Here is a 57,671-nt window from a genome sequence, read left to right as displayed (position 1 = left end):
AGCGCCGGTCGAGATGTCCTCGAATGCGACAGTGATATCCGGGGGATCGAGAAGGTAGAAAGGCTCAAGCGTGGCGAGCCTGGGTACGGCCATGTACAGCAACTTGCCCGCGCTGAGAGCGCCTACCCGTACGGGATGCTGCGCCCAGTCCGGGTTGGCCTTGACCACATCTGCGCCCCGCCATTCGTCGAGTTCGAACAGCCGCTGCGCAGCCCGATCCGCTCCGGCGAAGTGGGGGATTCGACCGTGCGCACCTGGCGGCAACGCCACTCCTGCGTTGTCGAGTAGCGTCCATACTCTCTCGCGCACGGCTTGCTTGGCCCGGTCGACCGCAGGTCCGATCACGCTGTTCTCCGTCATCCGTCTGCCGCGACCGGTGGGTCAGATCATGCCGTCGACACCGACACCACCAGCTCCGCCAGTTCCCGTCCAGGAGATCTGAACGGCGGACGGGGTGCTCAGGGCAGGCGGACCGACTGGGCGTGGCGGAACGTGTCGGTGGGATCCCAGCGGGCCTTGACCTGCTGCAACCGTTGGTATCCGGCGCCGAAGTACAGCTCGGTCCACGGCGTGCCCGAGGTGTTCCACTCCGGGTCGGACAGGTCGATGTCAGGGTAGTTCACGTAGCAGCCGTCGAGCTGGTCGCCGGGCACCGGCACGCCGCCCCGGTCGGCGAACACCGACCGGTACGCGCGCCGGATCCAGTCCAGGTGCCGCTCGTCGTCGGCCGGATCAGCCCAGTACACCTGCCACTGCACCTTCAGCACGCTGTCGCGGTGCGGGTACGCCGTGGCGTCGGCGGCCACCGCGTTGATGGCCCCGCCGAACGAGTCGAGCTGCAACTGCGCGTCAGGATGGCCGTACTCCAGCGAAGCCCAGATCGCGTCCCGCTGCGCCGCGGTGAACCCGCGCCGTAGGAACGCCGACTTGTACTTGGCCCGCAGCCCCAGGTCGCTGCCTGCCGCGAGCTGGTTGGCCCAGGCCCACTTCAGCTTGCGCGGCGCGGCCGCCTCGGGCAGCGCGGCGACCTTGCCCGCCTGCTCGGTCATCGGCGCGGCCGGGCCGACCCCGGCGCCGACCTCGGCGACGAACGCCCGCAGCAGCGCCTCGGCCTGCGGGTCCGTGGCGTCCATCGTGGTGCGCAGGCTGATCCCGGCCGCGGCCCTGGTGGGCACGAGCAGGGCAGAAGCCAGTCCGGCGTACGGGTCGGCCGCGTCGGCGTGCCGCTCGTGCCAGCCGCCGAAGTTGGCCAGCAGCCGGTCGAAGCCGTCGCGGTCCAGCGTCTCCCACGGCCAGGTCGCGGCGTGCAGCCACACCTCGGCCGGGGGAGCGGGCAGCGCCCGCGCGGGCTCGGCCGGGGCGTGCGGCGAGCGCAGCCAGAACCGGGTGACCACGCCGAACGTGCCGCCGCCACCGCCGGTGTGGGCCCACCACAGGTCGTGGTGCGGATCGTGCGGGTCCCGGGACGCGACCACCGCGCGTACGCCGCCGTCGGCGTCGACGACCACGACCTCGACGGCTTCGAGGTGGTCGATGGTGAGGCCGTGCCGCCGCGACAGCACGCCGTAGCCGCCGCCGGTGAAGTGGCCGCCCACGCCGACGCTGTGGCAGGAGCCGCCGGGGATGGTGACGCCCCAGTTCTTCAGCAGCGCCTTGTACACCGCACCCAGAGTGGCCCCGGCGCCGATCGCGTACGCGCCGCGCTCGGCGTCCCAGTCGACGCCGTTCAGCCCGGACATGTCGATGAGCAGCGCGATGTCGGGGCCGGCGACGAAGCCCTCGTAGCAGTGGCCGCCACCGCGCACCGCGACGCGACGTCCGGTGTGCACGGCCCGCGTCACGGCGGCCACGACGTCGTCGGTGTGGCGGACCCGATGAACCTCGTCAGGCTTGCCGGTGAAGCGCCGGTTGAGCGCCCGCGCGAGCTCGCCGTATCCGGCATCGGCAGGTCCGAGGATCAGCGCTTCCGACATGCGCGCCACCCTACTAGAAACAAACCTAAAAGTAACCGCCGTCGTGGCGGCAGGCATGATGTGCAGGTGTCGAGCGATGAGACGTACGTGCTGGTCGGCTATGTCGCCGCGTTCCGGTGGAAGCCGCCCGCCGCGGAATGGACGCGGCACCTTCCGGCTGAGGTCGTCAGCGTGAGCGAGTGCCTGACCGATTTCCTGCCGCAGGATCAGGAGCCTTTCTACGCGCCATGGCACCAGACGTGGCAGGAGGCGGCCGAGGCGGCCGGGCAGGCGCTGCCCGAAGCGGGGAAGGCGCATGTTCTGGGGATGAGCGTGCCCGAATCCGGAGCTGCTGAGCTCACGGTGAGGACCGAACGCTGGACCGGCCATCCGATCCAGGTCAATCTGGCGCAGCCGAGCTCGCCTCCGCCCGGCACGGATCACGGGTTCGAGGTCCTCGGGTTCGAACACGGCCGGTTCCACTCCTGGCTCTGCTACAGCCTGCACCATCAGGCCTTCGACAGGTTCGGCATCCGCCCCAACGACCGCGGCCTGCTGGCCACGCTTGCTGAAGCCCGGCAGGTCGCAGAGTTCGCCAACATCAACCGGGATATGCCGGACGGCACGCCTCTGGACGTCCACTGGCTCCCCGCTCTCGTCACCGAACACGATCAACCTCGTCGTGAGTGACGTGCAGTTTCGGGGAAACTGCACGAATCCGCGCCAAGATTCCAGCACTTTCCCCGAAACTGCACGCACGCCCCGGCCGTGATCACCCGCGTACCGCGCGGGTTGTAGGTGGGGGACCGTCCTACCGCGACGGTACGAGGCGCGAGGTCCATCCGTCGGCGGACGACTGAGACCCCGGGCTCGCGGGATGCTCGTGCGGTGACCGGCTCCAGCGAACCGCCTGCCGATCAGCGCGAACCCGCCCCGGTCGGCGCGGTGGCGGGCTACACCGACCTCGTCCGCATCGGCGTCGGCGGCTCCAGCGTCGTCTACCGCGCCCGCCAGGACCTGCTCGCCCGCACCGTCGCGCTCAAGGTCTTCGCCGCGGGCGCCGACGAGCGCGCCTACCAGCGGTTCCAGCGCGAGGCGAAACTGACCGGGCGGCTGAGCGGCCACCCCAACGTGGTGACTGCCCTCGACGTCGGCGTCACCTCGACCGGCCAGCCGTACCTCGCGACCGCGTTCTACGACGGCGGCTCCCTGCACGACCGGGTCGCCGCGAGCGGGCCGCTGCCCGCCGCCGAGGTCGCGGGCATCGGCGCGAAGATCGCCGCCGCGCTGGCCGCCGCGCACGCCGTCGGGCTGCTGCACCGCGACGTCAAACCCGCCAACATCCTCATCTCCCGGTACGGCGAACCGGCGCTCGCCGACTTCGGCACCGCCCACCTGGCCACCGGTCAGGCGTCCGCGACCCGCCTGGACGTGTTCTCCCCGCACCACGTCGCCCCCGAGGTGCTCGGCACCGGCAAGTCCGGCGCGGCCGCCGACGTGTACGCCCTCGGCTCCACGCTCTACCACCTCGCCACCGGCCACCCGCCGCACGCCGCCGACGGCGGCCCCCTGGCCACCGTCCTGTGGCGCATCGTCAACGATCCGGTTCCCCAGCTCGACTGCCCCGACCTGCCCGGACTGGCGCCGGTGCTCGCCCGTGCCATGGCGAAGGCGCCGGACGACCGGTACCGGTCGGCTCAGGACTTCGCCGTCGCGCTGCGCGAGCTCGTGCCCGAGGGCGCGTCGGCGCGGCCGGTGCCGGTCGCGGTCGCCGAACCGGTACGCGACCTGCCCGCGGCCCAGCCGACCGCGCCACTCGCCGCGGTCGCGCCACCGGCCTGGCATCGGCGCCGCCCGGTGCTCGCCGCCGCCGCGGCACTGGTGGTGCTGGCGGTCGGCGTGGCCGTGGTGCTCGCGGGTGCCGGTGACGGGCAGCCGTCGGCGAGCGGGGCGGACCCCTCACCGCAGGTCGTGCCGTCGACGCCGCCGAGTGCGGCCGCGGCGGTGTCGCCGGGTGTCGCCGCGACCGCTGCGGCGGTGTCGCCCGCGACCGGGCCGTCGGCGGGGCCGCAGCCGACGGCCGCGCCGCGCAGGCCGTCGCAGCAGCCGACGGTGGCGCCGCCGTCCAAGCCGGGGCCGCTGCTGAGCAACGGCACGTTCGGCGGTGGGACGTCGCCGTGGTGGGGCAGCGTGCCCGCGGTGAAGGTGTCGGCGGACTCGGGGCGCCTACGGGCCGCGGTGAGCAGCGGTACGCCGAATCCGTGGGACGCGATGGTGGCGCACGACTTCTCGCCGCTGGTCAAGGGCGCCTCGTACACGCTGTCGTTCGACGCGTCGGCCTCGGCGCGCAAGACGTTCCCGATCACGGTGCAGATGGGCGGCAAGCCGTACACGAACGCGATGTGGAAGAGCGCGACGGTCGACACCACGACCAGGCACTTCAGCTTCACGTTCACGCCGGGTTTCGGCACCGACTGGGGGCTGGTGAGCTTTCAGCTCGGGGCCAACGGCGACTTCACGTTCTGGCTGGACAACGTGACGCTGGTCCGCAACTGAGCGAGCCCGGGCCGCCTGTGCGGGCGACCCGGGCTCGGTGGTGGTGCTACGGGCTCAGCGGCCCTGGAGGGACTTCACGTTGTCGCCGAAGGTCCAGCTCTTGCTGCCGTCCCAGTTGATGGACCAGGTCATCAGGCCCTTGAGACCGCCGCTGAAGCTGTTCCACGACTGCGACACCAGGCTCGGCGCCATGTAGCCGCCGCCGGCGCCCGACTGCGCGGGCAGGCCCGGGACCTGCTTGTCGTAGGGCACCCGGATGGTGACGCCACCGATGGTCAGACCGTTGTTGAGGCAGGTGGTCTGGGTGGTGAAGCCCTGCACGGTGCCCGCGGAGTACGAGTCGCCGGAGCAGCCGTACATGCTGCCGTTGTAGTACTGCATGTTCAGCCACCACAGGCGGCCGTTGTCCGCGTACTTCTTGATGATGGGCAGGTAGGAGCCCCAGATCGAGCCGTACGTGACGCTGCCGCCGGTGACGTACGCGGTCTCCGGGGCCATGGTGAGGCCGAAGTTCGACGGCATCTGCGCCAGCACGCCGTCGATGATGCGGATCAGGTTGGCCTGCGAGGTCGACAGGGTGCTGATGCTGCCGCTGCCGGTCAGCCCGGTCTCGATGTCGATGTCGATGCCGTCGAAGTTGTACGTCTTCAGGATCGGCACGATGGTGGCGACGAACCGGTCGGCGACCGTGCTGGAGCTGAGGTCGATGCCGGCGGCGGCGCCGCCGATGGACAGCAGGATGGTCTGCCCGGCGGCCTTGGCCGCGCACATCTCGGCCGGGGTCGCGACCTTCACGCCCGCGTCCATGCCGTTCTCCCACAGCGCGGTGCCGTCGGAGCGGATCACGGGGAACGCGGCGTTGATGACGTTGTAGCCGTGCTGCTGCATGCGCGAATCCGTGATCGGGATCCAGCCCATGCCGGGGTGCACGCCGTTGGACGCGCCGTCCCAGTTCTCCCAGTAGCCGACCAGCACCTTGCCGGCCGGGCGGGACTTGACGGCGCAGGTGGTGCCGCCGGGCGAGGTGGACGGCGACGGGGAGGGCGACGTCGACTTGGACGGCGACGGCGAGGGGGAGGCCGAGCGCGACGGGGACGGCGACGGCGAGGGGCTGGCCGAGCGCGACGGCGAGGCCGACGGCGACGGCGGGGTGGTGCCGTCGCAGGCGCCGAGGTCCTTCCACAGCGACGGGGTCGCGGCGGGGTTCCAGCCGGCGCCGACGTAGGCGGTGTGGGTCACCAGGGCCTGGTACAGGCGGCCGTTGTAGGTGACCTGGGTGCCTGCGGTGTAGGTGTTGCCCTCGGCCCAGGCCGGGGCGCTGCAGGCGACCAGCGCGGTCACGGCGCCGCTGGGCTCCGCGGCCTGCCCGCTGGGCATGGAGACCATGGCCACCGCGAGGGTGACGGCGGCGCTGGCGGCAACCGCGACCGCCCAGCGCGCCGCGCGGCGCGGTGTCCGAAACGAAGTGTTCGACATCCCGCAATTATTAGTAAGGTTTACTGTTAAGTAAATGGGTCCAGGGATGCCAATCTAAAGATCATCTACAGTGGACGCCCAGGTCCGGGAAAACATGAAGGCCCGGCTCGTACGAGCCGGGCCTTCGGCCGGACCTGGGCTGCCCGCATCCCCGCCTGGTGCGGGCAGCCCGTCCGGTGTTCTGGGGGGAACCTCAGTGCATCGCGAACGCGGGCTCGGCCGCGCCCTCGGCCCGGACGACCTTCTTGCGCGGCAGGAAGAGCGCCGGGATGAGGCAGCACACGACGAGGACCGCCGCCACCAGGTACGTGCTGCCGAACGCGCTGGCCAGGCCCTCCTTGCCGGCCGCCAGCACCGGCGCGGGCACCTGGTCGGCCGGGACGAGGCCCTGCGCGACCGCGTAGTACGCCTTGGCGGCCTGGTCGGCGAGCACCTTGTTGGTGAGCACCACGGCCATGACGGCGGTGCCGATCGAACCGGCGGTCTGCTGGACGATGTTCATCATCGTCGAGCCGCGGGCGATCTGGCCGTCGGTGAGGCTGCTCATGGCCGCCGACATGATCGGCATCATGGTCAGGCCCATGCCCATGCCGAGCACGAACAGGGCGCCCAGCAGCACCAGGTATGAGGTGTCGGCGCCGACCTGGGTGTAGACCGCCAGGGCGGCCGTGATCAGGGCGATACCGGTGAGCACCAGCTTGCCGGGGCCCATCTTGTCGGTCAGCCGGCCGCCGATCGGCATCGTCAGCATCGCGCCGAGGCCGTTGGGCGCCAGCAGCAGGCCGGCGTCGAGGGTGCCCTCGCCGCGCACCTGGATGAAGTAGCTCGGCAGCAGCAGCATCGAGCCCATGAACGCCACCGAGAACAGGGTCATCGTGATGACCGAGATGGTGAGGTTGCGGTCCTTGAAGAGGCTGAGGTCGATCAGCGCGTGCCGCTTGCGCAGCGCGTGCAGCACGAACGCGACGACCAGGACCAGGCCGATGATGCCGGGGACCAGCACCTTGGTGGACCCGACCTTGCCCTCACCGGCGATGGAGGAGACGCCGTAGAGGAACGAGGCCAGACCCGGCGACAGCAGCAGCATGCCGAGGAAGTCGAAGGACTCCGACGGCTTCGGCTCGTCCTTGGCCAGCACCCGCCACGCGGCGACCAGCGCGATGATGCCGATCGGCAGGTTGATCAGGAAGACCCACTGCCAGCTGAACGACTCGATCAGCCAGCCGCCCAGGATCGGGCCGCCGATCGGGCCGAGCAGCATCGGCACGCCCAGCACGGCCATGACGCGGCCGATGCGCTCCGGGCCCGCGGCCCGGGTCATGATCGTCATACCGAGCGGCATGAGCATGCCGCCGCCCAGGCCCTGCAGCGCCCGGAAGGCGATCAGCGGGCCGATGTCCCAGGCGAAGCTGCACAGCACCGAACCGGCCACGAACAGCACGATCGAGGTCAGGTAGAGGCGCTTGGTGCCGAACCGGTCGGCGGCCCAGCCGGTGACCGGGATGACCGCGGCCAGGGCCAGGGTGTAGGCGGTCATGGTCCACGCGACCGTGGCCGGGGTCGTGAGGAACTCCCGCCCGAAGGTCGGCAGGGCGACGCTGACCACGGTGATGTCGAGGATCGACATGATGGCGCCCAGCACCACCACGCCCGCGACCTTGAGGACGGCGCTGTCCAGCTTCTCGGTCGCGGCCGGTGGGCCCACGGGTTCAGCCGCGACTGGCGGGCTGCTGGTTGTGGTCATGCGGGGGGACTCCTCATGCTTGTCGATTTTGCAGGCGTTGATCCCGGTATAGGACTGAAAGACATCAACGCTTTGCGTAATCGTCGCAGCTAGGTCGCGTGCGATCGCAGGGGAGTCACCCTTCGGTGGCGTCCGACACTGGCGTTTCCGGCCCGTGGTTCAGCCGTCGGATATGCCGAGGTAGAGGGCAGAAAGCATCGACCGCCGACAAAGCCGACGATCCGTCGGGCCAGGTCCGTTCTGTCAGATTCGCTGGGTGTACGGCGAATTGTCACCTGGGTACGGCGGTGCCGACGGGTCAGGCGGCGACCGCCCCCGAGCAGGGTGGAGTTACCGAACCGTTACCTGTGACCGGCCCCGTCGCGGCTGCCGGGGGGTCAGCCGCGGTCGAGGTCGCGGGCTATCTCTTCGAGGATCTGCTGCGTCTGCGCCGGGGGAGCGGCCTCGATGCACAGCCGCTCCATCACCGTGAGGTACCGCTCGACGTCCTCGCGCTTGTCCAGGTAGAGCGCGCTGGTCAGCTGCTCCATGTATGCCACGTCGGGCAGGTCGTGCTCGGGGAAGCGCAGCAGCGCGAACGAGCCGCTGTGGGCGGCGTGGCCGCCGTGCGCGAACGGCATGATCTGCAACGCCACGTTGGGCAACTGGATGGCCTCGAGCAGCTTGGCGATCTGCGCCCGCATCACCGCCCGGCCGCCGACCGGGCGGCGCAGCGCCCCCTCGTCGACCACGGCCCAGAAGTGCGGCGGGGCCGGCCGGGTGCGGGTGAGGATCTGCTGGCGGGTCATCCGCAGCTGCACGCGCCGGTCGACCTCGGCGGGGGGTTTGCTGCTGTGGCCGAGCATGATCACCGCGCGGGCGTACTCGGGGCACTGGAGCAGGCCCGGGACGAACTGCACCTCGTACATGCGGATGATCTGTGCCGCCGACTCCAGACCCAGGTACGACTGGAACCAGGCCGGGTAGACGTCGCCGTACTGCTGCCACCAGCCGGCCTCGTTGGCCTGGCGGGCCAGCACCATCATCGACTCGCGCTCGGCCAGGTCGGTCACGCCGTAGTAGGTGAGCAGGTCGGCGACGTCGCGCTCCTTGAAGCCGACGCGGCCCAGCTCCATCCGGCTGATCTTCGACTCGGAGGCCCGGATGTGCCAGCCCGCGTCCTCGCGCGTGATCCCCCTGGTCTCGCGGAGACGGCGGAGCTGGGCGCCGAGCAGCATGCGCAGGACGGTGGGTCCGCCGCCTGCCCCGCCTTCCGGGTCTGCCGTCATGCGCCCTCCCACCCGCTGATCTCCGATGCGGAACTACTGTCCCAAAGCGCACGCTCACTGTCGAGAAGTGGCGATCAGGAAAGCAGCTGACGAGAAGTGACGATCACGACAGCAGATCGTCGAACTCTCCGTCGTACACACCGAGCAGGAACGCTGACATCTCGGCGGGAGTGTAGAGCAGGACCGGACCGCCGGGATCGCGGGAGTGCCGGATCGCGTAGCCGTCGCCCCCCGGCAACCGCCCGATCTCGACGCAGTTGCCGTCGGCTCCACTGCGTCTGCTTTTGCGCCAGGTCGCCGCGGCCAGCTCCGGTGCTGCGCCGTGGGTGTGCGTCATTTCCTTGCCCCCTCCAGCCCCCCACGCCGAACGACGCGTGCAGTAGACGCTTGCATCTGCACGTGCATTTGACGCTTGCTTTTGCACAGGATACCCGTGCATCATGGATGCAGCTAAGTCAGATAGTTCGATGGAAGCGTGACCACTACGACTCTGGCACCAGTGCAAACGCGACCTGACAGCTCCGCAGACGGCACGGACCCCTCCCGGAACCGTCTGAGCACCGCGACACACCGTTGTACCGCGTACGGGAGGAATCACGATCCATGCAACGACCGAAGGTGCACCCGGACCGGCGCGAGCTGGCCGAAGTCGAGTCCACGGAGTCTTACGCTCCGCGCGACCGGGTCTGGGTATTCCGCGAGGGCGAGTGGGACCCGGGCATCATCTACGACAGCTCGGGATTCGCCGCCACGGTCATCTGCCGCTCGGCCTCGGCCCGCGGCAATGAGATCGAGATCAGAACGGCACGCTTCCTGGCCAGGCGCGACGCGATCGTTCCGACGATCGACACGCTCACGTACGTGTGAGGTACAGGCCAGGCGGGCCGGGTACGGGCAGCGGTGCGAGCTGTCCGTACCCGGCCCGATTCTGCTGCGCCCAGCACCATGCGGCCGGGCGCAGAGCTCAGGCGCCCAGTTGCGCCGCGGCCAGGCTAGTCCCCTCTATCCGGGCCCGCACCTTGGCGAATGCTGTCTCTCTGGAGGTCGACGTGTCGTCGCCGAACGGCGAGAACCCGCAGTCGTCGGTCGTGCCCAGCCGCTCCGTGCCCAGGTGCTCGGCGGCGTGCAGGACGCGGTCGCGGACCTGCTCCGGGGTCTCCACCGCCGGGTCGATCGGGTCGGTCACGCCGACGAAGACCTGCTGGCCGTCGCGGACATGACCGGCGATGATGCGCAGCACGCGGTCGGGCTCGGCCTCGCTGGCGAGCTGGACGTAGAACGCGCCCGCGTCGAGCTGGAACAGGCGGGGCAGCAGCTCGGCGTAGTCGACGTCGGCGCTGTGGGTGGAGTCCTGGTCGCCGCCGGGGCAGGTGTGCACGCCGATGCGGGCCCGCTCGGCCTGGCTGAACCGGGCCAGCACCTGGTTGTTGAGGTCGATGAACGAGTCGAGCACGCCGCCGGACGGGTCCAGCTTCAGCGCCAGGCGGCCCTCGGTGAAGTCGATCTGCACCCGGTGCGCCCCGGCGTCCAGCGCGCTGCGGATGTCGGCCTCGGCCTCGGCGACCAGGTCGGCGAGGAACTGGTCGCGGTCGTAGCCGGCGATGCCGTCCTGCGGGTAGAGCAGGCTCAGTGCCGAGGCGGCGATGACGGCCTGCTTCACCGGCACGGTGGCGTGGCGCTGCGCGGCGGTCAGGTAGCTGCCCGCGCGCACGCCGTAGCGGAACGGGCCCGCCGTCAGCCGGGGCAGCTGCCGGGTGTGCCCGTCGGCGAACGGGATCACCGCGCCGTCCGGGGCCAGCGAGATCGGACCGGTCAGCGGGTAGGTGGCGAAGCTGGGCTTGCTCTGTTCGCCGTCGGTGACCACGGGAGAGCCGAGCTCCTCGAACCGCTTGATGGTGTCGCGGACGGCGGCTTCATGCAGGGCGTCGAGGTCATCGGCGGAGATCCGGCCCGCCGCGAAGTCGGACATGCCGACCAGCAGCTCGGCGGTTCGGGGGATGCTGCCGATGGGCTCGGTGGGGATATTCATGTGCCTCAGTCTAATGTGGACGGTGTCAACATGCGATGCTTTGCCACGCTTTGAGGTGAATTTTGTGTAACGTCCTGCGGACCGCCGCAGCCGCAGGTTCCAACGAGGCACCGGGCGCGGCGGTTACGTCGGCGGCCGGAAAGCCGAACGGCGCGGCCGAGCGGGCCAGATGCCCTGCTCGACCGCGCCGCGCGCGGGTGAGACTGCCGTGATCGCCGGTCCGGCCGGCGCGGGTGCTAGCGCTTGCGGGCCACGCCCGCCCAGTAGAAGGCGGCGGCCGGGTCCTCGGCCGGCTCGTCGGGGCGCCAGCCCATCACCGGGACCACACCCGGTTCGAGCAGCTCCCAGCCGTCGAAGAACCGCTCCACCTCGGCCTTGGTACGGGGGATGACGGTCATGCCGCCGCGGGCGGCCGACGTCTCGATCAGCTCCATCGCCGCCTCGTCGAAGTCACGCCCGGGGTGGGTGACGACGAGGTAGCTGCCGGAGGGCAGCGCGTCCATGATGGCGCGGGTGCGCGCCCACGGGTCCTCTTCGTTCTTGATCAGCATCAGCACCGCGACCAGCATCAGCGCCACGGGCTGGGTCAGGTCCAGCGTCGCCACCAGCGCCGGATCGTTGAGGATCGACTCGGGGTCGCGCAGGTCGGCGTGGATGTACTCGCTGCGGCCCTCCTCCGAGCTGACCATCAGGGCGCGGGCGTGGACCAGCACGATCGGGTCGTTGTCCACATAGACCACGCGGGTCTCGGGGGCGATCGCCTGCGCGTCCTCGTGCAGGTTCGGCCGGGTCGGGATGCCCGTGCCGATGTCGAGGAACTGTCGGATTCCGGCCTCTGCGACCAGGTGGCGCACGGCCCGGCCCAGGAACAGGCGGTTCTCCTTGGCCATCGTCTTGATGGTGGGGATGGCCTGGATGAAGGCGTCCCCCATGGCCCGGTCGGCGGCGAAGTTGTCCTTCCCGCCGAGCCACCAGTCGTACATGCGCGCCGAATGCGCGACGCTGGTGTCGACGCCGGGCGGCGCGACCTCCTCGCGCACCTTGCTGTCTTGCGACACGAGACGGCTCCCATCGACCCTCATTGGTGAACTCGCAGCAGCATAGACCGAGTACCTGAGGGGGGCCAACCGACCGCCACCGAAGCGTTACTTTGCGATCATGGGGCCGGACCGCACGCCGGCGTGGTGCGTGCGGTCCGGCGGTCCGGATCAGCCGGTCAGGGTCACGGCGCCCAGGGCGCCACGACCTTCCAGCTGGTGTCGGCGTCGTAGTTGGCGGGGTTGTCGGCGGCGTTGGCGCCGCCGGGCGCGGCGATCCAGGCCTCCGAGGCGTAGTGCCGCAGCCGGTAGCCGTTGATGTTGACGGACTCGAAGGTCACGTTGCCGCTGCCGTAGCGGCCCGGCTGGGCGCAGAACGTCGCGTCGGCGTTGAACAGCGTGCTGCCGTCGGACGGGTCCCTGTGGATGCGGAACTGCGAATGGCGCAGGTACTGGCCGGGGAAGTTGCGCGACTCGAACGAGTAGCAGCTCGGGTCGGCCAGGCCGCGGCGTACGTAGAAGGTGGCGTCGGCCTTCAGCGTGGCGCTGCTGGCCGAGTTGACCACCTCGGTGTAGCCGAGGGCGTTGTAGTGGCGCAGGTAGCGGTCGGTGTACCCGGGGGTGACCACCTGGAACGACTGGGCGGCGCCCAGGGTCAGGTCGGCGCCGCTGCGCCACCACGGCGGGATGCCCGCCCAGGTCGCGTCGGCGGCGAAGCTGGTCGGGTTGTCCCAGGCGTTGGCCCCGGAGTTGTTCGAGATGTACACCTCGGACGCGATGTGCCGCAGGTAGCGCCCCGGGAAGTTGTACGACTCGAACGAGCTGCCGCCCCCGGCCAGGCCGGCCCGGATGCAGTACGTCGCGTCGGCCTTGAACCCGGTGCTGTTGTCGTTGGCGTCGCGCCGCAGCCGGTAGCCGGAGTGGCGCAGGAACTGCCCCGGCGCGCCCCGCGACTCGAACGACACGCAGTTGGCGTCGGCCAGGCCGGGCCGTACCCAGAAGGTGGAGTCCTTCTTGAGGGCGTCGGCGGCGGCGGAGTTGACCACCGAGGTGACGCCCAGGTTCGACGCCACACTCAGCGACCGGTCGGTGCAGCAGGAGGTGGTGACCTTCAGCGACACCAGCTGGTTGACCGGCAGGTAGGTGCCCTGCGCGGCCGCCTTCACCGAGTTGTTGACCGCGGCGACCTGCGCGAAGTCCATCTTCTGCACCGCGCGGTCATAGGTGTAGAAGCCGTTGACCTCGTTCTCCACGTCGGTCGGTTCGGTGTAGACCGACGCCGACAGGCCGCGGGTGCTGATCAGGTCGCGCAGCTGGCTCGTGATCGCGACGTACCGCTGGGTCAGCGACGACGAGTCCGGCAGCATCTCGTAGCCGAACCCGTTGCCCGGCGACCACTCGTGGCCGGACACGCGCAGGCCCAGGCCGCCGTACTCGCCGAGGACCGCGATGCGGCTGGCGGTGGGCAGCTGCGGCTGTCCGGGCCCGACGTAGATGTGGTCGTCGATGGTGTCGCCGTTGCCGCCGTCGAAGCCGCAGCAGTTGGAGCCGGAGTTGTTGGTGACCAGGCGGCTGGGGTCCCAGCCCTTGACCAGGTCGGCGATGCGGGCGGGCTCGTACTCGCCCCAGCCCTCGTTGAACGGCACCCACAGCACGATCGACGTGATGCTCTTGAGCTGGTCGATGATGCGGTGCAGCTCGGCCTCGAAGTTGGTCTTGTCCGCCGCCGACGGGGTGAAGCCGGTCTTCATGGCGGGCATGTCCTGCCACACCAGCAGGCCGAGCCTGTCGGCGTGGTAGAACCAGCGGGCCGGTTCGACCTTGATGTGCTTGCGGACCATGTTGAAGCCCAACGCCTTCTGCTGCTCCAGGTCGAAGCGCAGCGCGGCGTCGGTCGGCGCGGTGTAGATGCCGTCGGGCCAGTAGCCCTGGTCCAGGGTGCCCAGCTGGAACACGAACTTGCCGTTGAGCACCGGGCGCAGCACGCCGCCGACCATCGCCTTGCCGATGGAGCGCATGCCGAAGTAGCCGCCGGCCTGGTCGCCGCCGCCGGTGCCGGTCAGCGTGACGCGCAGGTCGTACAGGAACGGGTCGTCCGGGGTCCACAGGTGGGCGTTCGGGACGTTGATCCGCAGGTGGGCGCCGGGTGCGCCGCTGGCGGAACCGACGACCGCGCCGCCGCTGAGCACCTCGGCGGTCACGCCCTGCGCCGAGCCGCTGACCTGGGCGACCAGGTCGAGCTGGCCGGCGGCCAGGTCCGGCGTGGTGTCCAGGCGGGTGACGCGCGCGGCGTTGGTCGGCTCCAGCCAGACCGTCTGCCAGATGCCGCTGGCGGCGGTGTAGAAGATGCCGCCGGGGTTGAGGCGCTGCTTGCCCAGCGGGATGCCGGTCGCGTCGACGGGGGAGTAGACCCCGACGATGATCTCGTTGGTGCCGCCGTTGAGCGCGCCGGTGATGTCGAAGCTGAACGCGTCGTAGCCGCCGCTGTGGCTGCCGATCGACACGCCGTTGACCCACACCGAGGCGCGGTAGGTCACGGCACCGAAGTTGAGCTGCACTCGCCTGCCCGACCAGCCGGATGGGACAGTGAAGGTGCGCCGATACCACATGTTGTTCTCGTGCCGCATGATCCCGGACAGCGCCGACTCGACCGGGTACGGCACCAGCACGGTCTCGGCCAGGTTCTGGCCGGCCGGCGGGGTGTTGAGGTTGGCCGCGCCGGCGAACTGCCACTGGCCGTTGAGACTCTGCCAGTCGGGCCGGGTCAGCTGCGGGCGCGGATATTCGGGCAGCGGGTTGGTCGTCGAGACCTGGCTGGTCCACGGCGTGGCCAGCGGCGGGGTCTTCGGGACGTAGGCAGCCTGCGCCGGTGCCGCGGCGGTGACGAGCACCGTCGCGATCAGACTCAGCGCGGCCAGACCTGCTCTGACTTTCATTACGGGCAACTCCTGGGGACGGTGGGGTTGTCACGTGCCGGACATCTTGCTGACATGGTCAGCGTTCTGTATAACGTTATAGAGCCTAGGCCTGGCGCCCTCCAATCTCCACCATTAAGTGATACGTGTCGAAATATGGCACAAAACTGGTTGACCGTCCATCCAGTACAGGAGATCCCTCAAATGAAGATCAATTCGCGGGCTTCGGCCTCCGCGGCCGTCGTCCTACTGGGCGGTGCGATGCTGCTCTCGGCCTGCACCAAGGCCGAGGACAACGGCACCCCCGGCACGAACGCCAGTGCCGGTGCGCAGGTCGTCGCCTCCACCGGCGCGACCGGCCCCGGCTGCACGCTCCAGTCGTACGGCGGCGAGAAGCTCGACCTCAAGAACGCCATCGTCGGCTTCTCGCAGTCGGAGAAGGAGGCCAACCCGTTCCGGATCGCCGAAACTCAGTCGATCAAGGACGAGGCCGCCAAGATCGGCGTCAAGCAGCTGCTGGTCACCAACGCCCAGTCGCAGCTGTCCAAGCAGATCAGCGACATCCAGGACATGCTCAACCAGGGTGCGCAGTTCCTGATCGTGGCGCCGCTCAACTCCGACGGCCTGGAGCCGGCCCTGGCCGCCGCCGCGGCCAAGAAGGTGCCGGTGCTGACCATCGACCGCAAGGTCAACGCCAGCCCGTGCAAGGACTACCTGGCCTTCCTCGGCTCGAACTTCGTCGAGCAGGGCAAGCGTGCCGCTGACGCGATGGTCAAGGCGACCGGCGGCAAGGGCAAGGTGGCGATCCTGCTCGGCTCCTCGGGCAACAACGTCACCACCGACCGCACCAACGGTTTCGTCGACCAGATCAAGGCCACCGCGCCGGGCATCGAGATCGTCGCCCAGCAGACCGGCGAGTTCTCCCGGGAGAAGGGTCAGTCGGTGATGGAGCAGCTGCTGCTGTCCAAGCCGGAGATCACGGCCGTCTACGCCGAGAACGACGAGATGGCGCTGGGCGCCGTCACCGCGATCAAGGGCCGGGGCAAGAAGCCCGGCACCGACATCAAGATCGTTTCGATCGACGGTACGGCCAACGCCGTGAAGGCGATCGTGGACGGCACCATCAACGCCGTCATCGAGTCCAACCCGCGCTTCGGCCCGCTGGCGTTCGCCACCGCGGCCAAGTTCTACGGCGGCGAGTCGATCCCGGCCAACGTGATCATCTCCGACCGCGAGTACGACCCGGCCAACGCGGCCTCCTCCCTGTCCAGCGCCTACTGACCCACCTGCGGGCGCCCGGGATCATATACGATCCCGGGCGCCCGCCCTCGACAGAAACGGGAGGCAGATCCGCCGATGCTGGACGTACGCGGAGTGTCCAAACGCTTTCCCGGCGTGCTCGCCCTACAGGACGTGTCGCTGACCGTCGCGCCCGGCGAGGTCCACGCCCTCGTCGGCGAGAACGGCGCCGGCAAGTCCACCCTGATCAAAGTGCTCACCGGCGTGTACACCCCCGACGGGGGCGAGGTCCTGCTCGACGGGGCGCCGGTCTCCTTCGGCAGCCCGCGCGAGGCGCAGAACGCCGGCATCTCGACCATCTACCAGGAGGTCAACCTCGTCCCGCTGATGAGCGTCGCCCGCAACCTGTTCCTCGGCCGCGAGCCGATGCTGCCCGGCGGCCTCATCGACTTCACCCGCATGCACCGCGAGGCGGCGCAGACCCTGGCCCGCTTCGGCATCACCGTCGACGTACGCCGCCCACTGCGCTCGCTCGGGCTGGGCGCGCAGCAGATGGTCGCCCTGGCCCGCGCCGTCGCCGTCGACGCGAAGGTGCTCATCATGGACGAGCCCACCTCGTCGCTGGAGCCCCGCGAGGTGCAGACCCTGCAGGCGGTCGTCCGCGACCTGTCGGCGCAGGGCATGGCCATCATCTACGTCAGCCACCGCCTCGACGAGCTCTACCAGCTGTGCGACCGGGTCACCGTGCTGCGCGACGGCAGGCTCGTGCACAGCGGCGAGCTGGCCGTCCTCGACCGGCTGCACCTGGTCTCGCACATGCTCGGCCGCGACCCGGCCACCGTCAGCCGCGAGGGCCTGACCGGCTTCGAAGGCCACCACGACACCGACGCCGAACCGCTGGTCAGCGTACGCGGCCTCACCCGCCGCCACGTCCTGCACGACGTCTCCTTCGACGTGCGCCCCGGCGAGGTCACCGGCCTGGGCGGCCTGCTCGGCTCCGGCCGCTCCGAGACCGCCAAGGCCGTCGTGGGCGCCCTGCCGCTGGACAGCGGCACCGTCACCATCGGCGGCAAGCGGCTGCGCCGGCTCAACCCGGCCGCGGCCATCCGCGCCGGGATGGTGCTGCTGCCCGAGGACCGCAAGGCCGAGGGCATCGTGCCCGAGCTGTCGGTGCGCGAGAACATCGTGCTCGCCGCGCTGCCGCGCATCTCCCGGTTCGGGCTGGTCTCGCGCAAGCGGCAGGACCGGATCGTCGAGACGTTCATGCAGCGGCTGCGCATCAAGGCGGCCAGCCCCGAGCAGCCCGTCGGCGAGCTGTCCGGCGGCAACCAGCAGAAGGTGCTGCTGGCCCGGTGGCTGTGCCTGCACCCCAGGCTGCTGCTGCTGGACGAGCCCACCCGCGGCATCGACGTCGGCGCCAAGGCCGAGGTCCAGGCACTGGTCGACGAGCTGGCCCGCGACGGGCTGGCGGTCGTGCTCATCTCCTCCGACCTGGAGGAACTCGTGGAAGGAGCCGACCGGGTGGTCGTGCTGCGCGCCGGCGCCGTCACCGGTGAACTCACCGGCGACGAGGTCAGCGAGGCCGGGATCATGGCGGCGCTGGCGGGGGAGCGGGCATGACCGACCTCGCCCTGCCCCGCACCGCCCGGCTGTCGGCCGCGCTGCCCCAGTACGGCGTCTACGCCGCGGTGGTGGTGGTGCTCGCGTTCAACGCCGTGTTCACCGACAACTTCCTCACCACGGCCAACCTGCGCACCCAGCTGATCCAGGTCGCACCGGTGCTGATCGTGGCGCTGGGCATGGCCATGGTCATCGGCACCGAGGGCGTCGACCTGTCGGTCGGCTCGGTGATGGCCCTGTCGGCTGCGGCGCTGCCGCTGTACCTCGGCTACGGCATGGGGCCCGCCATCGTGATGGCGCTGCTCACCGGCCTGGTCGTCGGCGCGGTCAACGGCCTGCTGGTCGCCGTCGTCGGCCTCCAGCCGATCGTGGCGACCCTCGCCCTGCTCGTCGGCGGCCGGGGCCTGGCCCTGGTGCTGGCCGGCGGCCGGCTCAAGCAGATCGAGAACACCGACCTGCTCGCACTCGGCTCCGACGACATCCTGGGCATCCCGGTCGTCGTCGTGATCGCCGGAGTGCTGTCGCTGGCCGTGGGCCTGCTCGTGTCGCAGACGACGTACGGCCGCCAGCTGGTGGCCATCGGCGGCAACCGGGCGGCGGCCACCCTGGCCGGGCTCCCGGTGCGCCGCGTGCTGCTGGGCACGTACGTGCTGTGCGCGGTGCTCGCGGCGCTGGCCGGGGTGCTGGCCACGGCCCGCCTCACCGCCAGCGACCCGTCCGCGATCGGCAACCTGATGGAGCTGTCGGCCATCACCGCCGTCGTCGTCGGCGGCACGCCGCTGTCCGGCGGCCGGATCCGGGTGCTCGGCACCGTCGCCGGAGCGCTGCTGATGCAGCTGCTGCGGGCGACCCTGATCAGCCACAACCTGTCCGACTCGACGGCGCAGATGGTGCAGGCAGCCATCATCCTCGGCGCCGTCTACCTGGCCCGGGAGCGACGCCGATGAGCACCTCCACCCTCGCCGCACCGGCGCCGCAGCGCCACGAGGTGCCGGTCGAGCAGCCCACCCGCGGCGAGCGCGTCGCCGGGCTGCTGCAACGTCACGGCGCCCTGGCCGTGCTGGCCGTCGTCGTGGTGGTCGCCTCGGTGCGGTTCCCCTCGTTCGGGACCGTCGGCAACTTCCAGGGCATCGCCATCCAGTCCGCGTTCCTGGCGATCGTGGCCCTGGGCATGGCGTTCGTCATCATCGGCGGCGGCATCGATCTGTCGGTCGGGTCGGTGTTCGCCCTCGGCGGCGTGCTCGCCGCGTACGGCTCCCGCTGGGGGATGCTGCCCGCGCTGCTGCTGCCGCTGGTCGTGTGCGGGGCGATCGGGCTGCTCAACGGCTTCCTGATCGCCAAGGCGCGGCTGGCGCCGTTCATCGTGACGCTGGCCAGCCTCCTCGGCGCGCGCGGGCTGCTGCTCGCGCTGACCGACGAGGGGTCGCAGACGTACCTCATCGAGAAGGGGTCGGCGTTCGCGAAGCTGGGGCAGGGCACCTTCCTCGGGCTCGGCTACCCGGTGTGGCTGGCGCTGCTGGCCTTCGCCGTCGGCGGGCTGCTGCTCCAGCGCACCCGGTACGGGCAGGCGGTGTTCGCCGTCGGCGGCAGCGAGCAGGCGGCCGCGCTGATGGGGCTGCCGGTGGCCCGGATCAAACTGATCACGTACACCGCCAGCGCGCTGCTGGCCGGGTTCGCCGGGGCGCTGAACGCGGCCCGGCTGTCGTCCGGGGTCACCATCCTCGGCGTGGGGATGGAACTCGACGCGATCGCCGCGGTGGTGATCGGCGGGACCCTGCTGGTCGGCGGCGCGGGCAGCGTCAGCGGGACGCTGTGCGGCGTGCTGCTGCTCGGCGTCATCCAGAACGTGATCAACCAGATCGGCACACTCGACTCGTCCTACCAGTCAGTGGTGAGTGGAGCGTTCCTGATCGTGGTGGTGGTCGTCCAGACATATCTGAGCCGGAGTCAGCGTCTGCGTTGACCTTCGGTGACCGGCCATGATGACAATGAGCAATGAGCGGAGGAAGCCCAGCGGTGGGGGTCAGTCTCAAGGCGATCGCCGCGCGAGCCGGTGTGTCGTTGGCGACGGTTTCCAACGTGATCAACGGATACCGGCCGGTCGGCGAGGCCACCCGGGTGCGGGTGCAGCAGGCGATCGACGAGTTGGGGTACACCCCCAACCTGTCCGCCCGGCACCTGCGCCGGGGCCGTACCGGAATCATCGCCCTGGCCATCCCGGAACTGAACAACCCGTACTTCGCCGAGCTGGCCGGGGCGGCGATCCGGGAGGCCGCGCGGCACGGTTACACCCTGCTGCTCGACTACACCGACGGTGACCGCGAGAAGGAACTGCTGGTCAGCGACGGGTTCCGGGAGCAGATCATCGACGGGCTGATCCTCAGCCCGGTGCAGCTGGACCGGGCGGCCGTGCTCGCCCGGACCAGCTCCACCCCGCTGGTGCTGGTCGGCGAGAGCGTGTACGACGTGCCGTACGACCACATCGCCATCGACAACGTGGCGGCGAGCAGCGCGGCCATGCAGCACCTGATCGGGCTGGGGCGGCGGCGGATCGCGTTCGTCGGCGCCCACGCCGACGCCCGCCGCCAGCCCGCCCACCTGCGCCTGCGCGGGTACGAGGACGCGCTGGCCGCGGCCGGGTTGCGGTTCGACGCCGCGCTGGTGGCGACCACGCCCACGTTCGGGCGCGGCGACGGCGCCGCGGCGGTGCACCGGCTGCTGGACAGCGGGCAGGAGCCCGACGCGGTGTTCGCCTACAACGACCTGGTCGCCATCGGTGCGATGCGGGCCCTGCACGAGCGGGGGCTGCGGGTGCCCGAGGACGTCGCGGTGATCGGCTTCGACGACATCGAGGAGGGCCGGTTCAGCAGCCCGACGCTGACCACGATCTCGCCGGACAAGGAGAGCATCGGCAGGCTGGCCGTGGCCGCGCTGGTCGCGCGGGTCGAGCAGCGCGCCGAGGCCGAACCGTGCGAGGTGCAGCCGACCTGGGAGCTGATGCCCCGGGAGAGCACGCTCGGCACGGCAGCGCGTGGCTGACCTCGCGGCGGCGGTCGCGGTCGCGGCCCGGCACGGGGTGCCCGCGGACGCGGTGCGGCCGGTGCCGGGCGGGGTCGCCAACCACGCGTACCTGCTGGGCGAGGATCTGTTCCTGCGGATCGCCCGCGCCGGGTGCGAGGCCGACCTGCGGCGGGAGACCCTGGTCATCGGCCCAGCGCGGGCCGCCGGGGTGCGCACGCCCGCCATCATCGCGTACGACGACAGCCTGACCCTCGTCCCGGCGCCGTACCTGGTGCAGGAGCGGGTCGGCGTCGTCGACCTCGCCGCGGCCGCGACGCCTGCGCGACCGCGCCTGCTGCGCGAACTCGGTCGCGATCTGGCCCGCCTACACTCGCTGGCGCCGGTGCAGGGCCTGGTCGCGGAGGTCGGCGGCGACCCGGCCGACCTTGTCGATGCGATGGCCACCGTCGGTCATCTCGACCTCGACACGGCGCGATGGCTCACGGGGTGGTTCGCCCACCTGGACGAGCTGCGCCCGCCCGAGGGCGTGGCGGTGCTGCACGGTGACGTCGCGCCCCAGAACGTCCTGGCCGCAGCGGACGGCCGCTACGCGGCGGTGGTGGACTGGGGCGACACCCACCTCGGCGATCCGGCGGACGACTTCGCGAAGCTGAACCTGTCCGATGTGGTCGAGGTGCTCGCCGGATACCGTGAGCAGGCACCGGAGACGCCGGTCGGCGAGGCGGCGATCCTGCGGGTGCACCTGCACTGGGCGCTCGCCCGGCTGCGCGACCCGGTGCCGCAAGCGGGGCGGCGCCACTGGACCGCTCCACCGGCCAGCCGCATCCTCAATCTGCTGCGGTTCCTGGCCGATCCGCCTGGCTCCTGGTCGGGGCTCGCGCCCACCCGGCGGCCGTCGGCGTAGCCGGCCGATGCCCTGCGGCCGGGCCGCTATCCCAGGCATTTCATGCCGGAGATGCCTTGCGCGAGCTCGCGGCCGCCTTTGCTCTTGATGGCGATGGAGTTGACATCGCCGGTGTATGCGACCTCCGCGGCCTTCTCGCACAGCTGCCTGGCAGCCTCGACGTCCTCGTCGTCGAGGGTGGTGTCGACCACCAGCGCAGTGCATTGTCCGACGACGACGACCTTCTCTACTTCGGGGGCGTGGAGGTGCTGTTCGACCGTGGCGGCGGCTGGGCCGCAGAGGTCGTGGGCGGGCGATGACGTGGCATTCGGCTGACTGCTGTCGTCCGGGCGGGCGCTTTCGGCGCAACCGGTGAGCAGGCTGGCGAGTGCGATGGACATGACGAGGGTGGCGCATGCTGTGCGGAGCATCCTGATCCTGTTCGCGAGATGAGATCTACAGAGGTGTAGCGGCGCGGATGTGCCACAGCCCGGCCGGCAACCGGTAGCCGGCGCCGCGTTCGTGGTAGCGCCGCAGTAGTCGCACGGCCGCTGCTCGCGCCGCGGTCTGCCGGGCGACGGGGGCTGCCCGGTAGGCGGCTCCAGCCGGCCCGAGATCGATGAGCCACTCAGCGACGGCATCGGGTTCGTCCGGTGCTTCGAGTTCGACGTCGTATGGGTCGATGGCGATGTCCGTGAAGCCCGCCTGGCGCAGCACGTCGCTGATATGGGCGGGATCGGCGAAGGCGAAGGGGCCTGGCTCGGTGCCGACCGGCAACGGGGGCAGCGCACCCACGTGCGGGGCTGCGGCGAGCACCGCGGCCGGGAGCCATGGGTTGGCGGGGCCGTCACGGAACACGGTGGCGGACAGACGGCCGCCGGGGCGTAGCACCCGCTGGATCCTGGTGCTCGCGGCAACCGGATCGGCCAGCAACATCAGTGTCATTCGGGAGAAGGCCGCGTCGAACGGAGTTCCCGGCACGGTTGCCGCGGTTTCGATGTCACCGGCCGCGAAGTGGAGCCCGGGATGGCGGTCGGCCGGAAACCGTCGCCTGGCTGCCGCGATCATGTCCGTTGACAGGTCCAGGCCGACTGCCGAGCCGTCAGGGGCGGCCAGTGCCGCCAGGGCGGCGGTCGTGCCCCCGCAACCGCAGCCCACGTCCAGTACGTGCTCGCCCGGCTTCAGGTCCAGCGACCGCATCGCCACGGCTCCGAGCGGGTGGCCAAGCTTGTCGTGGCGTTCCGCCTGCCGGATCCAGCCCTCTGCCGCCTGTGCCCAGAAGTCGGCGTTGCGTGCCCTGAGCTCGGCGATGTCGGACATCAGAACGGCATCTCCGTGCCCGTCACCGACATCGAGCTGAACCCTGCCGCCTTGCTGGCGTCGAAGCCTTCTTCCTGGGCCGCCAGCCCGGCGGCGCGCATGAGCCGCTCGGATTGGAACCGCCGGAACGCCTGCTCGTCCTGCCAGATGTTGATGATCCGCCAGCCGCCGTCAACCGGGCCCGCGACGTGCGCGAGGAGGCCAGGCGGCCGATCGGGGCCGAGGTGCTGCTCCACCGAGCGGTACTCGGACTCGCTGACGCCCGGCATCTCCTGCACCACTCCGAACAACATGGTCATGACTCCATTCATTAAAGCTACACTCTAATGAATATGGCACTACACTCCGACCGTGGTTGTCAAGCGGCGATATGACTCATCGCGGCGGCACGAGCAGGCCCGCCAGACCCGGCGGGCGATACTGGACGCCGCGGCCAGGCTCTTCGTCAGTCCGGGATACGCGGCCACTCCACTCACCGCCCTCGCCGCGGAAGCCGGCGTGTCAGTGCAGACGGTCTATGCGGTCTTCGGGAGTAAGCGGCAGGTTCTGTCGGAACTGGTGGACGTGACGGTCGCAGGCGACGAGGAACCCGTGGCGCTGCCCGACCGCCCGTTCGTGGCCGAGATCAGAGCACTGGCCGATCCGAGGGCCAAGCTCGTCCGCTATGCACGGCACCTCACGCACACGCATGAGCGGCAGGCCGATGTGATGATCGCGCTCGCCGGAGCCGCCGCAGCCGACCCGGACGCGGCCGAGATATGGCAGAAGCAGGTCGACGACCGACGGCGGGGAATGTCCATCTTCGGCGCTGAACTGCTCGCCACCGGCATGCTGCGCCCCGAGCACGATGTCGGCAGCGTCGCCGACGTCCTCTGGCTGGCCATGGATTTCCGCAACTATGACTGGCTCGTCCGGCGGTGCGGCTGGCCTGCCGAACGATTCGAACGCTGGTATGTGGACACCGTTATCGCCGCGCTGTGCGCCTGACCGGGCGCCCCTGGGCACCTCGCACGCTGCTCGTGCCGTGCGGGTCGCTCAGACGTCGTCGGCCAGGCGGGCGTGCAGGTGCTCGTCGTGGCGCAGCCCGTCGCTGTACTGGTGCGACCGGCGCAACGTGCCTTCGAGCTGGTAGCGGGCCTGTGCGGCGACGCGGCAGGAGGCGGGGTTGCCGACCGCGTGGCAGAGCTCGATCCGGTACAGGCCGCCCTGCGTGAAGGCCCACTCGGACAGCGCGTTGACCGCGGCGGACGCGACGCCGCGACCTCGGGCGGGGGCGGCGGTCCAGTACCCGATCGACGCGTTGCCGCGTTGGATCTGGTTCAGCGACACCGCGCCCAGCAGCGTCCCGACCTCATCGCACACCGCGAGCGACATCCGGGTTCCGCAGCTCCAGTCGGCCCGCCACCGGATCCAGGCGGCGGCCCCCTCCAGGTCGGTGACGCCCTGCGAGTTCCACTGCGCGATGGCCGGGTCCGCCAGGGCCGCCAGCACAACGGGCGCGTCCTGGTCCTGCCAGGGCCGCAGCAGCAGGCCGGGGGCGCTCAGCTCGACATCGTCCACGGACGGAGAGTCTGCCAGACGCCGCCCGCGGTCGCCTGCGGTCATGAGCGTTGCTGCCCGTGCGCGGCCGACCCGACATGAACGGTAGGAGTCGTTCGGTAATACAGAACTGTTAAGTATGTTCATAGATTCGCCTGCATGGCTGACAGAAAGTGGACGGCGGCACTGACCGCCGGTATGGCCGCCTGCGTGGCCGCTTCGGTCGCCCTGGTGGTCGCCCCGGCCGCCATGGCCGGGACGGCCCCGACCCCTGCGGCGCCCCAGGTCGCGGCGGACCGGGGCATGGTGTCCGAACTGGCCCGTACCCTGCACATCAACCCCGAGCAGGCACTGGCCCGCCTCGGCCGCGAAGCCGCCTTCGCCCGCACCGAGGACGGCCTGCGCCGCAGCCTCGGTGCCGGGTTCGGCGGCGCCTACCTGAACACCGACGCCTCGGTGCTCACCATCGCCGTGACCGGCAGCACCGCCGCGGCGAAGGTGCGCGCGGCCGGGGCCGCCCCGGTCCTCGTCGCGCGCAGCGAGTCCGCGCTGCGGGACGCGGCGGCACGCCTGGACCGCCGGGCCGCCCAGGCCCCGCGCGAGGTGCCCGGCTGGTACCCGGACGTGCGCACCAACACCGTCGCGGTCCTCTACCGCGACGGCGGCCTCGACGCCGCCCGCGCCTGGGCGGCGGCCAGCGGGCTGGACAGCGGGGCGCTCCGGTTCGAGGCGAGCGCCGAGCAGCCCCGGCCGCTGATCGACGTCGTCGGCGGCAACGCGTACTACATCGGCAGCGGCACCCGCTGCTCGGTCGGTTTCGCGGTCACCGGCGGGTTCGTCACCGCCGGGCACTGCGGCACCTCCGGCGCCACCACGACCCAGCCCAGCGGCAGCTTCGCCGGGTCGAGCTTCCCGGGCAACGACTACGCCTGGGTGCGGGTCGCCGCCGGCAACACGCCCCGCGCGCAGGTCAACCGCTACCCGGGCACCGTCTCGGTCGCCGGTTCGCAGGCGGTCGGGGTCGGGGCGTCGGTGTGCCGGTCGGGTTCCACCACCGGCTGGCACTGCGGCACCGTCAACGCGCTCAACAGCTCGGTCACCTACTCGCAGGGGACCGTGACCGGTCTGATCCGGACCGACGTCTGCGCCGAGCCCGGCGACTCCGGCGGCTCGCTCATCGCCGGTGACCAGGCCCAGGGTGTCACCTCGGGCGGGTCGGGCGACTGCACCTCCGGCGGCACGACGTACTTCCAGCCGGTCAACGAGATCCTGCAGACCTACGGGCTGACGCTGACCGTCACCGGCGGCACCCCGCCGACCTCGCCCGGCCCCAGCACCTCGCCGGGCAACCCGGGCGGCTGCGGCGGCCTGCCCGGCTGGAGCGCCACCACGGCGTACGCGCCCGGCACGAACGTCGCATACGCCAGTCGCCGCTACGAGGCGACCTGGTGGTCGACCGGCGCCGAGCCCAGCGCGCCCGGTTCCTGGGCGGTCTGGGCCGACCGCGGCGCCTGCTAGCACGAATCCTCCCCTCCGGGTGGCCGGGACGCCTCCCCGCCAGCAGGCGTCCCGGCCACCCAACCCCGAAACACCACCCGCAGAAGGAGAACCTCCTCGTGAAATCCATCGGCCTCAGACTCACGTTCGCGGCGACCGCCGCGACGGCGGGTCTCGCCCTGGTGCTGCCGGGCGTGACCGGCGCGGCGGCCAGTCCCGCCGCCGCCCCGGTCCCGGCCCCGACCGCGGCCACCCTCGCCGCGACCGCCGCCGACCGCATCGCCGCCGCCGGGGCCGACGCCCTGGCCAAGGGCCCGGACGAGACCTTCGTACGCCGCAACGTCGTCGCCGGCTCCGGCGGCCTCCAGTACGTCGCCTACGAGCGCACCTACCGCGGCCTGCCCGTCCTCGGCGGCGACGCGGTCGTGGTCACCGACCGCGACGGCGTCGTACGCGACACCGCCTCCGCCATCGGGCGCGGCGTCAAACTCGCCACCACCACCGCGAAGGTGACCGCCGCCAAGGCGACCGCGGTCGCGCGTGGCCGGCTCGACCGCGTCGACCGGGCCGCCGCCGCGCAGCTCGTCGTCTTCTCGACGCTGACCGGGGACCGGCTCGCCTACGAGGTCGTGCTCGAAGGCGCCAAGCGCCAGGCGCCCAGCCGCCTGCACGTGGTCGTCGACGCGGCCACCGCGACCGTGCTGGACGTGCGCGACGACGTGCGGCTGGGCACCGGCAACGGCTACTTCAACGGCCAGGTCAGCATCGCCACCAGCGGTTCCGGCTCGTCGTGGTCCATGACCGACAACACCCGGCCGGGCCTGCGCTGCGGCGGCCAGGGCGGCACCGCCTACACCGGCACCGACGACGCGTGGGGCAACGGCTCCGGCACCAACCTGGAGACCGGCTGCGTCGACGCGCTCTACGCCGTGCAGCGCGAGTGGGACATGCTCGGCGCCTGGCTGGGCCGCAGCGGCATCGACGGCAACGGGGGCGGCTTCCCGGCCCGGGTCGGCCTGAACGAGGTCAACGCGTACTGGAACGGCAGCTACACCAACTTCGGCCACAACCAGGCCAACAACCGCCAGGCCACCCCGATCGACGTCGTGGCGCACGAGTACGGCCACGCCATCTTCCAGACCACGCCCGGCGGCGCCGGCTCCGGCAACGAGAACGGCGGCATCAACGAGTCGACCGGCGACATCTTCGGCGCGCTGACCGAGGCGTACGCCAACAACCCCAACGACCCGCCGGACTTCCTCGTCGGCGAGGAGGTCGACCTGGTCGGCAACGGCCCGATCCGCAACATGTACAACCCGTCCGCGGTCGGCGACCCGAACTGCTACTCCGCGTCGATCCCGAACACCGAGGTGCACGCCGCGGCGGGCCCGAACAACCACTGGTTCTACCTGACCGCCAACGGCTCGGCCGGCAGCGGCGGCAACCCCGCCAGCCCGACCTGCAACGGCGGCACGGTCACCGGCATCGGCATCCAGAAGGCGGGCCAGATCTACCTGGGCGCGCTGAACCTGAAGACCTCGTCGTGGCGCTACGTCAACGTGCGCACCGCGACCCTGCGGGCCGCGGTCAACCTGTTTGGCGCGTCGTCGGCCGAGTGCCGCACGGTCAAGGCGGCCTGGGACGCGGTCAGCGTGCCCGCCCAGTCCGGCGAGGCGCAGTGCACCGCGAACCCGGGCAACGACTTCTCGCTGACGGCCAGCCCCGGCAGCGGTACGGTGCAGCGCGGCTCGTCGGTCACCACGACGGTCTCGACCGCGACCACGTCCGGCAGCGCGCAGACGGTCGCCCTGACCGCGAGCGGCCTGCCGTCCGGGGTGACGGCGAGCTTCAGCCCGTCGTCGGTGACCTCCGGCGGCTCCAGCACGCTGACCCTGACCGCGAGCGCGTCGGCGGCGGCCGGCTCGGCCGCGATCACCGTCACGGGCACCGGCTCGGCGGCCACGCACACCGCGACGTACACGGTCACGGTCACGACGGTGCCGACCGGCGACGACTTCGCGGTGTCGCTGTCGCCCTCGTCGGCGACGGTGGCGGCGGGCAGCTCGACGACCGCGTCGGTGGGCACCAGCACCACCTCGGGCAGCGCCCAGGCGGTCAACCTGTCGGTGACCGGGGCGCCGACCGGCGTCACGGCGTCGGTGAGCCCGTCTTCGGTGACCTCGGGCGGCTCGGCGACGCTGTCGGTGTCGGTCGGGGCGAGCACGGTGGCGGGGACGTACACGCTGACCGTGACCGGTGCGGGCACCAGCGCGACCCACACCGCCACCTTCACCCTGACGGTGACCGGTGGCGGCGGCGGTGGCTGCGGCGGGCTGCCCGCGTGGAGTTCGGCCACGCCGTACGTCCCTGACGACGTGGTCTCCTACAACGGGCACCGCTGGAAGGCGACCTGGTGGTCGACCGGCGCGGAGCCCGGTGCACCCGGCTCGTGGGCGGTCTGGTCCGACCAGGGCGCCTGCTAGTCCGGCGTGGGGAGAGGGACGGCCGCCCGACTTCAGGGGGCGGCCGTCCCGCCTGTGCGGCCAGGACAGAGCTACGACAGAGCGGCGGCAGGGCTGGCGGCGGGCGTCGGCGCGGCGTCGCCGGCGGGCTGATACCTGGTGGCGAGCAGCGTGAACCAGGCGATGATCAGTATCGAGGCGGGGTAGAGCAGCTGCTCGGGGGCGATGTTCGCGACGAACGAGAAGCTGCCGAGCCAGACGCCGGTGATCGCGCCGACGATGCGGACGGCCCGGTCGCGGGCGCTGAGCGAGCTCATCAGGATCCACAGGCCCGCGAAGACGTGGCCGCCGAGGCGGACGGGCCAGGTGATCTCGTACGGCACCTCGTTGATGGACATGATGCCGGTGAGCACGTCCAGGGCGATCCAGCTGTAACCGGCCGCCTTGGCCCAGGCGGGCGCGTCCATCCGGTTGATCAGGAACAGGATCGCCAGGTGGAAGAAGACGCCGGAGTACTCCGGCCACACGACGCCCGGTTCGGCGATGGCGAACGAGACGACGGAGGGCAGGAACAGGACGATCGGCAGCAGCGCCAGGGTCCTGAACCCGAGGTACGGCTTGCGCGTGTCGAGCATGGGGTGCCTTTCTCAGCGAGGGGTCGGAAGTGGTCAGTGGCCGAAGGCGTGGCGCGTGTGCGGCGGTGTCGGCCGTCAGGCGACGGCGTCGGCGAAGGCGGTGATCGCCCGCAGATCGATCGGGGCAGCCTCGTCCAGCAGCGCGCGGCGGAACAGGAACGCCAGGTAGACGTCGACGAGGTGGCTCGCGAGGATCGCCGCCCCGGCGCGGGCCTCGCCCGGCTCCCGGCCTCTCGCCGCGACCAGCCAGGCCGCGCAGCTGACCTGTAGCTGGTCGCGGAAGCGGTCGGTCATGTCCGTGACGATGTCGCGGATGACCGGGTCCGTGGTCGCCTCGCCCCACGCCTGGAGGCCGACGCGTGCCTCGTCCCGCTCGACCCCGGCGGCCAACCGGGTGATCAGCTCGGCTGGGCTCGGCGGCTGCGCGCCGTCGGCGGCCGCGGTCAGCGTGCGCAGCCGGCGTTCGAGCACGTCCTGCGCGGCCGCCTGCACGATCTCGGCCTTGCTGCGGTAGTGGGCGTAGATCGAGCCGGCGGACAGGCCCGACTCCGCGGTGATGTCGGCGACTGAGGTGCGGTCCATGCCGTTGCGTACGAAGCAGCGCACGGCAGCCTGGATGATCTGGTCGCGTCGCAGCTCGCGACGCGCGTCGGTCAGTTTCGGCACGGCGGTTCCCCTGTGGTCGACGGCCGCAAACAGAATGTCTGCTCTGTATGCGTGTCCCCACCATACAAGGAGAATGGTTATTCTGTTTGTGGTGTGACCGGGGTCACGATCGGAGCCGGTCGCGCTGCCGGTGCGATTCGACCGCTGCGGCGTGACCGCGGTGCGCGACACCGCCGACCTGGACATCGCTCAGGCGCTAATGTCCGACTATCGGGCAAATCGGTCACGGTCGCCGTGGGCTGGCTCACCGCCGCCCGTCGTTGACTCGGACTCATCTTGTCCGAGTAAGATCTCGGATGAAAAGTGTCCGAGTTTATGGAGAGGCTCCATCATGAAGATCGTCATCATCGGAGGCACCGGCCTGATCGGCACCAAGGTCGGCGGGCTGCTGCGCGCCGCCGGGCACGAGGTCGTGGCCGCCTCGCCCAGCACGGGCGTCGACACCGTCGCCGGAACCGGTCTGGCCGAGGTGCTCACCGGCGCCGACGTGGTCGTCGACGTGACCAACTCGCCGTCCTTCGAAGACCGCGCCGTGCTGGAGTTCTTCCAGACCTCCACCCGCAACCTGCTGGCCGCCGAGGCCGCCGCCGGGGTCGGCCACCACGTGGCCCTGTCCATCGTCGGCGCGGACCGCATCCCGGACAGCGGCTACATGCGGGCCAAGGTCGCCCAGGAGAACGTGATCAAGTCGGGGCCGGTGCCGTACACCGTCGTGCGCGCCACGCAGTTCCTGGAGTTCGTCGGTGCCATCGCCGACGGGGCCACCCAGGGCGACGGCGTGCACCTGCCGCCGGCGCTGATGCAGCCGATCGCGGCCGACGACGTCGCCGCCGCCCTCGCCGAGGCCGCGACCGAGCCGCCGGTCGGCGGCGCGGTCGACATCGCCGGTCCGGAGCGCTACGGCCAGGACGAGTTCGTGCGGCGCTTCCTGGCCGCCGAGCACGACACCCGGACGGTCGTCACCGACCCGGCGGCGCGCTACTTCGGCGCCCTGCTGGAGGAGACGTCGCTGGTGCCGCTCGGTGAGGCCCGCCTGGGCGCGATCAGCCTCGCCGACTGGCTCGCCGCCCGCACCGCCGGCTGAGCCGCGGACGGGGCCGGGCGTGGTGCCCGGCCCCGTCTCGCCGTACGGCACGGGCATGTCAGGTGGTGCTGGCGCAGACCGGTGCTGGAGTCGACAGAGTTCCGTTGGCGAGGAAGCCGAACGTGGTGGACGCGCCAGCCGCCAGCGAGCCGTTGTACGAGACGCTTCGGACCGACGCCGTCGTTCCGTTCACGGACAGGGTTCCGTTCCACACCTGGGTGATGGTCTGACCGCTGCCGAGCGTCCACTGCACGGTCCAGCCGCTGATGGGTGAACTGCCGGCCGTCACCGCGATCTCACCCTGGAAGCCGCCCGGCCACGAGTTGACCGTCTTGTAGCTCGCGGTACATCCGCCGCCGGGCGGCGGCGTGGACGGCGCCGGGCTGCTGCTCGGGGACGGACTGCTGCTCGGCGACGGACTGTTCGGCGGCGGGCTGCTGGGGGGCGGGCCGCTGGAGAACTGGGCCAGGAAGGTGTTCACGGCGGCCGAGGTCCAGGTCCGTATGCCGCTGGTGGCGGTCGTTCCGTCCACCGGGCTGGGCGTGTGGTCGCCGTCGAACGCGGCCCACTGGACGGGATACCCCGATCGGCAGCCGGCGTAGACCGTGGTGATGTGGGTCAGGCTCGCCTGGCCGGGCTCGCGCGGACTCTGCGCGGTGCAGCCGTTGTTCCTGACGAAGGTGTCTCGCAACGAGCGTCCGTTGGAGATGTTGAGCACGCTGTCGTGGGTGCCGTGGATGCCGAAGTAGGCGACCGGCTGCGTGCCGCCGCCGCATCCGCTGAGGTTGGCGCCGGAGTAGACCACCACCGCGCGGAAGACCGCGGGGCGGGCGCACGCCAGGGCGTAACTCATCGAGCCGCCGTAGCTCCACCCCATCGCGAAGACCTGGCTCGTATCCACGCAGAGGGCACCCTCGACGAGTGCGGTCAAGTCGTCGACCAGGGTTATGTCCCGGCCGCCGGTGTTCGCCCAGCCGTTGTCGACGCCCTGCGGCGCCACGAAGATCGTGCTGTTGTTCGACAGCTGCTTCTGCCCGTAGAAGGCCCACGCCGACCCGTCGGGTCCGCCGGTGGCGACATCGTTGGCGGTGCCGTTCAGCCAGTGCATTCCGAAGATCAGCCGGTACGGGTGGGTGCTGCTGTAGCCGTCCGGAATGCTCAGGATGTAGCTGCGGTTGAGGCCGCCGCTCTGGATCGAGCGGGCGCCGCTGGTCAACGTCGGGCTCTTTCCGCAGCCCGCGGTCGAGCCCGCCTCGGCCAAACGCGGTATCAGCAGCGTGGCACCGGCCACCGCGGTGATCAACAGACCCGCCAGTGCGGCTCGGCGCAGGCGGGGTCCGAACGTTCCTGTCATGACACTCCCTCGTCGGAGGACGGTCGCCGGGCAGCCTCCCGGTGCGCCATGCCCCAGCGCACCGGGAGACCCGGTCACGGAACGTTGTCGGGCTCCATCGACGACGTGTGACAGGTAGTGTGCCCGTAGGGCAGAAAAGTGTCAATCGACTCTCTCGGATGTGCTGGCGGCATTGCGACGTCGTACGGTGCGGCGCGCATATCATGGCCCTGCCTTGCCGTGGATCGAGTCCATCGAAGTGCCGGAGCCGCCGTGGTAAGCCCGTTCGAGATCGAGGAGATCTTCCCCGACGTCGCCGCCGGGTCACGCCTGCCGCGACGCCAGGAGGCCAACTCGGCGCAGGGGCTGACGGCGACGCTGGTGGCCGACTACACGCTGCCCACGCGTGCGTGGCTGCCGACCGCGGCCATCGTGACGCTGCTGGCCGAGTCCGGGGTCAGTGCCGCCGGTGCCCGTACGGCCGTCAGCCGGCTGGCCCGCCGCGGCGTGCTGGAGAGCTCCCGCAACGGACGGCACAGCGCCTACCGGCTGACCCGGGAGGCCGCCGCCGAACTGTCGGCAGGCGGTGCGTGGATCGCCCGGTTCGGGGCGCAGAATTCGTGGGACGGGTGCTGGACGCTGGTCGCGTTCACCCTGCCCCAGGAGCAGGGCTCGCAGCGGCGGATGTTGCGCGGCCAGCTGCGATGGCTCGGGTTCGCGCCGCTGTACGACGGGCTCTGGGTCTCGCCGGACGCGTTGAACCCGACCGTCAGGCAGCGGCTCGCCGCCGTCCCGCTCGGCGCGATGACCGTCTTCCGCGCCGACCACGTCGAGCTGGCGACCGCGACCAACCGCAACCCGATCGAGGCCTGGGACATCGCCGCCATCACCCGGCACTACGCGGCCTTCGACCGTCGCTGGAGCCCGCTGGTCCCACGCGTCCGCGCCGGACTGATCACCGGGGCGGAGGCCGTCCGGGCCCGGGCGGAGATCATGGACACCTACCGACGCATCCCGCTGCTGGATCCGCATCTGCCGATCGGGCTGCTACCGGCCGACTGGCCCCGCGTCCGCGCCCGCGAGGTGTTCACGGCCGTCTACGACGGACTGGCCGAGCAGGCCGAGGAGCATGTGCGCACCGTGGTCGGCAGGTCTTGCGATCACCCTGGCGCCGACATCCGAGCTCACACCGTCGCCCGGATGTCCGCACTCTGAGCTATCGATACGGCTCCGGAAGTTTCGGAGCAACCATGATGGTCGAGAGTGTTACGGGATTTTGTCGAACGTCGACGATCGTGGCGAGATTCTGGTCAAGATTTCCTGATAATGCCTGTGAACTGGAATAACCGTCAACGGAGTTGGTCCGGAGCGATCGGGCGAGCGGACAAATTGTACGGATTTCTTGGACACGACTTCCGGAAGGCTTTCGGAAGTCGCCATTGCGGAGCGGTGTCGGGAGTGGCAGCATGCGTCGGTATCAATCCCGCGATGCCGGTGCCCGCCCCGCCCCGCCCGGAGCGAGGTGAGCCCCGGCCAGGAAAGGAGACCGTGATGACAGCCTCTCCCACTGCGCATCAGGGCGCAGACCGGCGGAAACGATCGCCGATCCACAAGGTCTTCCTCGCCGGCGCGGCCGGCGTGGTCGCGACCCTGGCGGTCGTGGCCGTGATCCCGAACGCCAGCGCCGCCGCCGGCACGCTGGGCGCGGCCGCCGCGCAGTCGGGCCGGTACTTCGGCACCGCCATCGCCGCGAGCAGGCTCGGCGACTCGACGTACACCACGATCGCGGCCCGTGAGTTCAACATGGTGACGGCCGAGAACGAGATGAAGCCCGACGCCACCGAGCCCAACCGGGGCCAGTTCAGCTTCGGCTCCGGCGACCAGATCTACAACTGGGCCACCCAGCGCGGCCTGAAGGTCCGTGGCCACACCCTGGCCTGGCACTCGCAGCAGCCCGGCTGGATGCAGAGCCTGTCCGGCAGCTCCCTGCGCCAGGCGATGATCGATCACATCAACGGCGTCATGGCCCACTACAAGGGCAAGCTCGCCGCCTGGGACGTGGTGAACGAGGCGTTCAACGAGGACGGCAGCCGCCGGCAGTCGAACCTGCAGAACACCGGCAACGACTGGATCGAGGTGGCGTTCCGCACCGCCCGCAACGCCGACCCGTCGGTGAAGCTCTGCTACAACGACTACAACATCGAGAACTGGTCGTACGGCAAGACCCAGGGCGTGTACCGCATGATCCAGGACTTCAAGTCCCGGGGCGTGCCGATCGACTGCGTCGGCCTGCAGACCCACTTCACGGGCGGCAGCTCGCTGCCGGGCAACTTCCAGACCACGCTGTCCAGCTTCGCCGCCCTCGGCGTGGACGTGGCCCTGACCGAGGTCGACGTGACCAACGCGTCGACGTCGCAGTACTCGGGGCTCACCCAGGCGTGCATGAACGTGTCCCGCTGCATCGGGATCACGGTGTGGGGCGTGCGGGACAGCGACTCCTGGCGCTCCAGCGAGAGCCCGCTGCTGTTCAACAGCGGCGGCGGCGCGAAGGCGGCGTACACCTCCGTCCTCAACGCCCTCAACGCGGCCAACCCGCAGCCGTCGTCCACGGCGTCCCCGTCACCCGCCCCGTCCTCCTCGCCGCCGCCCTCGGGTGGCGTCAACCGGATCGTGGGCGCGCAGTCGGGCCGGTGCATCGACGTGCCCAACTCGTCGCAGACCAACGGCACGCGGGTGCAGCTGTACGACTGCCACGGCCAGAGCAACCAGCAGTGGACCTACACCTCCAGCAAGCAGCTGAAGGTCTTCGGCTCCATGTGCCTGGACGCCGCCGGCTCCGGCAACGGTTCGGCGGTCCAGATCTACAGCTGCAACAACCAGAGCAACCAGCAGTGGAACGTCAACTCCAACGGCACCATCACCGGTGCGCAGTCCGGACGTTGTCTGGACGTCTGGAGCACCGCCAACGGCGCCCAGGTCCAGCTCTACGACTGCAACGGCCAGGCCAACCAGCGCTTCAGCCTGAGCGCCAGCTGACCGACGCCGAACCGTGAGCCGTCGCCCCGGACCGGGACACACCGGTCCGGGGCGACGTCGCGGGCACCAGCGACCGACCGGCCACCGACGAAGGACTGACATGACCGAACTCGCACCCGCCCCGGCGCGGCTGACCCTGGACCCGGCGTTTCGGGTCGCGCCGGTGTCGCGGCGTACCTTCGGTGCGTTCGTGGAGCATCTGGGCCGGTGCGTGTACACCGGGATCTTCGAGCCCGGACATCGCGGCGCCGACGCGGACGGGCTGCGCACCGACGTGATCGAGCTGGTCAGAGAACTCGGCGTCAGCACGGTGCGCTACCCGGGCGGCAACTTCGTCTCCGGGTACCGCTGGGAGGACGGTGTCGGACCGGTCCGGGACCGGCCGACGCGACTGGATCTCGCCTGGCACAGCACCGAGCCGAACACGTTCGGCCTGGACGAGTTCGTCCGCTGGGCCCGCAGGGCCGGTGTCGAACCGATGATGGCGGTCAACCTCGGCACGCGGGGGGTCCAGGAGGCGGTGGACCTGCTGGAGTACTGCAACATCCCGTCCGGGACGCGGCTGTCGGACCTGCGCGTGGCCAACGGTGCCGGGCAGCCGCACGGCATCCGGATGTGGTGCCTGGGCAACGAGATGGACGGTCCATGGCAGATAGGGCACAAGACCGCTGAGGAGTACGGGCGGCTGGCCGCGGAGACGGCCCGCGCGATGCGCATGGTCGACCCCGGTCTGGAACTGGTGGCGTGCGGCAGCTCCGGGTCGGGGATGCCGACGTTCGGCCAGTGGGAGGCGACCGTGCTGGAGCACGCGTACGACCTGGTCGACTATGTCTCCTGCCACGCCTACTACCAGGAGAAGAACGGCGACCTGGCCGGCTTCCTGGCCAGCGCGGTCAACATGGAAAACTTCATCGATGATGTCGTGGCGACGGCCGACCACATCAGGGCGAAGAAGCGCGCCGCCAAACGCATCAAGATCTCGTTCGACGAGTGGAACGTCTGGTACATGGACCGGCCGGCCTCGCAGACCCCGCAAGGGGCGGACTGGCCGGTGGCGCCGCGGCTGCTGGAGGACCACTACCACCTCGCCGACGCGGTCGTCGTCGGCAGCCTGCTCATCACGCTGCTGCGGCACGCTGATCGCGTCACGGCGGCCAGCCTGGCCCAGCTCGTCAACGTGATCGCCCCGATCATGACAGAGCCCGGCGGCGCGGCGTGGCGGCAGACCACCTTCCACCCCTTCGCCCAGGCGTCCCGGTACGCCGCCGGTGACGTGCTGCGCGTGGAGCCGACCTCACCCGCCTACCCGACGGCCGAGTACGGCGACGTCCCCACCCTGCACGCCGTCGCCACCCACGACGCGGCCACGGGCAGCACCACGGTGTTCGCGGTGAACCGCTCGCTGGACACGCCGCTGTCGCTGTCGATCGACACCCGGGCGATGGGTTCGGTACGGATCGTCGAGGCGTCCACGCTCACGGCGCAGGACCCGTACGCGCGCAACACCGCCGACGAGCCCGACCGGGTGTCGCCACGAGCCAACCCGTCGATCTCGGGCGACCGCGACGGCGTGGCGGTCCTGCTTGCGCCGGTCTCCTGGAACGTGATCCGGCTGGAGCCGGCCTCGCGAGCGTGACGCACGCACCGAGCGGTGCCGGACGGGGTTCGTTCCCCGGACGATCCGGTCGGCGGGTGCGGGCGGGTCAGGGGCGGCCGGTGGACAGCCAGGCGCGGACGCCGGCGGCGGCTTCGGGGCCGGTGGCGCGGGCCAGGTCGGCGATGGTCACCTGGCGCAGCGACTGCCGCCAGGCGCGATCGGCGTCGTACATGACCTTGGCGATGCCGCAGGGGGCGGTGCACTGCTCCGGCGGGGTCGCGAGCGGGCCGCGCTGGCGGACCTCGGTGCACACGAACGCGGCCGCGGGCCCGTCGATCGCCTCCACGACGTCCAGCACCGTGATCTGGTCGGCCGGGCGGGTGAGCAGGTAGCCGCCCGCCTTGCCCTGCACCGAGCGCACCAGCCCGGCGCGGGACAGCTCCTGCAACTGCTTGGCCAGGTAGCTGGGGGACACGTCGTGCAGCTGCGCCAGCCGGACGGCGGGCACCGGCTCGGTGGCCGCCGTCAGCGCGAAGCAGCAGTGCAGCGCCCACTCCACGCCGCCGGACATCTTCATCGCACCATCCTACGCATCGCGGATGGCGGCTATCCGAGTAAGTGTCCGGGGGCTGGTAGGGGAGGGGTCAGCGGTGTCGGCGGCGAGGCGAGCGGGTGCGGCGGGTGCCGGGCGTCTCGGCCTCGGCTGCCTGCCGCGCGGGGGCGGCGGGAAGCTCGGCGGGGGTGCCGGACGGGGTCCGGGCGCCGGTGATGCGGGACAGCTCGTGGTCGTGCGGGCGTACGGCAGTCGTCCGGGCGCTGACCCCGGCGGCCGCCAGCAGGCGGGCGGCGTCCCGGCGCTCGTGGTCGGCCACGAGGGTGACGACGGTGCCGCTGCGTCCGGCGCGCGCGGTGCGGCCGCCGCGGTGCAGGTAGTCCTTGGCGTCGGTGGGCGGGTCGATGTTGACGACCAGGTCGAGGTCGTCGATGTGGATTCCCCGGGCCGCCAGGTCGGTGGCGATGAGCGCGTTGACGGCGCCGGACCGGAACTGGTCGAGGATGCGCGTGCGCTGCGGCTGGGACTTCCCGCCGTGCAGCGCGGCGGCGGTGACACCGCTGGCCAGCAGCCGCCGGGCCACCCGGTCGGCGCGGTGCTTCGTCTTCACGAACATGATCACCCGGCCGTCGCGGGCGCCGATGTGAGCGGTGGCGGTGTCCTTGTCGGCCGCGTCGATGTGCAGCAGGTGGTGCTGCATGGTGGCAGCCGCGACGGCGGGCGTCTCGACCGAGTGCCGCGCGGGGTTCTTCAGGAAGCGGCGGACGAGCCGGTCGACGTCGCCGTCGAGGGTGGCGGAGAACAGCATGCGCTGGCCGTCCGGTGCGGTGGCCGACAGCAGCGAGGTGACCTGCGGCAGGAAGCCCATGTCGGCCATCTGGTCGGCCTCGTCCAGCACCGTGATGCCGACCTCGTCGAGTCGGCAGGCGCCGCGTTCGAGCAGGTCGATGAGGCGTCCCGGGGTGGCGATCAGGATCTCGGCGCCGGCGCGCAGCTGGTCGCTCTGGCGGCCGAGGGACAGGCCGCCGACCACCGTCACGCTGCGCAGTCCGACCGCCTTGGCGTACGGAGCCAGGGCGTCGCCGACCTGGGCGGCCAGTTCCCGGGTGGGGACCAGGACCAGCGCCAGGGGTCGGCGGGCGGTCGCGCGCCGTCCGGCCAGCCGGGTCAGCATGGGCAGCCCGAAGGCGAGGGTCTTGCCGGAGCCGGTGCGCGCGCGGCCGAGCAGGTCCCGTCCGGCGACGGCGTCGGCGATCGAGCGTGCCTGGATGGGTGACGGCACGGTGAGCCCGTGGTCGGTCAACGTCCGGGCGAGCGCGGGGTGCAGCGGCAGTTCGGCGAAGCTCTGCGCGTCAGGCCCGGCGGGCGCCGTGGGCGCGTGGATGGCCGCGGTCCTGGCGGTGGCGGCTGGCGCGTCGGTGGGCGCGGTCCTGGCGGTCGGGGCGGCCTTCGGCCGTCGCCTGGGTCGGCGTACTGGGGTCGTCACGGTGGAGCCTCTCGCTGTCGGCACGCCGCGCGAAGGTCCTCGACCCGGCGGCGGGAAGAGTCGACCGGGCGAACCTGGTGGGGGTGATGCGGTGGTGCCGGTTCCGCAGACAGTGTCACAGAACCGGCACCACGTTCCCGCGCCGATCCCGGCGCGGGGTCGGTCAGATCAGGCGTACGGACTCGGCCTGCGGACCCTTCGGGCCCTGCACGATGCCGAACTCGACGCGCTCGTTCTCGCGCAGCTCGCGGTAGCCCTCGATCTGGATGACCGAGTGGTGGACGAAGACGTCAGCGGTGCCGCCGTCGACGGTGATGAAGCCGAAGCCCTTGTCGGCGTTGAACCATTTCACGGTGCCGGTGGCCATGTGGATCTCCTTCTACGGATTGGGCCGCGCGCGCTGCGAGGCCCGGTGGGGCCGTCTCGAGCAGCGGTAACCGCGGTAATCCGAACGGAGAACCCGACCCCGGGGACACATCGACCCGAGGAGGTGGAAAGACCACGAACAAGAAACTGTCTCTCCACCATACCCCTGTCTGCCCGGCGGGGTGGGTTTGGCCGGGGGGAACCGGTGTGTCACGCCTTACCCGCCGGGCGGGAATGCGGGCCGCTCTTTCCGCTTCAGCTCCCTCGACGTGCCCGTATGTGGTCCAGCCGCTCGGCCAGCAGAACCTCCAGGTCCTCGATCGAGCGGCGCTGCAGGAGCATGTCCCACGGCGTACGCGCGGCCTTCTCGTGCTCCGGCTCGCGCTCGGGCCCGCCGACCAGCCGCGCGGAGCTCCCGTCGAACTTGCAGTCCCAGGTGGACGGAGCTTCGACGTCCAGCGCGAACTGGACCACGAAGCGGTGGTCGTTGGCGCAGCGGAACTCGCAGGTCTGCCGGGCCGCGAACGCGGTCTCCCGGACGGGTATGCGGTCCGCGGCGCCTGGCCGGCTTCCGCGCAGCGTGCGATGGGCCATGTCGGCTCCTCAAGGTTCCAGATCGGTGTCGGTGCGCGACGACGCGAACAACCAGGAGCTTCTGCACACAAGCCCGGGGGTGTCCTCCATTGATGCGTACTTCAGCGTGCTCCGAGCCAGCTTACGCAGGTGTCCCGCGATTCGCCGCGCGCGAGTCGCGGGGCGGGGCGGTGCTGGCCCGGACCACCAGCTCGGTGGCCAGCTCGATGCGCGGGGTGTCCAGCCGCTCGCCGTTGATCAGGCGCAGCAGCATCTGGGTGGCGGCCGTGCCCATCTCCTGGAGCGGCTGCCGGACCGTCGTCAGCGGCGGCGACGTCCACTGGGCGTAGATCAGGTCGTCGAACCCGATGACGCTCAGATCGCGCGGGATCTGCAACCCGGCCAGGCGCGCGGCCTCGTAGACCCCGGTGGCCTGCTGGTCGGAGCCCGCGAAGATCGCGGTGGGCCGGTCGGCGAGGTCCAGCAGCTCCTGGGCACGGCGGAACCCGCCGTCGTGGTGGAAATTGCCGAACCTGATCAGCTCGCGGTCGGGCTCGACCCCGGCCGCCTCCAGGGCCGCCCGGAAACCGGCCAGCCGGGCGCGGCTGCACAGCAGCGGCTCCGGACCGCTGATCGCGCCGATCCGGCGGTGGCCCAGCTCCAGCAGGTGCTGGGCGGCGGCGTAGCCCCCGGCGAAGTTGGTCGCACCGACGCTGGGCACCTGCGGGGACGGCTGCTCGATCCCGTCCACCAGCACGAACGGCACCGTACGGCGCCGCAGCTCGGCCTGGTGCTCCTCGGCCAGCTGGGACAGGATCAGGATCGCGCCCTGCGAACCGCGCGCGGTGACCGCGTCCAGCCACCGGCGGGTCAGGCTGGCCCGGTTGTGCAGCACCGTCACGACCAGGCCCGCCCCGGCGTCCTCGACGACCTGCTCGACCCCGGTCAGCAGGGACAGGCCCCACGCCGAGTCCAGCTCGTTGATCACGAAGTCGACGAGGTTGCCCCGGTGCTCGCGGCGCCGCGCGGAGCGCGGGCGCTCGTAGCCGTACACGGTGAGCAGGGTCTCCACCCGGCGGCGGGTCTCGCTGGAGATGTCGCTGTGCCCGTTGAGCACCTTGGAGACCGTGGGCACGGTCACGTGCGCCTCGCGGGCGATCATCGCGAGCGTGGGGCGGGAACTAGGCGCGGGCATCGGCACAGTCTGGCAGCGGGACCCGGGGGTGATCCATCGGCTTGACGGAGGTCATCGGCGCGCGGTCACCGGCCCCGGCGCGGCGGGGAGGAGCGGCGCGGGGGCGTGCCGCGGCGGGCGCCGGGCTGCTGCCGGGCCGCCGAGCCGGCACGGCCCGCTGCGGCGTCGGGTTTCGGGCGGGCGGCCGGTTCGGCCGGGCCCCGGCCCCGGGTGCTGTTGGCGGTGCGGCCGCGGACGAGGCCGATCATCTCCTCGACCAGGTCGGTGTGCCGGTCGCGCGGCCACACCAGCCCGACCGACGAGGTCGGGGCGTCGGTGAGGACGCGGTAGGTGAGGTCGCGGCGGTGGTATGCGCGGGCCAGCGACTGCGGCACGACCAGCACCCCGACGCTGGCGGCGACGAGCTCGACCGCCTCGGCGGTGGTGGCGGGCCGGTCGGCGGTGACCGTGACCGGTGCGGCCGGGGCCGTCCAGTCGAGGACGTCGTCGAGGGGCTGGGTCAGCGTCTCGTCGGCCAGGTCGGCGAGGGTGAGCTCCTCGGCGGCGGCCAGCAGGTGGTCGATCGGCACCACGACGACGGTGGTCTCGGTGTACAGCGGAATGGCGTGCAGGTCCTGCTGGTCCACCGGCAGCCGCATCAGGCCCGCGTCGGCCTCGGCCAGTCGCTGCTGCGCGTCGGCGGCCTCGACCGGCACCAGCTCCAGCTCGACCTCGGGCAGCCGCTGCGACCAGGTGCGGGCCCAGCGGTCCACGACGACCCCGGGCACGACCAACAGCCGGAACGCCGCCGCTTGGTGGTCCTCGGGCACGTTTCCTCCGTGACGTCGACCGGCCACGCGCCGGCGTACGGGCCGCGCGGTGGTCACCCGCGGCCTGCTCAGGCTACCTCGGGGGCGATGTCCGGCGTGGCGGCGGCGGCCCCGGTCCCGGGGCGACGGGCCCGGCCGGGTCGTGAACCGATACTCTCGCATGGTGAGCAAGCCCAAGAAGTCCCAGGTTATGAAGCCCGCCACGGCGGCGCTGAAGCTCGACGTGTATCTGCCGGCCACCCCGCGCGAGTTCCAGGAGAACCCGATCTCCCGCGAGGAGCTGGACGAGCTCCAGCACAACCCGCCGCAGTGGCTCGTCGACCTGCGCCGGGAGGGCCCGCACCCGCGCAACGTCGCGGCGGCGCGGCTGCGGATCTCCAACAGCGGCCTGGCCCGCGGCGGCATCACCGAGGCGCTCACGACCGCGGAGATCGCCGCGCTGGCCGCCGACCCGCCGGAGTGGCTGGTCCGCGAGCGCGAGACGTACGCCGAGACCCTGCGGGAGCAGCGGCGGCTGGAGGGCAGACGCCAGGAGGCCGAGCAGGCCGCCGCGCCCGCGCCCGCCCGCAAGGCCGCCCCGAAGCCCGCCGCGAAGGCCGCCGCGAAGGCCGCCGCGGGTGCGCGTACCACCGCCCGGCCTCGCAAGATCGGGTCCGTGCCGACGAAGCTGCGGTCCAAGCGGGGCTGAGCCGTCACAGCGGGTATACCCGCTGTTCGTCCAATGTGCCCTCAGCTGGGCGGATGATCGAATTCCGCACGGCTCGCCGTACCCGGGCGGGCCGGTGCCGTTGTATCTTCAGCCCGAGCGCACGCCCGACCCCGCGGACCGCGCCGGAAGGATGAACAGCGGTGCCAGGTGGCGAAGACGGTCTGCGGCTCTCTGTTCTGGGCGATGTCACCGCGTGGCACGACGGGCAGCTGCTCGACCTGGGCGGGCGCCGGCAGCGGGCGGTCCTGGCGCTGCTGGTGCTCGGGCGCGGGGAGGTGCTGCCCGCCGACCACCTGATCGGGTCGCTGTGGGGCGACGAGATCCCGGTCAGCGCCAGCGGGGCGCTCCAGGCGTACGTATCCCATCTGCGGCGGCGGCTGGAACCCGGGCAGACGGCGCGCACGCGCGGCAACGTGATCGTGAGCAAGGGCACCGGGTACGCGCTGGTCGTCAACGACGACGCGGTGGACGCGTGGCGGTTCGAGCGGCAGGTCCGGCAGGCCGCGACGCTGGCGGACCCGCGCGAGGTCGGCGCGACCCTGACCGGGGCGCTGTCGCTGTGGCGCGGCCCCGCCCTGGCCGAGTACACCGACCAGCCCTGGGCCGAGGCCGAGGCCGCCCGGCTGACCGGGCTGCGCGGCGTGGCCCGGGAGCAGCTGCTGGCCGCGCGGCTGGCCACCGGGGAGACGGCCGTGCTGGTGCCGGAGCTCGAAGCCCTGGTCGCCGAGGAGCCGCTGCGCGAGGAGCGGTGGCGGCTGCTGGTGCTCGCGCTGTACCGGGCACAGCGCCAGGGCGACGCCCTGGCGTCGCTGCGGCGGGCCCGGCAGGTGCTCGCCGACGAACTCGGCGTCGATCCCGGTCCGTCGCTGCGGGCGCTGGAGTCGGAGGTGCTGGCGCAGTCGCCGTCGCTGGACGCCGCGCCCGCCCCGGCCGTGGTCGCCGCCGCCCGTCCGCTCCCGCCCGTGCCCGGCGCCGCCGGGTCGCCGGGCCGGGGCGGTGCCGACGATGTGCTGTTCGACCGCGAGCTGGAGCTCGCCGAGATCCGGGGCTGCCTGGCCGACGCGCTGTCGGGCCAGGCGCGGCTGCTGCTGGTGGAGGGCCGGGCCGGGATCGGCAAGACGCGGCTGCTGGTGGAGGCGCGCCGTCTGGCGGCCGGGCACGGGACGCCGACCCTGGGCGCGCGCGGCAGCCAGCTGGAGAAGGAGTACGGCTTCGGTGCCGTGCGGCAGCTGTTCGAGCCGGTGCTGGCCGACCCGGCCCGCCGCGCCGCGCTGCTGACCGGGGCGGCGTCGTCGGCGGCCGCGGTGTTCGACGTGGCGGTGCCCGAGCCGCACCAGCGGGCCGACAGCCTGCTGGCGACCCTGCACGGCCTGTACTGGCTGACGGTGAACCTGTGCGCCGACGGCCCGCTGGTGCTCAGCATCGACGACGTGCAGTGGTGCGACAGCGCCTCGCTGCGCTACCTGGCCTACCTGGTGCGCCGCCTGGAGGGCCTGCCGGTCCTGATCGTGGCGACGCTGCGCACCGGCGAGCCGCACGACGACGAGGCGCTGCTGGCGGAGCTGGCCCACGATCCGGCGTGCGTACGGATCCAGCCGTCGGCGCTGACGGGGGAGGGCGTGGCGGGGCTGGTGCGCCGGGTGCTGGGCGACGCGGCCGAGGACGCGTTCATCGCGACCTGCCGCCGGACCACGCTGGGCAATCCGCTGCTGCTGCGGCAGCTGCTGCGGGCGTTGCAGGCCGAGGGCGTACGCCCCGACGCCGCGCACGCCGACACGGTGGTGGCGATCGGGTCGCGGGCGGTGTCGAGCATGGTGCTGATGCGCCTGGCCCGGCTGCCCGAGGCGACCACCGCCACGGCGCGGGCGGTCGCGGTGCTGGGCAACGGCGCGTCGCTGCCCGCGGTCGCGGCGCTGAGCGGCCTGGCCGAGGCCGACGCGGTCACCGCGATCGGGGTGCTGGCCCGCGCGGAGGTGCTGCGCGACGAGTATCCGCTGAGTTTCGTGCACCCGCTGGTGGCCGACGCCGTGTACCGGGACCTGCCGCCGGGCGAGCGGCAGCTGCACCATGAGCGGGCGGCGCGGGTGCTGGAGGCGGCGGGCGCCCCGGCCGAGCAGGTGGCGGCGCATCTGTTGCAGGTGCCGCAGCGGCGGGACCCGTGGGCGGTGTCGGTGCTGCGTACCGCCGCGGCGCGGGCGGCCGGGCGCGGTGCGGGCGATGCGGCGGCGAAGTACCTGGTGCGGGCGCTGGCCGAGCCACCCGCCCCCGAGGACCGGGCAGAGGTGGTGCTGGAGCTGGGGCTGGTCCAGTCGGTCTTCGACGGGCAGGCCGCGATCGGCCACCTGCGTGAGGCGTACGAGACGCTGACCGACCCGGTCCAGCGCGCCGAGGTCGCGCTGACCCTGGTCCGTTCACTGGTCTTCGCCGGGTCGCGCGGGGAGTCGGTGGCGGTCGCGCGCCGCCTGGCCGCGCAGCTGCCCGCCGAGCTGACCGACGCCCGGCAGGGCCTGCTGGGGCTGGAGCGGCTGGGCGGGTTCATGCACGGGCTGCCCGAAGCGGAGTGGCGGCGCGGCGGCACGCCGCAGATCGAAGGCCCCGGGCCGGGCGCCCGGATGCTCGCGTCGGTGCTGGCCTGGGAGGCGGTCATCGACGGCACCGACCGGCAGCGGGCCGTGGAGCTGGCCCGCTTCGCGGTCGCCGATGGGATCCTGCTACGCGCCGACACCGGTCTGACCTGGATCGTCGCGACCGTGGTGCTTCAGGTCGCCGAGGAGAGCGCCGACGCCCTCTGGGCGGAGGGGGAGGTGTACTCCCACGAGCAGGGTTCGCTGTTCGGCCTGCTGTCGGTCCGGTTGTGGCAGGGGTACGCCCTGTGGTGCCACGGCGAGCTGCGCGAGGCGTACGAGTCTCTGCTGACCTCGAAGGAGCAGCAGGCCATGTGGGGTTCGCACGTGGGGCCGGCCTACAACGACGCGTACCTGGTCAACGCCCTGGTCGACCTCGGCGACGTCCGGGGGGCGCGCACGTTCCTGGATCAGGTCGACGACCGGCCCCGTTTCGGGGACGGCGCCCGCCTGGTCATCGAGGCCGAGGCCCGGGTGCTGCTGGCCGAGGGCCGTCCGGCCGAGGCGCTGGCCTGCCTCGACGACGCCGAGCAGTCCGGGTACGTCAATCCTGGCTGGTGGCCGGACCGGTCCCTGCGCGCGCAGGCCCTGGCCGCGCTCGGGCGCCGCGACGAGGCGATCGTCCTGGCCGAGCAGGAACTGGTCCACGCCCGGCGCTGGGGCGCCCCGCGCGTGACCGGCCGCGCCCTGCGCGAGGTCGGCGAGCTGCGCGGCACGGCCGGGGAGCCCGAGCTGCGCGAGGCGATCGCGCTGCTGGCGACCGGACGGGGCAGGCTCGAACACGCCCGCGCCCTGTCCGCGCTGGCCCGGGTCAGCCCGCGACCGCAGGCCGTCGAGCTGCTGGGTGAGGCGTACGGGATGGCGCAGCAGTGCGGCGCGGCCGCCCTGTCGGCATCCATCGTGGACGAGCTCGCCCGGCTCGGGGCGCCCGCGCCGGTGGTGGGCGACGCGTCGGCGACGCTGACGGCGACCGAGCGCCGCATGGTGGCGATGTCGGCCGAGGGCGCCGACGACCGCGACATCGCCCAGGCGCTGTTCATCACGCCGCGGCTGGTCCAGACGATGCTCGCCTCGATCCGGGAGCGGCTGGGCCGGTCCTGAGAAGACACGGCCGGTTCACCTGTACGACACGGTAGGACCCGGCTGACACTGCCTGACTCCATGGCACTGCTTGGACGCTGTGGGGGTCGTGCTTCCGGCGGCGGCCCGCCCCGGGCGCCGCCGGACCGCACGCCACCGGGCGCGTGCGCGGCACGCGTCACCGCACCCCGGGGCCGCGCCGAAGTCAGGTGCGGCCGGCGGTCGACCCTCAGGAGTCCATGATGAAACGCAGCACGATGACGGCCGGCATCTGCCTGGCCGTGATCGCGGCGACGGCGGTGTTCGCGGCGCCCGCGGCACCGGCCGCCCCGCCACCGGCCGCACCCGCCCCCGCACCGCTGGCCGCCGCGCTCGCCGCGGCTGACCGCGCCGCGGCGAGCGGGCTCGACGCGCTGGCCAAGGGGCCGTTCGAGCAGTACGACCGCCAGCAGGTGATCCCCTGGGTCGACGGCATGTACTCCATCGCCTACCAGCGGACCTACCGCGGGCTGCCGGTCGTCGGCGGCGACGCCACCGTCCTGGCCGACGGCAAGGGCACCGTCCGCGCCGTCCAGGCGGCCACCTCGGCGAAGATCTCGGTCGGCACGGTGCCCTCGGTCGGCGCCGCCGCCGCCGAGCGCACCAGCCGCACCCGGCTGCCCAAGGTGGACGGGGTCGAGTCCCGCCGCCTGGTCGTCCACGTCGCCGACGGCACCGCCCGGCTGGCCTGGGAGACGGTGCTGCTCGGGTGGACCGCGTCCGCGCCCAGCCGCCTGCACGTGTTCGTCGACGCCCGCACCGGCGCGGTGCTCGCCCAGCGCGACGACGTCGTGGCGGGCACCGGCACGGGCAAGTGGAACGGCCCGAACCCGCTCACCATCAACACCCAGCAGTCCGGCGGCACGTACTCGCTGCGCGACCCGTCGCGTCCGGGTCTGAGCTGCGCCGACTACAGCACCGGCACCGTCTTCTCGGGATCGGACGACAGCTGGGGCAACGGGGTCGGCACCAGCAAGGAGACCGGCTGCGTCGACGTCATGTACGCCGCGCAGAAGCAGTGGGACATGCTCGTCAACTGGCTGGGCCGCAACGGCCACAACGGCAACGGCGGCAGCTGGCCGGCCCTGGTCGGCCTGAACGAGGTCAACGCGTACTGGGACGGCACCCGGATCACCATCGGCCACAACAACGCCAATGAGTGGATCTCCGCGATGGACGTCGTCGGCCACGAGTACGGCCACGGCATCGACTCCAACACCCCCGGCGGCGCCGGGCAGGAGGCCGGGCTCGGCGAGGGCACCGGCGACATCTTCGGCGCGCTGACCGAGGCCTACGCCAACCAGTCCTCGGCCTACGACCCGCCGGACTACACCGTCGGCGAGGAGATCAACCTGGTCGGCAACGGGCCGATCCGCAACATGTACAACCCGTCGCTGGTCAGCGGCGACCCGAACTGCTACTCCTCGGCGATCCCGGGCACCGAGGTGCACGCGGCCGCCGGCCCGCTCAACCACTGGTTCTACCTGCTGGCCGAGGGCAGCAGCCCGGGTGGCGGCAAGCCTTCCAGCCCGATCTGCTCCGGCGGCCCCGCGTCGGTGACCGGCGTCGGCATCCAGACCGCCGGGAAGATCTTCTACGGCGCGATGCTGCTCAAGACCAGCAGCATGACGTACAAGAAGTACCGGACGGCGACGCTGACCGCGGCGAAGAACCTCGACGCGAGCTGCGGGCTGTTCAACCGCACCAAGGACGCCTGGAACGCGATCACCCTGCCCGCGCAGGCGGGCGACCCGACGTGCACCGCGACCGGCAGCGACTTCACCGTCGGCACGAACCCCGCCTCGGGCACCGTGCAGCCGGGCGCCTCGGTCACCGCGACCGTGACCACCACGGCCGTCGGCACCGCGCAGACGGTCAACCTGTCCGCCTCCGGCGCCCCGGCCGGGGTGACCGTGTCGTTCAGCCCGTCGTCGGTGACCTCGGGCGGCAGCTCGACGATGACGGTGTCGGCGTCGGCGAGCGCCGCCGCGGGCACGTACACGATCACAGTGACGGGTACGGGCACGGTCACGCACACCGCGCAGTACACGCTCACCGTCGGGTCGGTCACCGGCAACGACTTCTCGGTCGGGGTCAACCCGGGCTCGGGCAACGTGCAGCCGGGTGCTTCGACGACGGCGACCGTGAACACGTCCACGACCAGCGGTTCGGCGCAGACGGTGAACCTGTCGGCGTCGGGCGCCCCGGCCGGGGTGACCGTGTCGTTCAGCCCGTCGTCGGTGACCTCGGGCAGCAGCTCGACGATGACCGTCGCCGCCTCGGCGAGCACCGCCGCGGGCACGTACAACCTCACCGTCACCGGTAGCGGCAGCGTCACCCGGACGGCGTCGTACACCCTGGTCGTCGGTGGCGGCACCAGCACGCCGCCGGACATCAGCGTCACCAACGTGCAGGCGCACCTGACCCAGCTCAACTCGATCGCCAACAGCAACGGCGGCACCCGCCGCTCGACCGGCAACGGCTACCTCCAGTCGGTCGCCTACGTCAAGGGCAAGCTCCAGGCGGCGGGCTTCACCGTCACCGAGCAGCCCTGCACCTCCGGCTGCACGGCCGGGGCCGGCCCGAACCTGATCGCCGAGTGGCCGTTCGGCAACGCCGACAACGTGTACATGTTCGGCGCGCACCTGGACAGCGTCTCGGCCGGTCCGGGGATCAACGACAACGGCTCCGGTTCGGCGGCGCTGCTGGAGAACGCGCTGGCGCTGGCGGCGGCGAACCCGACCATGCTCAACCGGGTCCGCTTCGGCTGGTGGACCGACGAGGAGCAGGGCCTCAACGGCTCGAAGTTCTACGCCAACAGCCTGTCGGCGACGAACCGGGCGAAGATCAAGGCGTACTACAACTTCGACATGATCGCCTCCACCAACGGCGGCTACTTCATCAACAACCTGAACTCCACCGCCTCGGCGCCGATGAAGGCGTACTGGACCTCGCTCAACCTCCAGCCCGAGGAGAACGTCGAGGGCCAGGGCCGCTCCGACGACGCGTCGTTCCAGGCCGTCGGCATCCCCACCTCCGGCTACGCCATGGGCGCCAGCGCGACCAAGACGTCGGCGCAGGCGGCGAAGTGGGGCGGCACGGCGGGTGCGGCGTACGACTCCTGCTACCACTCGTCCTGCGACACCACCGCCAACATCAACGCCACCGGCCTGAACCGGGCCGCCGACGGCATCGCGTACACCGTCTGGAACCGCGCGGTCGGCAGCACCCCGGCCAGCGACTTCTCGGTCGGGGTCAACCCGGGCTCGGGCAACGTGCAGCCGGGCGCGTCGGTGACCGCGACGGTCAGCACGGCCACGACCAGCGGTTCGGCGCAGACGGTGAGCCTGTCGGCGTCGGGTGCCCCGGCCGGGGTGACCGTGTCGTTCAGCCCGTCGTCGGTGACCTCGGGCAGCAGTTCGACGATGACCGTCGCCGCCTCGGCGAGCGCCGCGTCGGGCACGTACACCGTCACGGTGACCGGAACCGGTTCCGTCACCCGCACCGCGCAGTACACGCTGACGGTCGGGACCGTGACCGGCAACGACTTCTCCATCGCGACCAGCCCCGCCGCGGGCAGCGCCAACCGGGGGTCGTCGGTCACCACCACGGTCGCCACCACCACGACCAGCGGTTCGGCGCAGACGGTGAACCTGTCGGCGTCGGGCGTCCCGGCCGGGGTGACCGTGTCGTTCAGCCCGCCGTCGGTGACCTCCGGCGGCTCGGCCACGGCGACGGTGTCGGTCGGCGCCTCGACCGCGGTCGGCACGTACACCATCACCGTCACCGGAACCGGTTCCGTGTCGCACACCACCACGTACACGCTGACCGTGACGGGCTCCGGGGGCTGCACGCCCGCGCAGGTCGTCGGCAACGGCGGGTTCGAGAGCGGCACCACGCCGTGGACCGGCAGCACCGCCACCATCGGCTACCACCCCAGCCAGCCCGCCCACGGCGGCACCCGGGTCTCCTACCTGCTCGGGTACGGCTACGACGCCACCGAGGCGGTCAGCCAGACCGTCACGATCCCGGCCGGGTGCACCAGCGCGGTGCTGACCTACTGGCTGCACGTCGACACCGAGGAGTGGGAGGCGGTCGCGTATGACCTCTTCCAGGTGCGAGTCGCCGGCACCACCCAGGCGACCCTGTCCAACCTGGACGCAGCGGCCGGCTACACCCAGCGGACCGTCGACCTCGGCGCGTACGCCGGGCAGACGGTGACGCTGACGTTCACGGCCACCGAGGACGCGTCGCTGCAGACCAGCTTCGTGCTGGACGACGTGGCGCTGACCGTGGGCTGATCCCGGGCAGCCGGATCCGGAGCCGGGGTTCCCGGGTCCGGCGCGGGTGGGGCCGCCTCCTGACGGGGGCGGCCCCCTCGTCGCAGCACTAGACAGTCTCAAGTCCACCGCAAGTGCGGACCGGCACGGTGGATCATGTTCAACGACAGCCCGCCCGCCGATGCCTCGTCGCTGCACGGACTGTGCGGCGGGGCGGTGCTGCTGCCCGGCGACCGCAGCTACGACAACGCCCGCGCCGCCTGGAACCTCGCCGTCGACCAGCACCCGGCAGCCATCGCCTACCCGGCCGACGCCGCCGAGACGGCCGAGGTGGTGCGGGCCGCGGCCGCGGCAGGGCTGCGGGTGGCGCCGCAGGGCACCGGGCACAACGCCGGTCCGCTGGGCGCGCTCGGCGACGCCGTCCTGCTGCGCACCTCCGCGATGATCGGGACCGCGGTCGACCCGGTCACCGGCCGGGCGCGGGTCCGCGCGGGCGTACGGTGGCTCGACGTCACCGAGGCCGCGGCCGACCACGGCCTGGCCGCCCTGCACGGCAGCTCCCCGAGCGTCGGCGTCGTCGGCTACTCCCTGGGCGGCGGCCTCGGCTGGTATGCCCGCGCCCTGGGCCAGCAGTCCGACAGCGTCACCGCCGTCGAGCTGGTCACCGCCGACGGGCAGCTGGTCCGCGCCGACGCGGCACACGAACCCGAGCTGTTCTGGGCGCTGCGCGGCGGCGGCGGCAACTTCGGCGTGGTCACGGCCCTGGAGTTCGCCCTGCACCCGATCCGGACCGTGTCGGCCGGGGCGCTGCGCTGGGACTGGCGCCACACGGGTCCGGTGCTGCGCCGCTGGGCCCGGTGGGCGGCCGAGGCGCCGGACGGGGTCACCAGCTCGCTGCGGCTGCTGCCGGCCTCGGCCACCGAGCGCCGGACGGTGGCCGTCGACGCGGTGGTGCTCGGCGACGTCGACCGGGCCGCGAAGGTGCTGGCGCCGCTGCGGGAGCTGGGGCCGGAGGTGGACACGTTCGCGGCCGCGACCCCGCGCGCGGTGGCGCTGATGCAGCTGTACCCGCGCGATCCCAGCGCGATCGTCGCCGACAGCGCGGTGCTCGGCGGCCTGCCGGACGCGGCCCTGGACGCGTTGCAGGAGGCGGCGTCGCCGGAGTCCGGGTCGTCGCAGGTGATGGTGGAGCTGCGCCAGCTCGGCGGGGCACTGGGCCGCCCCCGGCCGGACGCGGGCGCGTCGGAGCTGGCGGACGGCGCGTTCCTGGTGGTCGCGTCGACGATCGCGAGCCGCCTGGTGCCGCAGGAGCAGAGCGTGGGCGCCTGCACCCGGGTGCTGGCGGCGCTGGCGCCGTACGCGAACGGGCGGCACTGCCTCAACTTCGCCACCCGCGCCGTCGACGCCCGCACCGGTTTTCCCGCCGAGTCCTGGCAGCGGCTGCGGGCGGTGCGCGCGGCCGTCGACCCGGGCGGCCTGTTCCTGGCCAACCATCCCTTGCCCTGACTTGCCGGGCCGGTGCAAGCCGGTCCCAAGCCGCCGCCAAGTGCCCGCGGCGAATCTGTCTGCGCCCGGCCCGACCCTCGGTCCGGGGACAGAGGAGATTCACCATGCGCAAATGGGGAAGGGTGGCCACCGCCGCCCTGCTGCTGGGCGTGTCGATCGCCACCGGGGTGGTGAGCACCGGGGCGCCCGCGTACGCGAACCAGAACTCGCTGTGGTTCAACCAGATCGGACAGACCACGGGCAGCTACGGCGCCAACGCCGTGGTCCGGATCTGGGGCGACCTGAGTTTCAAGAACGAGGGCTGTCCCGAGGACGGCGTGCCCGACTTCGTCTACGCGACCAGTGACGTCTACATCGTCGCGGCGGGCACCGGCACCGGGACCCTGTCCGACATCAGCGGCGGCAGCCCGAACACCGTGATCCAGTACGGGTCGGTCTTCGACGACGAGATCATCGGCATCACCGCGCCGGGCGGCAGCCTGGCCGCCGGGACATACGACGTCGTCTTCGACACCTGCCAGGACGGGCAGTTCCAGCCCGAGGACGACAAGGTCTTCCCCGGCGTGCTGACCGTGGCGCTGCCCGCGCAGCTGCCCGCCGCCGACGCCGCGCTGAGCACGCTGAAGCAGAAGGCGCACGAGGAGTACGTGTCCTGGCGCAACACCCGCCGCGTCATGGACGAGGTATGGAAGCTGGTCCAGAAGGCGCTGAAGAACGGCTGCAAGGCGGGCAACCCCACGGCCTGCGCGCTGAAGTACGGCAACTACTTCTCGCCGATCCAGGAGCAGTTCAACGGGCTGCTGCTCAACCAGGGGCAGCACTATCTCGCGATCTACGAGGATCCGCCCAATCCGGACTTCGACCAGCCGGTGGTGGCCGAGCCGGTGACCGCGCCGGACGCGATCGCCGGTGAGGGCGCGGTGCTGCGGGCGCTGCTGGCCTCGATCGAGGCTTACAAGGGCGCCCAGCAGGCCGGTGATTCCCGGTGGGCCCTGGTCCACGCCCGTGAGGCGCGCGACCTGCACGCGGCGCTGACCGCGCGGCTCGACGCGACCACCGCGCAGCTGACCGACCTGAAGTCCCGCTACGGCGCCGACGCCGACGCCGCGCTCCAGTTCGGCACCGGCTTCCTGGGGCGGGTATGGCAGCAGGGCCTCAACCCCGACGAGCGGCGCACCCTGCGCGAGAACGGGCTGACCGTGGCACAGGTGACCGACCTGGAGACCGACATCCGCCGGGCGCGCATGCCCGAATACCGCGCCGCCGACGTCACCGGGGTCCTCGCCTCGGTCATCGCGGCGCACACCGCCACCCGCACCGCCGCCGATGAGGGCTACGCGGCGTGGGCGGCGATAGTGGACGCGCTGGAGGGCGACGCGAGCGTGCCCGACGAGCACCCGGTCGCGCAGGCCGGCGGCCCGTACACCGCGACCGAGGGCAGCCCGGTGACGCTGGACGCGTCCGGGTCGACCGCGGTCGACGGCGCGACGATCACCGCGTACGGCTGGGACCTCGACGGGGACCGCGACTTCGACGACGCCGCCGGGGCGGCTCCGGCGGTCGTGTTCGCCGACCCGGGCGCGCCGCTGATCGGGCTGCGCACCACCGACAGCGCGGGCCGCACCGCGTACGCCTGGACCACCGCGACCGTCGCCGCCCACGGCACCGGCCCGCAGATCAGCACGGCCAGCCCGGACGGCTTCCTGCGCACCGTGCCGACCGGCACCGGCGCGACGTTCTCGGTCACCGTGACCGACGACGCGGGTACCCCGGTCGTGGCCTGGACCGTCGACGGCGCCGCCGCGGGCACCGGCACCAGCCTGGGCTGGGTCGGACCGGGCCAGCAGGGTACCCACGAGATCGTCGCGACCGTCACCGACACCGACGGCCACCAGGCCGTGCGCGCCTGGGACGTGCTGGTGCACAAGCCCGACGCCGACGGCGACGGCTGGACCGCCGCCACCGACTGCAACGACGGCGACGCCGCCGTCCACCCGGGCCAGCTCGAATTCCTCGGCAACGGCGTCGACGACGACTGCGACCCCGGCTCGCCGGACGCCCCGCCCGGCGGCCTGACCGGCCAGGTGTACGGCTGGGGCGAGGGCTCGTACGGCAAGCTCGGCGACGGAAAGCTGGGCACGGCGTACACCAAGCCGGTCAAGTCCACGATGCTGGCGCCGAACGTGGTGCAGGTCGAACTCGGTGACGCCACCGGATACGCGGTGCTGGCCGACGGCACCGTGCGCGCCTGGGGCTACCAGCACAGCGGCGAGATGGGCGACGGCACCCTGGACCAGCGCCTGCAGCCGGTGCAGCCGCTCGGGCCGGGCGGCCAGGGCGTGCTGTCGGGCGTACGGCAGCTGTCGGCGGGCGCCGACCACGTGGCCGTGACCCGTACCGACGGCAAGGTTCTGACCTGGGGCCGCAACACCGCCGGGATCCTCGGCGACGGGTCCACGGCCAACTCCCGGCCGTACCCGGACTTCGTCCGCACCGCCGCCGGCGGCGACCCGCTCACCGGGGTGCGCAGCGTCGAGACCGGCTTCTCCGCCGACTACGCGCTGATGGACGACGGCACCGTCATGGCGTGGGGCCGGGTCAACTGCGACGGCTCCGGCGCCGCGGTCGACACGCTGTACCCGGCACCGATCCCGGGTCTGTCCGGCGTGCGCCAGATCGCGGTCTCCTCGGCGATCGTGCTGTTCCTCAAGACCGACGGCACGGTGCTGTCCTGCGGCGGCACCGACCCGCAGCTCGGCCGGGCCTGGAACCTGACCGACCCGGCCAAGTCCCCGTGGCTGCCGCGCCAGGTCGACACCCTCGGCCGGGGCAGCAAGGTCGTGGACCTGTCCATCTCCACCGACCAGGCGGTCGTGCTGAAGGAGGACGGCTCGGTCTTCTTCTGGGGCCAGAACACCAACGGCGGCCTCGGCCCGGTGCTCGGCGCGAACACGGGCGAGCTGCTGGCCCCGACCGCGGTCCCGCTGCCCGCCGGACCGCCGGTCGTCGGGGTGGACAACGGCAACTCGCCCACCACGCTGACCATCCGCGCCGACGGCTCGATGCTCGTGTGGGGCGGCAACACCTACGGTGGCGCGGGCACCGGCACCAATGGGTTCGTGCTCACCCCGACGGTGGTGCCGGTCGGCGACCAGGCGGTCGTGCAGGTGTCGGCGTCGAGCTGGAACGGCCTGGCGCTGACCCGGCCGAAGAACGACCCGGACCTGGAACTGCCCGCGGGCTGGGTCAAGGCCCGGGTCGAGGACGCCGCCCTGACCGAGGCCGGTGACGGCGCGTTCACGGTACGGCTCGACCACGCCCTGTCCGACGACGTGTCGCTGACCTGGTCGCTGGAGGCCGGGACGGCGGGCGCCGACGACGCGGCCCTGGGCACCGGCACGGTGACGATCCCGGCGGGCGCCACGCAGGCGGCCATCGCCGTCGACGTCACCGACGACGCCCTCGACGAGGACGACGAGACGCTCACCCTGGCCCTGACCGGGGCACGGCTGGGCCTGGTCGTCGACCGGGCGCAGGCGGCGGGCACGATCGCCGACGACGACGCCGCACCGACGGTGTCGGTGCAGCCGGTCACGGTCGCCGAGGGCGGCACCAGCCTCACCGACCTCCCGGTCCGGCTGCGGCTTTCGGGCCCCAGCGGCAAGGAGATCAGCGTCGGGTACGCCACCGCCGACGGCACCGCCCGCGACGGCGAGGACTACGTCGGCGCGGCGGCCACCGCCCGGTTCGCCCCGGGCCAGACCGAGCACGTCGTCCACCTCGCGGTACGCGGCGACTCGCTGCCCGAGCCCGACGAGTCCTTCACCGTGTCGCTCGGCGAGACGGTCGACGCGGTAGCCGGGTCCGGCGCCACGGTGACCATCACCGACGACGAGGTGTTCACGGTTTCCGTGAGCGCCCCGACCCTGGTCGAGGGCCAGACCGGCACGTTCGTGGTCACCGTCTCACCCGCCCCGGTGCCCGGCACCTCGGTCACCGTGCCGTGGACGGTGTACGAGCCGTCGGCCGGTGCCGCCGACAGCCCCGGCGACGTCGCCGCCGCCGGCGGTGAGCTGCACCTGAGCGCCGACCAGCCGAGCGCGGCCGTCACCGTCACCGCGGTCGACGACAGCGCGGTGGAGTCGCCGGAGCCGTTCAGCCTGCGGCTGGGCGCGCTGTCGGCCACCGACGGGCACGCCGTGCGTGCCGGTGAGCAGGGCACGGCCTGGATCACCGACGACGACCGGGCCAACCAGCCGCCGACCGTCGACGCCGGGGCCGGGGTCACCGCGGTCGAAGGCTCGCCGGTGACGCTGACCGGCACGGTCTCCGACGACAGGGCCGGGGTCGGTGCGGTCTGGACGGTCGACGGGCCGTGCACCGTGACCGGCACGGGTCCGCAGGCGTCGGTGCTCTGCGCCGACCAGGGCACGTTCATCGCGACGCTGACCGCGACCGACGGCGACGGCGCCGTCGCGGCCGACACCACCACCGTGGACGTCGCCAACGCGGCACCGGTCATCGCCACGGTGGCGCTGGACGCCTCCGGCGCCCGGGTCGACTTCGCCGACGCGGGCGTCAACGACCAGCACACCTGCACCGTGCGGTGGGGTGACGGGACCCAGCCGGGTGTGCTGTCCGGGGCGGTGTCGCCGTGCTACCTGGCCCACGCGTATCCCCGGGGCACGTTCACCGCGACGATCACCGTCGCCGACGGTGACGGCGGCTCGGTGAGCACCACCCGCAGCGTCACCGTCGGCACGGCGCCGTGGCCCTTCCGCGGCTTCAAGGCGCCGATCGACAACCCGCCCGCAGTGAACGTGGTGAACGCGGGCCAGGCGATCCCGGTGAAGTTCAGCCTCGGCGGCTACCGGGGGATGGACATCTTCGCGGCGGGCTCGCCCGCCTCGGGCCGGGTGAACTGCTGCCACGGGCAGCTCGACGTCATCGAGCAGACGGTCACCGCCGGCGGCTCGACCCTGACGTACGACGCGGCCAAGGACCAGTACACCTACGTCTGGAAGACCGACAAGGCGTGGGCGGGGCAGTGCCGCCGGCTGATCGTGACACTGGCCGACGGCACGCAGCACTGGGCCGAGTTCCGGTTCCGCTGATCCAGCAGGTCAGGGGGTGCACCCGCACGATGGGTGCACCCCCGCTCCGTCAGCTCGGGCTGCAGGAGACCGTCGGCCAGTTCCCGTTGCCGTTGTGCTGGATGGTGACGCCCCAGTTGTTCCCGCTGCCGTTGGGTTTGGCGACGAGCTGCTGGGCGGTGGGGTAGGCGGCGGTGATGTTCCAGGTGGCGATGACCTTCGCGGGGGACGGGACGTTCATCGTCACGGTCCAGGTGGTCGCGCCGGTGACCGAGACGTTGAGGTTGTACCGGTCGCTCCACTGCTGGCCCGCCGACAGCGTCGCGGTGCAGCCGCCCCCGCCACGACGGGTAGTGTTCGCGGCCGAGGGACCGGGGGAGCAGGCATGCGGGTGCTGCGATCGGACGCGATCGGCGAGATGGAGCTGTCGGGCAGCTGCGCCGAGCTGC

General features: G+C 72.0%; 45 protein-coding genes (2 of these 45 only partly in view). 22 read left to right on the top strand and 23 right to left on the bottom strand.

Features of this window, described 5'->3' with window-relative positions:
- Both Cs7R123_RS24980 and Cs7R123_RS24975 read right to left on the bottom strand, forming a co-directional pair.
- On the bottom strand, positions 1 to 360 hold the 5' end (the start) of the coding sequence (locus Cs7R123_RS24980) for a 5-formyltetrahydrofolate cyclo-ligase (RefSeq protein WP_212830148.1). Its footprint begins 378 nt before the window's first position; the window shows 360 of its 738 coding nt (coding positions 1-360); its start codon is at positions 358 to 360; its stop codon lies off the left edge, out of view.
- A gap of 98 nt (positions 361 to 458) precedes the next feature.
- Complete coding sequence (locus Cs7R123_RS24975) at positions 459 to 1,973, bottom strand: FAD-binding protein (RefSeq protein ID WP_212830147.1); 1,515 nt, start codon at positions 1,971 to 1,973, stop codon at positions 459 to 461.
- 66 nt (positions 1,974 to 2,039) lie between these two features.
- Between Cs7R123_RS24975 and Cs7R123_RS24970 the strand changes: the two genes are divergently transcribed.
- Positions 2,040 to 2,642, top strand: a complete 603-nt coding sequence (locus Cs7R123_RS24970; RefSeq protein ID WP_212830146.1) for a hypothetical protein — start codon at positions 2,040 to 2,042, stop codon at positions 2,640 to 2,642.
- 198 nt (positions 2,643 to 2,840) lie between these two features.
- Entirely contained in the window at positions 2,841 to 4,508 is a 1,668-nt protein-coding gene (locus tag Cs7R123_RS24965; protein ID WP_212830145.1) for a protein kinase, read from the top strand.
- 54 nt (positions 4,509 to 4,562) lie between these two features.
- On the opposite strand, the gene Cs7R123_RS24960 is transcribed toward Cs7R123_RS24965, so the two are convergent.
- The 4 genes from Cs7R123_RS24960 to Cs7R123_RS24945 form a co-directional block, all read right to left on the bottom strand.
- Positions 4,563 to 5,894 (bottom strand): carbohydrate-binding protein, encoded by a 1,332-nt coding sequence (locus Cs7R123_RS24960; protein ID WP_212834461.1) that lies wholly within the window; start codon positions 5,892 to 5,894, stop codon positions 4,563 to 4,565.
- A gap of 283 nt (positions 5,895 to 6,177) precedes the next feature.
- Positions 6,178 to 7,728, bottom strand: coding sequence for a DHA2 family efflux MFS transporter permease subunit (locus tag Cs7R123_RS24955; protein WP_212830144.1), 1,551 nt, complete (start codon positions 7,726 to 7,728; stop codon positions 6,178 to 6,180).
- Between the two features lie 377 nt (positions 7,729 to 8,105).
- Positions 8,106 to 8,996 (bottom strand): helix-turn-helix transcriptional regulator, encoded by an 891-nt coding sequence (locus tag Cs7R123_RS24950; protein ID WP_212830143.1) that lies wholly within the window; start codon positions 8,994 to 8,996, stop codon positions 8,106 to 8,108.
- 103 nt (positions 8,997 to 9,099) lie between these two features.
- Complete coding sequence (locus tag Cs7R123_RS24945) at positions 9,100 to 9,333, bottom strand: DUF397 domain-containing protein (protein ID WP_212830142.1); 234 nt, start codon at positions 9,331 to 9,333, stop codon at positions 9,100 to 9,102.
- Positions 9,334 to 9,599: 266 nt separating this feature from the next.
- Here Cs7R123_RS24945 and Cs7R123_RS24940 point away from each other — a divergent pair, with 266 nt between their 5' ends.
- Positions 9,600 to 9,863, top strand: a complete 264-nt coding sequence (locus tag Cs7R123_RS24940; RefSeq protein ID WP_212830141.1) for a hypothetical protein — start codon at positions 9,600 to 9,602, stop codon at positions 9,861 to 9,863.
- A gap of 97 nt (positions 9,864 to 9,960) precedes the next feature.
- Here the strand turns inward: Cs7R123_RS24940 and Cs7R123_RS24935 are convergent, their stop codons facing one another.
- From Cs7R123_RS24935 to Cs7R123_RS24925, 3 genes are all read right to left on the bottom strand, one after another.
- A complete protein-coding gene (locus tag Cs7R123_RS24935; protein WP_212830140.1) occupies positions 9,961 to 11,025 on the bottom strand; it encodes a cobalamin-independent methionine synthase II family protein in 1,065 nt (354 codons plus the stop codon).
- A gap of 236 nt (positions 11,026 to 11,261) precedes the next feature.
- Positions 11,262 to 12,065: an SAM-dependent methyltransferase gene (locus Cs7R123_RS24930; protein ID WP_374707093.1), complete on the bottom strand. Its 804-nt coding sequence runs from the start codon at positions 12,063 to 12,065 to the stop codon at positions 11,262 to 11,264.
- A gap of 182 nt (positions 12,066 to 12,247) precedes the next feature.
- Entirely contained in the window at positions 12,248 to 14,998 is a 2,751-nt protein-coding gene (locus tag Cs7R123_RS24925) for an AbfB domain-containing protein (protein ID WP_212830138.1), read from the bottom strand.
- Between the two features lie 183 nt (positions 14,999 to 15,181).
- Here Cs7R123_RS24925 and Cs7R123_RS24920 point away from each other — a divergent pair, with 183 nt between their 5' ends.
- The 6 genes from Cs7R123_RS24920 to Cs7R123_RS24895 all read left to right on the top strand — a co-directional run bounded on the left by Cs7R123_RS24920 (position 15,182) and on the right by Cs7R123_RS24895 (position 21,761).
- Entirely contained in the window at positions 15,182 to 16,258 is a 1,077-nt protein-coding gene (locus Cs7R123_RS24920) for an ABC transporter substrate-binding protein (RefSeq protein ID WP_212830137.1), read from the top strand.
- Positions 16,259 to 16,333: 75 nt separating this feature from the next.
- Entirely contained in the window at positions 16,334 to 17,836 is a 1,503-nt protein-coding gene (locus Cs7R123_RS24915; RefSeq protein ID WP_212830136.1) for a sugar ABC transporter ATP-binding protein, read from the top strand.
- Positions 17,833 to 18,783, top strand: a complete 951-nt coding sequence (locus Cs7R123_RS24910) for an ABC transporter permease (RefSeq protein WP_212830135.1) — start codon at positions 17,833 to 17,835, stop codon at positions 18,781 to 18,783. The genes Cs7R123_RS24915 and Cs7R123_RS24910 overlap by 4 nt, the downstream gene beginning before the upstream one ends.
- Entirely contained in the window at positions 18,780 to 19,799 is a 1,020-nt protein-coding gene (locus Cs7R123_RS24905; protein WP_212830134.1) for an ABC transporter permease, read from the top strand. The genes Cs7R123_RS24910 and Cs7R123_RS24905 overlap by 4 nt, the downstream gene beginning before the upstream one ends.
- A gap of 53 nt (positions 19,800 to 19,852) precedes the next feature.
- Positions 19,853 to 20,875, top strand: coding sequence for a LacI family DNA-binding transcriptional regulator (locus tag Cs7R123_RS24900; RefSeq protein WP_244872119.1), 1,023 nt, complete (start codon positions 19,853 to 19,855; stop codon positions 20,873 to 20,875).
- Complete coding sequence (locus Cs7R123_RS24895) at positions 20,868 to 21,761, top strand: phosphotransferase family protein (RefSeq protein WP_212830132.1); 894 nt, start codon at positions 20,868 to 20,870, stop codon at positions 21,759 to 21,761. The genes Cs7R123_RS24900 and Cs7R123_RS24895 overlap by 8 nt, the downstream gene beginning before the upstream one ends.
- Positions 21,762 to 21,787: 26 nt before the next feature.
- Here the strand turns inward: Cs7R123_RS24895 and Cs7R123_RS24890 are convergent, their stop codons facing one another.
- Genes Cs7R123_RS24890 through Cs7R123_RS24880 form a run of 3 tightly spaced genes read right to left on the bottom strand, consistent with a single transcriptional unit; the run spans position 21,788 to position 23,359 of the window.
- Positions 21,788 to 22,141 (bottom strand): hypothetical protein, encoded by a 354-nt coding sequence (locus Cs7R123_RS24890; RefSeq protein ID WP_212830131.1) that lies wholly within the window; start codon positions 22,139 to 22,141, stop codon positions 21,788 to 21,790.
- Between the two features lie 55 nt (positions 22,142 to 22,196).
- On the bottom strand, positions 22,197 to 23,060 hold the full coding sequence (locus Cs7R123_RS24885; RefSeq protein WP_212830130.1) for a class I SAM-dependent methyltransferase: 864 nt from the start codon (positions 23,058 to 23,060) through the stop codon (positions 22,197 to 22,199).
- Complete coding sequence (locus Cs7R123_RS24880) at positions 23,060 to 23,359, bottom strand: hypothetical protein (protein ID WP_212830129.1); 300 nt, start codon at positions 23,357 to 23,359, stop codon at positions 23,060 to 23,062. The genes Cs7R123_RS24885 and Cs7R123_RS24880 overlap by 1 nt, the downstream gene beginning before the upstream one ends.
- Before the next feature lie 52 nt (positions 23,360 to 23,411).
- Here Cs7R123_RS24880 and Cs7R123_RS24875 point away from each other — a divergent pair, with 52 nt between their 5' ends.
- Positions 23,412 to 24,047: a TetR/AcrR family transcriptional regulator gene (locus Cs7R123_RS24875; RefSeq protein ID WP_244872118.1), complete on the top strand. Its 636-nt coding sequence runs from the start codon at positions 23,412 to 23,414 to the stop codon at positions 24,045 to 24,047.
- Positions 24,048 to 24,095: 48 nt separating this feature from the next.
- Here the strand turns inward: Cs7R123_RS24875 and Cs7R123_RS24870 are convergent, their stop codons facing one another.
- Entirely contained in the window at positions 24,096 to 24,620 is a 525-nt protein-coding gene (locus Cs7R123_RS24870) for a GNAT family N-acetyltransferase (RefSeq protein ID WP_212830128.1), read from the bottom strand.
- Between the two features lie 138 nt (positions 24,621 to 24,758).
- On the opposite strand from Cs7R123_RS24870, the gene Cs7R123_RS24865 reads away from it, so the two are divergent.
- Complete coding sequence (locus Cs7R123_RS24865) at positions 24,759 to 26,117, top strand: alpha-lytic protease prodomain-containing protein (RefSeq protein WP_244872117.1); 1,359 nt, start codon at positions 24,759 to 24,761, stop codon at positions 26,115 to 26,117.
- Positions 26,118 to 26,215: 98 nt separating this feature from the next.
- Complete coding sequence (locus Cs7R123_RS24860; RefSeq protein ID WP_244872116.1) at positions 26,216 to 28,579, top strand: M4 family metallopeptidase; 2,364 nt, start codon at positions 26,216 to 26,218, stop codon at positions 28,577 to 28,579.
- 71 nt (positions 28,580 to 28,650) lie between these two features.
- On the opposite strand, the gene Cs7R123_RS24855 is transcribed toward Cs7R123_RS24860, so the two are convergent.
- Entirely contained in the window at positions 28,651 to 29,193 is a 543-nt protein-coding gene (locus Cs7R123_RS24855; protein ID WP_212830127.1) for a hypothetical protein, read from the bottom strand.
- A gap of 75 nt (positions 29,194 to 29,268) precedes the next feature.
- Positions 29,269 to 29,859 (bottom strand): TetR/AcrR family transcriptional regulator, encoded by a 591-nt coding sequence (locus Cs7R123_RS24850; RefSeq protein WP_212830126.1) that lies wholly within the window; start codon positions 29,857 to 29,859, stop codon positions 29,269 to 29,271.
- Positions 29,860 to 30,190: 331 nt separating this feature from the next.
- On the opposite strand from Cs7R123_RS24850, the gene Cs7R123_RS24845 reads away from it, so the two are divergent.
- Positions 30,191 to 30,943: an SDR family oxidoreductase gene (locus tag Cs7R123_RS24845; protein WP_212830125.1), complete on the top strand. Its 753-nt coding sequence runs from the start codon at positions 30,191 to 30,193 to the stop codon at positions 30,941 to 30,943.
- Positions 30,944 to 31,001: 58 nt separating this feature from the next.
- Here the strand turns inward: Cs7R123_RS24845 and Cs7R123_RS24840 are convergent, their stop codons facing one another.
- Entirely contained in the window at positions 31,002 to 32,297 is a 1,296-nt protein-coding gene (locus Cs7R123_RS24840) for a cellulose binding domain-containing protein (protein ID WP_212830124.1), read from the bottom strand.
- A 252-nt stretch (positions 32,298 to 32,549) separates the two neighbouring features.
- Here Cs7R123_RS24840 and Cs7R123_RS24835 point away from each other — a divergent pair, with 252 nt between their 5' ends.
- From Cs7R123_RS24835 to Cs7R123_RS24825, 3 genes are all read left to right on the top strand, one after another.
- Positions 32,550 to 33,491, top strand: coding sequence for a PaaX family transcriptional regulator C-terminal domain-containing protein (locus Cs7R123_RS24835; RefSeq protein WP_212830123.1), 942 nt, complete (start codon positions 32,550 to 32,552; stop codon positions 33,489 to 33,491).
- A gap of 336 nt (positions 33,492 to 33,827) precedes the next feature.
- Entirely contained in the window at positions 33,828 to 35,312 is a 1,485-nt protein-coding gene (locus Cs7R123_RS24830) for an endo-1,4-beta-xylanase (protein WP_212830122.1), read from the top strand.
- A 100-nt stretch (positions 35,313 to 35,412) separates the two neighbouring features.
- Entirely contained in the window at positions 35,413 to 36,948 is a 1,536-nt protein-coding gene (locus Cs7R123_RS24825) for an alpha-N-arabinofuranosidase (protein WP_212830121.1), read from the top strand.
- A 67-nt stretch (positions 36,949 to 37,015) separates the two neighbouring features.
- Here the strand turns inward: Cs7R123_RS24825 and Cs7R123_RS24820 are convergent, their stop codons facing one another.
- The 6 genes from Cs7R123_RS24820 to Cs7R123_RS24795 all read right to left on the bottom strand — a co-directional run bounded on the left by Cs7R123_RS24820 (position 37,016) and on the right by Cs7R123_RS24795 (position 41,891).
- Entirely contained in the window at positions 37,016 to 37,486 is a 471-nt protein-coding gene (locus Cs7R123_RS24820) for an Rrf2 family transcriptional regulator (protein WP_212830120.1), read from the bottom strand.
- 67 nt (positions 37,487 to 37,553) lie between these two features.
- Positions 37,554 to 38,948: a DEAD/DEAH box helicase gene (locus Cs7R123_RS24815; RefSeq protein ID WP_244872115.1), complete on the bottom strand. Its 1,395-nt coding sequence runs from the start codon at positions 38,946 to 38,948 to the stop codon at positions 37,554 to 37,556.
- Between the two features lie 163 nt (positions 38,949 to 39,111).
- Entirely contained in the window at positions 39,112 to 39,315 is a 204-nt protein-coding gene (locus tag Cs7R123_RS24810) for a cold-shock protein (protein ID WP_212830119.1), read from the bottom strand.
- 254 nt (positions 39,316 to 39,569) lie between these two features.
- A complete protein-coding gene (locus Cs7R123_RS24805; RefSeq protein WP_212830118.1) occupies positions 39,570 to 39,908 on the bottom strand; it encodes an RNA polymerase-binding protein RbpA in 339 nt (112 codons plus the stop codon).
- 121 nt (positions 39,909 to 40,029) lie between these two features.
- The gene (locus Cs7R123_RS24800) at positions 40,030 to 41,082 is read right to left on the bottom strand and encodes a LacI family DNA-binding transcriptional regulator (protein WP_212830117.1); all 1,053 of its coding nucleotides are present in this window, start codon (positions 41,080 to 41,082) and stop codon (positions 40,030 to 40,032) included.
- Between the two features lie 65 nt (positions 41,083 to 41,147).
- Positions 41,148 to 41,891 carry a LysR family substrate-binding domain-containing protein gene (locus Cs7R123_RS24795; protein WP_244872114.1) on the bottom strand — a complete coding sequence of 248 codons (744 nt, stop codon included), beginning with the start codon at positions 41,889 to 41,891 and terminating at the stop codon, positions 41,148 to 41,150.
- A 163-nt stretch (positions 41,892 to 42,054) separates the two neighbouring features.
- Between Cs7R123_RS24795 and Cs7R123_RS24790 the strand changes: the two genes are divergently transcribed.
- From Cs7R123_RS24790 to Cs7R123_RS24770, 5 genes are all read left to right on the top strand, one after another.
- Positions 42,055 to 42,579 (top strand): DUF5997 family protein, encoded by a 525-nt coding sequence (locus Cs7R123_RS24790; RefSeq protein ID WP_244872113.1) that lies wholly within the window; start codon positions 42,055 to 42,057, stop codon positions 42,577 to 42,579.
- Positions 42,580 to 42,740: 161 nt separating this feature from the next.
- Entirely contained in the window at positions 42,741 to 46,325 is a 3,585-nt protein-coding gene (locus Cs7R123_RS24785; RefSeq protein WP_212830115.1) for a BTAD domain-containing putative transcriptional regulator, read from the top strand.
- A gap of 221 nt (positions 46,326 to 46,546) precedes the next feature.
- Positions 46,547 to 50,644, top strand: a complete 4,098-nt coding sequence (locus Cs7R123_RS24780) for a M28 family peptidase (protein ID WP_244872112.1) — start codon at positions 46,547 to 46,549, stop codon at positions 50,642 to 50,644.
- A gap of 135 nt (positions 50,645 to 50,779) precedes the next feature.
- Positions 50,780 to 52,129 (top strand): FAD-binding oxidoreductase, encoded by a 1,350-nt coding sequence (locus tag Cs7R123_RS24775; RefSeq protein ID WP_212830114.1) that lies wholly within the window; start codon positions 50,780 to 50,782, stop codon positions 52,127 to 52,129.
- Positions 52,130 to 52,233: 104 nt separating this feature from the next.
- Positions 52,234 to 57,243 carry a PxKF domain-containing protein gene (locus tag Cs7R123_RS24770; RefSeq protein ID WP_212830113.1) on the top strand — a complete coding sequence of 1,670 codons (5,010 nt, stop codon included), beginning with the start codon at positions 52,234 to 52,236 and terminating at the stop codon, positions 57,241 to 57,243.
- Between the two features lie 49 nt (positions 57,244 to 57,292).
- On the opposite strand, the gene Cs7R123_RS24765 is transcribed toward Cs7R123_RS24770, so the two are convergent.
- Positions 57,293 to 57,469 carry a hypothetical protein gene (locus Cs7R123_RS24765; protein WP_244872111.1) on the bottom strand — a complete coding sequence of 59 codons (177 nt, stop codon included), beginning with the start codon at positions 57,467 to 57,469 and terminating at the stop codon, positions 57,293 to 57,295.
- Between the two features lie 138 nt (positions 57,470 to 57,607).
- On the opposite strand from Cs7R123_RS24765, the gene Cs7R123_RS24760 reads away from it, so the two are divergent.
- Positions 57,608 to 57,671, top strand: the 5' portion of a protein-coding gene (locus Cs7R123_RS24760; RefSeq protein ID WP_212835138.1) for a hypothetical protein. 317 nt of this gene lie beyond the right edge of the window; 64 of the gene's 381 nt are visible here — the first part of the coding sequence; it begins with the start codon at positions 57,608 to 57,610; its stop codon lies off the right edge, out of view.

This window comes from Catellatospora sp. TT07R-123, assembly GCF_018327705.1.
In the GTDB taxonomy this organism is placed as follows: Bacteria; Actinomycetota; Actinomycetes; order Mycobacteriales; family Micromonosporaceae; genus Catellatospora.
Note: the sequence above shows the minus strand (reverse complement) of the source record. Positions and strands in the feature narration are given on the sequence as shown.

What these genes read in the sequence shown, in the direction of transcription:
- Cs7R123_RS24975 (WP_212830147.1), bottom strand. Translation starts at nt 1,973, where the DNA reads ATGTCGGAAGCGCTGATCCTCGGACCTGCCGATGCCGGATACGGCGAG.
- Cs7R123_RS24960 (WP_212834461.1), bottom strand. Translation starts at nt 5,894, where the DNA reads ATGGTCTCCATGCCCAGCGGGCAGGCCGCGGAGCCCAGCGGCGCCGTG.
- Cs7R123_RS24955 (WP_212830144.1), bottom strand. Translation starts at nt 7,728, where the DNA reads ATGACCACAACCAGCAGCCCGCCAGTCGCGGCTGAACCCGTGGGCCCA.
- Cs7R123_RS24950 (WP_212830143.1), bottom strand. Translation starts at nt 8,996, where the DNA reads ATGACGGCAGACCCGGAAGGCGGGGCAGGCGGCGGACCCACCGTCCTG.
- Cs7R123_RS24945 (WP_212830142.1), bottom strand. Translation starts at nt 9,333, where the DNA reads ATGACGCACACCCACGGCGCAGCACCGGAGCTGGCCGCGGCGACCTGG.
- Cs7R123_RS24940 (WP_212830141.1), top strand. Translation starts at nt 9,600, where the DNA reads ATGCAACGACCGAAGGTGCACCCGGACCGGCGCGAGCTGGCCGAAGTC.
- Cs7R123_RS24935 (WP_212830140.1), bottom strand. Translation starts at nt 11,025, where the DNA reads ATGAATATCCCCACCGAGCCCATCGGCAGCATCCCCCGAACCGCCGAG.
- Cs7R123_RS24925 (WP_212830138.1), bottom strand. Translation starts at nt 14,998, where the DNA reads ATGAAAGTCAGAGCAGGTCTGGCCGCGCTGAGTCTGATCGCGACGGTG.
- Cs7R123_RS24920 (WP_212830137.1), top strand. Translation starts at nt 15,182, where the DNA reads ATGAAGATCAATTCGCGGGCTTCGGCCTCCGCGGCCGTCGTCCTACTG.
- Cs7R123_RS24915 (WP_212830136.1), top strand. Translation starts at nt 16,334, where the DNA reads ATGCTGGACGTACGCGGAGTGTCCAAACGCTTTCCCGGCGTGCTCGCC.
- Cs7R123_RS24910 (WP_212830135.1), top strand. Translation starts at nt 17,833, where the DNA reads ATGACCGACCTCGCCCTGCCCCGCACCGCCCGGCTGTCGGCCGCGCTG.
- Cs7R123_RS24905 (WP_212830134.1), top strand. Translation starts at nt 18,780, where the DNA reads ATGAGCACCTCCACCCTCGCCGCACCGGCGCCGCAGCGCCACGAGGTG.
- Cs7R123_RS24890 (WP_212830131.1), bottom strand. Translation starts at nt 22,141, where the DNA reads ATGTCCATCGCACTCGCCAGCCTGCTCACCGGTTGCGCCGAAAGCGCC.
- Cs7R123_RS24885 (WP_212830130.1), bottom strand. Translation starts at nt 23,060, where the DNA reads ATGTCCGACATCGCCGAGCTCAGGGCACGCAACGCCGACTTCTGGGCA.
- Cs7R123_RS24880 (WP_212830129.1), bottom strand. Translation starts at nt 23,359, where the DNA reads ATGACCATGTTGTTCGGAGTGGTGCAGGAGATGCCGGGCGTCAGCGAG.
- Cs7R123_RS24865 (WP_244872117.1), top strand. Translation starts at nt 24,759, where the DNA reads ATGGCTGACAGAAAGTGGACGGCGGCACTGACCGCCGGTATGGCCGCC.
- Cs7R123_RS24855 (WP_212830127.1), bottom strand. Translation starts at nt 29,193, where the DNA reads ATGCTCGACACGCGCAAGCCGTACCTCGGGTTCAGGACCCTGGCGCTG.
- Cs7R123_RS24845 (WP_212830125.1), top strand. Translation starts at nt 30,191, where the DNA reads ATGAAGATCGTCATCATCGGAGGCACCGGCCTGATCGGCACCAAGGTC.
- Cs7R123_RS24840 (WP_212830124.1), bottom strand. Translation starts at nt 32,297, where the DNA reads ATGACAGGAACGTTCGGACCCCGCCTGCGCCGAGCCGCACTGGCGGGT.
- Cs7R123_RS24830 (WP_212830122.1), top strand. Translation starts at nt 33,828, where the DNA reads ATGACAGCCTCTCCCACTGCGCATCAGGGCGCAGACCGGCGGAAACGA.
- Cs7R123_RS24825 (WP_212830121.1), top strand. Translation starts at nt 35,413, where the DNA reads ATGACCGAACTCGCACCCGCCCCGGCGCGGCTGACCCTGGACCCGGCG.
- Cs7R123_RS24820 (WP_212830120.1), bottom strand. Translation starts at nt 37,486, where the DNA reads ATGAAGATGTCCGGCGGCGTGGAGTGGGCGCTGCACTGCTGCTTCGCG.
- Cs7R123_RS24810 (WP_212830119.1), bottom strand. Translation starts at nt 39,315, where the DNA reads ATGGCCACCGGCACCGTGAAATGGTTCAACGCCGACAAGGGCTTCGGC.
- Cs7R123_RS24805 (WP_212830118.1), bottom strand. Translation starts at nt 39,908, where the DNA reads ATGGCCCATCGCACGCTGCGCGGAAGCCGGCCAGGCGCCGCGGACCGC.
- Cs7R123_RS24800 (WP_212830117.1), bottom strand. Translation starts at nt 41,082, where the DNA reads ATGCCCGCGCCTAGTTCCCGCCCCACGCTCGCGATGATCGCCCGCGAG.
- Cs7R123_RS24780 (WP_244872112.1), top strand. Translation starts at nt 46,547, where the DNA reads ATGAAACGCAGCACGATGACGGCCGGCATCTGCCTGGCCGTGATCGCG.
- Cs7R123_RS24775 (WP_212830114.1), top strand. Translation starts at nt 50,780, where the DNA reads ATGTTCAACGACAGCCCGCCCGCCGATGCCTCGTCGCTGCACGGACTG.
- Cs7R123_RS24770 (WP_212830113.1), top strand. Translation starts at nt 52,234, where the DNA reads ATGCGCAAATGGGGAAGGGTGGCCACCGCCGCCCTGCTGCTGGGCGTG.